The organism is Rhodoblastus acidophilus, from assembly GCF_025961575.1.
Taxonomy (GTDB): Bacteria; Pseudomonadota; Alphaproteobacteria; order Rhizobiales; family Beijerinckiaceae; genus Rhodoblastus; species Rhodoblastus acidophilus_C.
Window position 1 is genome coordinate 1 of sequence record NZ_JAOQNX010000020.1, and the last position, 57,671, is coordinate 57,671.

The following is a 57,671-nucleotide window of genomic DNA, read 5'->3' on the forward strand; positions in this document are numbered from 1 at the left end:
CATCCACAGGCCGGAGACATGACCGCACCCGAAATGTTCATACCACGCCAAGAAAACCCTTGATCTAGGGGCGCCGTCCAGACAGGACAGGAACGAATTGCGCCCCCAGATGCGTTCCGCTCCTTTGTCGCCTCGCGCGCAATTCGATCCAGTCCCCGAAACCCGAAACCGTCCCTTCATCATGCTGGGCTTAGATGACTTGTCTCAACGTCATGAAGCCAGATGACTCGCGGAAAAGTATTTGTACTGCTGAGCCTCGCCGTGCTCGCCCTGACCCTGGCGACGCCGATCCCGGCGCTGTCGGATTTTTTGAACCATTTGACGCGCATGCATCTGCTTGTCGCCGAGCGCGCCGGCGATCCCTCGCCTTATTACGCCGCCGCCTGGGGCTTTTATCCCAATCTCGCCATGGACCTGATCGTGCCGGAGCTGGCGCGCTTTTTCGATGTCGACACGGCGGCGCGGTTGTTTGTGGCGGTGTCCCAGGGGCTGCTGCTTTCCGGCGCGGTCGCCATCGAGCTCGCGGTGAAGCGGCGGTTTGACTATTCCGGTTTCGTCGCTTTGCTGTTCGCCTATTCCTTTCCCTTCGCCTGGGGGTTTGTGAATTTTTCTTTCGGCCTCGGGATCGCCCTTTGGGGGATCGCGGGCTGGATTTTTTGGCGCGACAAGCTGGCGGCGCGCTTTGTCGTGCATTGCCTGTTCGTCGGCGCTTTGTTCGTCGCCCATCTGTTCGCGCTCGGGCTCTATGGGTTTACGCTCGGTGTCTATGAGCTGTGGCGCTTTTCCGTGCGGCGCTCTGTGGGGGATTTTGTGGGGGCGCTGGCTGTGCTCGCCGCGCCCGCGCTGGTCGCCGGCGCCGCCCTGATTTTTTTCGGGGGCTCGGTCGGGCAGGCCGGGAATTCCTGGGATTTCGGCTTCAAGCCGCTGTGGCTGCTGGTCGCCGCCAATGGCTATAGCACCGCGTTTTCGACGCTGATTTTCGCCTTTCTGGGCCTGGTCGCCTTGCGGCTGCGGCGCACGCAGGGGCTTGTCGTGGAACAGGCGGGGGCTTGGCTCGCGGCCGGTTTCGCCTTGCTCTATCTCGCCACGCCGCAAATGCTGTTCGACACCGCTTATGTCGATGTGCGCGTGATTGTCGCCGCCGCCTTGATCCTGCCGGGTTTTTTCAGCCTGCGCTTTCCCGATCCTGTTTGGGAGCGGCGGGCTGGGCTCGCCGGTTTGGCGCTCATCTGCGCCAATCTGGGTTGGGTTGGCTGGCTGTGGACCTCTTATCGCGCCGATTACGCGGCGATGATCCAATCCTTCGGTCAGATCGACCGGGGCTCAAAAATTCTGGTGGCGCGGTCGCAGGAGGAATCGCCGTTCAGCGGCCAGACGCTGGAGCCCATGGTTCATGCGCCGACGCTCGCCGCCTTTTATGACAAGGCGCTGGTGTCCTCGGTGATGGCGCTGAAGGGCAAGCAACCCCTGATGTCGCGGCCCGGCTTCGAAGAGCTCAACATTCAGGACGCCGGCAGCGTGACCGTCGACGATCTCGCGCGGATCGCCGGTGAAAAATCCGGGCTGTTCGCCGGCTGGCCGCAAAAATTCGCGTTTTTGTACGTGATCGGGCCGCCGGGCGAAAACCCGCTGCCGGGGCTGGTGGCGCCGCTGCGGGTCGAGCGGCGCTTCGCGCTTTATCGCATAAAGCCTATTTGATCAGGGCGCTCACCGCGCGGAAATCAGGGTTTTCGGCGGTCTGCGCCCATTCGAAGGCGACCATTTCGGTGGTGACGATTTCGGCGCCGTGGTGGGCCATGCGCGCCAGCGCCGCCGCCTTGTTCTCGGGCGCGCGCGAGCCGATAGCGTCCTGGACAACAAAAGTTTTGCGACCGGCGGCGATCAGGCCGAGCACGGTTTGCAGCACGCAGACATGCGCCTCGCAGCCGGCGACGACGACTTGGGCGTCTGTGGGGATGTTTTGCAGCACGCCTTCGGCGCGGCAGGCGTCGAAGGCGAGTTTGGTCATGACTCGCTCGCCCTCGACCGGCAGGTCGGGAACGGTGGCGCCCAGGCCTTTTGGGTACTGCTCGGTGAACAGGCGGGGGACATTGAGGAGTTTGGCGATCTCCAACAATTTGCCGGCGTTGCGGATCGCGGCCTCGGCCTCGTGTATCGCCGGCATCAGCCGCGCCTGGAAATCAATGACGAGGAGCAGGGATTTGTGCGGGTCGATGGTGAGCATTTTTCCTCGAGGAGGGACGGGGTTTTGGATTTTGGCCCAGTCGTAGCATGGGAATGCGGCGGGGTCGCCTGGGGAGGGGAGGAAACGGCGGAGAGCCGGACATTGCAACGCCGGACCAGAGGCGTATTATCTTGTTTAATGTTGTGTCCAACGGCCAAATAGGATGAGTACAAACTTCTTTGATAAACTGTGGCCATACCTGTTTATCGGAACCGTTGCGTTTAGCGCGTTGATTGCATTTGTAGAAATTTTCCTAAAGGACTCAAGAGAGTTCGTGAATGTCAAACGATCCTTGGCGAGGCCAATCATTATCTTTTCCGCGATTCTGGTCCTATATGCGATATTTTCGCCTACGTTTTGCGAAAATGTGAAGTGTAGGGGCCATGGAAGTCTCGATCATATAGTCGTCGCGCCATCAAAATGATGAGAGCAAAGGACCCTTCGAAGCGTGCAATCAGCAATGCTGATATAAATATTGTAGATCATTCCGAAACCAGCGAAGTATGACGCATGACGCTACCTCTTGTTTCGCCGTTGTTAACCGGGTTGATCAACATCGCTCGAGAAAAATATAAGGCGGAAAACGAAGCTTGGGTACAGCTATCTCTCCTTCTCTCCGGCCGGTTCAATTTGGACGCGGCACTTATTAGCCTCCAGTGGCAAGGGGAGGTCGATATATTATTGAGATGCCTTGAAGACGAAATTAATATAAAGAGTAATGCGTCAGAACCTGATTTTTCCAGCCACTATCTATTAATGCTTTCGGAAACGTGGGTCGTAGGCTGTTACGAAATACTTCGAGCGTTTTATCAACGGGATCGAGACGCTGCTAAAGCCGGGATGCCGAAATCCGGAGTATCCGATATAGATGAATTCAGGCTGATTTTTAATGAATTCGAAATCTTACGAATGCCCATGGCAAAATACGAGATAGCAAAAGACTACGAGTTAAAACACCCTCTGCCTATGTGGGGGGTGGATGACGACGAATCTAAACCGCCAGAATTCTATGATCCTAAAGATCCCAGTCGATTCCATATTATGCCAAGAGGATTGTCGCCGCGTGGTTCGGCTCGGTGGCTCGCGTTTGATGTCCGAAATTCGCGGCAGCATGGGGTCGAGCGTCGTGATCTCGCGGATCGCCTGTTATCGTTGCTTAAGTCAGTGAAAGGTGCTGGTGAACTCGAGGCCGAGCAAAACGCTGCTTCGCAGGATTTGGCGCGGTTGGGGCGATAGGGCGCATTTGCTTCAACCGTCGCCTTGAGCCGACCTCTTCCTTTCGGCTGCCGGCAACGGTCATGTTTCTGACCGCGTTCGCGCGTCGGTGTTGCTAGCGGCGCCACCGGGCGGTTGTAGCACTGTGTTCAAAAGCTCGCAAAACCGGTGAATTCTTGCGAATTTCGCGCGAAAAAGCTGCAAAGAGCGCGCGATTCTTGCGTGTTCAACTTGACGGTTGTGTACAATATCTGCTCCTGGCTGCGCAGGAGCGCCAGCGCAACGGTTTTATTCTAGCGGACGATTTCTGTTGCGGAACAGTCCGTTAGGCGACGGTTTGGCTCCAAAAATGTTTCACGTGGAACCATATGGTGGACAAAATCTTGCGGTTGCTGCGTTTTCACCTTTGATCGCGACATTAAAAGCTTATTTTCGCGCCTCTGTTCCGGGCGGCGTCAGGCGCAGGAGCGTGATGCGGTTCTTCTGTTTGCGCAAAACCTCGAAGCGGAAGCGGTGAAACACGAATTGCTGGCCCTGGTCGGGGATGGTTCGCGCTTCGTGGATCACCAGGCCGGCGATGGTGGTCGCCTCCTCGTCCGGCAATTCCCAGGTCATGAAACGGTTGAGGTCGCGGATCGGGACGGAGCCTTCGACCAGGACGGAGCCGTCGGGCTGGCGGCGCACGCCGATCATGGCGACGTCGTGCTCGTCGCGGATGTCGCCGACGATCTCTTCCAAAATGTCTTCGAGGGTGACGAGGCCCTGCACGTCGCCATATTCGTCCACCACCAGGGCGAAATGGGTTTTGCGCTTGCGAAACGCTTGCAGTTGCTCCTCGAGCTGCGTGGTTTCGGGGACGAACCAGGGCGTGGCGATAATGGAGTCGAGTTTGACCTTGTCGATCTCGCAGCCGGATTCCGCCAGGATGCGGAGAAAATCGCGGGCGTGGAGCACGCCGACGATATTGTCGGGCTTTTCGCGCCACAGGGGCAGGCGGGTGTAGGGGGAGTTGACGACATCGTTCAAAATGTCGGCCGGCGGGGCGTCGGCGTCGATGGTCAGCATTTTGGTGCGATGGACCATCACGTCGGAGACGGTCAGCTCCTTCAGGTCGAGCAGGCCGCCGAACATGTCGCGGTCGTCCTTGTCGACGCCGCCTTCCCGGTGCATCAGGTCGACGGCGCTTTTCAGCTCCTCCTGCGGGGTGAGCAGGTTTTTGACGTGGCCGGGGCGCAGGCCGGCGAGATGCAGCACGCCGCGCACGATGAGTTCGACGATGAACAGGATGGGGCCGAAGGCCGCGACGAAAAAGGCGGTGATCCGCGCCACCGCCAGCGAGAACGAGTCGGGATAGGTGATCGCCACCGTCTTGGGCATGACCTCGGCGAAGATCAGCAGCAGCACGGTCATGGAGGCGGTGGCGTAGATCGCGCCCTCGGGGCCGAACACCGCCACCAGCACCGTGGTGAGAAAGGCGGAGGCGCCGATATTGACCATGGTGTTGCCGAGCAGCATGGCGCCTATCAGCCGGTCGCGCCCGGCGAGCAGGCGCAACACGATTTTCGCCCTTGCGTCGCCCTGCTTTTCCAGGGCGTGCATGCGGGCGCGCGACGCCGCCGTCATCGCTGTCTCCGAGGCGGCGAACAACGCCGACAGCAGCAGGCAGGCCAACAGGATCGCCGCGGCGATCCAGATGTTCACCGGCAGGGGGTCGCCCGCGCCATGCATGGAAAATCAGTCTCCGTTGCGCAATTCGTCTTCGAGGAAAACCCGGACTTTTGCGACATCGACATTCTTGGCGATGAAACTTTGTCCGATGTCCCGGGCGAGGATGAAGGTGAGCGCGCCGCGCTTGACCTTCTTGTCCTGGGCCATGGCGGTGAGGATTTCATCGACGTCGCAGGGTTTTGACAGCGCCTGGCGGATGCGCGTCGGCAGGCCGACGGCGCGCAGATGCGCCTCGACCCGCTCGGCGGCTTCCGGCGGGCAAAAGCCTTCGCGGGCGGAAAAGCGGAAGGCGCAGGCCATGCCGACCGCGACGCCTTCGCCATGGACGAGGCGGGCGGAATCGTAGCCGACGATTTTTTCCAGCGCGTGGCCAAAGGTGTGGCCGAGGTTGAGCAGGGCGCGGTCGCCTTGCTCGGTCTCGTCGCGGGCGACCACGGCGGCCTTGGCCTCGCAGGAGACGGCGATGGCGTGCTCCAGCTCAGGTCCGCGGGCGAACACCGCGGGCCAGTGGCGCTCCAGCCAGGCGAAGAAATCGGGGCGGTCGATCAGGCCATATTTGACCACTTCGGCATAGCCGGCGGCGAATTCGCGCGGCGGCAGGGTGGCGAGGCTGCCGGTGTCGGCCAGCACCAGCGAGGGCTGGTGGAAGGCGCCAATCAGATTTTTGCCATGGGCGGAATTGATGCCGGTCTTGCCGCCGACGGACGAATCGACCTGCGACAGAACGGTGGTCGGGATCTGGACGAAATTCATGCCGCGCCGCAGGCTGGCGGCGGCGAAGCCGGTGAGGTCGCCCATGACGCCGCCGCCGAGCGCGATCAGCAGGTCGCCGCGCTCCACGCGCGCCTCCAGGGCGGCTTCGCAGAGTTGCTGGAAATGGGCGAAATCTTTCGTCGATTCGCCGGGCGGCAGGATCAGACGGTTGTGGCGGATTCCGGCGGCGTCGAGACTGGCCTCGAGCGGCGCGAGCCAGAGCGCGCCGACATGGGCGTCGGTGACGATGAACACGTTTGCGCCCGGCGCGAGCTGCGCGATGCGGGCTCCGGCCGTGGCGATCAGGTTGGGGCCGATCAGAATGTCGTAGGATCGGTCGCCGAGCGCGACCGCGACGTGGGCCGCCGCGGGGGGAAGGACGAGCGTGTTCATGTCGGCTGCGAATTCTCCTTGCTTGGCCAGATGCGCGTCGAGCGCCTGCATGATCTCTTCGACGATGACTTCGTGCGGCGCGTCGCGCGATTGCGCGGCGATGTCGGCTTCCGCGTAGATGGGATAGCGCTGGTCGATCAGACGGCGCATGACGCCCTCGGGGTCGTCGTTTTGCAGCAGCGGCCGGGTCGGGCGTTTTCGCACGCGACGCATCAGCACGCCGAATTCGGCCTGCAGCCAGATGGACACGGCGCGTTCGCGGATGAGGTCGCGGGTGCGCGGGTCGATGAACGCGCCGCCGCCCGTGGCGATGACGCGCTCACCCTCGCCGATCAGGCGGGCCAGGACGCGCCGCTCGCCGTCGCGAAAATAGGGCTCGCCATGGGAGGCGAAAATCTCTGAAATGGTGAGGCGGTGGGCCGCTTCGATCTCGTGGTCGGAATCGACGAAGGCGAGGTTGAGGCGCTGCGCCAGCCGCTTGCCTATAGAAGTCTTGCCCGACCCCATCATGCCGACGAGCACGAGGGGGCGGCCGGCGAGCGCGGCGACGATTTTTTCCGCAAGCAAATCCCTCGCCGGCGGCGCTTCCGGCGTCGGGGCGATGACTTGATCCGACATAGTCGCTATGTACTATCACGCCCCGTCCCTGAAAATAAGCGGCGGCGGCGTGAAATCTTAAAGGGATTGTCCGCGACATGCCCAGCCTCATGCGCCTCCTGTTCTTCGTCGGCCTGTTCTGCGGCGTGATTTTCGTCGCCGCGGCCGCGCTCGTCGCCTTCGTCGAACCGGCGCCGCGCGAAATCAGCCAGACGGTCAAGCCGGATCTGTTGAACAAGTGACGGCGGGGCCCGGCCCGCTCGCGGATTTTCTGGCGTCGCTCGCCGCCGAGCGCGGGGCGGCGAAGAACACGCTCGACGCCTACCGCCGCGACCTCGCGGATTATCTGGCGCATCTTTCCGCGCGAGACCGCGACGTCCTGACGGCGACGCCCCAGGACATTCGCGACCATCTGGCCGCGCTGGCGCAGGCCGAGCTGAAACCGTCCTCGACCGCGCGAAAACTATCGGCGATCCGCCAGTTCCACCGGTTCCTCGCCGCCGAGGAGCTGCGCGCCGACGATCCCGCCGCTTTGCTCGAGGGGCCGCGCCAGGGTCGGCGGTTGCCGAAGATTTTGAGCGTCGAGCAGGTCGACCGGCTGCTGGCCGTGGCGCGCGAAGGGTTGGATGATGCCGGGCGGCCCAAGGACGAGCTTTTGCGCGCCCGGCGCGCCGCCTGTCTGCTCGAGGTGCTGTACGCCTCGGGCTTGCGCGTTTCGGAGCTGGTGTCGCTGCCGCTGTCGGCGGCGCGGCTCGCCGCAAAAAGCCTGGACCAGGGCGGCGGCTTTCTGACCATCAAGGGCAAGGGTGGGCGCGAAAGGCTGGCGCCGCTGACGCCCGCCGCCTGCGCGGCGCTGATCGCGTACCGAAAACTGCTGCTGGAGCTGCATCCGGGCGCCGCCGCGCAAAAATGGCTGTTCCCGTCCGAAGGCGAGAGCGGCCATCTGACCCGCCAGGTTTTTGCGCGCGAGCTGAAATTTTTGGCGGCGGCGGCGGGGTTGCCGCCCGCGAAAGTCAGCCCGCACGTGCTGCGGCACGCCTTCGCCAGCCATCTGCTGCAAAACGGCGCCGACCTGCGCATCGTGCAGGAGCTGCTGGGACATGCGGATATCGCCACGACGCAGATCTACACGCATTTGCTCGACGACCGCCTGAAGGCCATGGTGCGCGACCTGCATCCGCTGAACGACGCGTGACGCTCGCGCCCTGCCGGAGCGTTTAGGCCTTGTTCATCGTTCCCGCATAGGTTGCATTCTTGCAATGCCCCTTCAGTTTCGTCCGACCGCCGCCGTGGCGCTTCGATAGCGCTTGGGTTCGCGACGGATGAGCCATGGCGAATCCCTCCCGTTGACCCGGAGACAAGACGTGACGTTCTGGCGCAATCTCGGCATAGGCAGGAAAATCATCGCCGCGCTCACCGCGCTCGTGGTGATCTCGGCCGCCATCGGCGGCCTCGCCCTGACGCAGATGTCGGCGATCAACGACAAGGCCGCGGATATCCGCGAGAACTGGCTCCCCTCCCTGAATGCGGCCTCCAAGCTCCAATTCACGCTTGCGCGCATGGGACGCGCCGAAACGGGCTTGATGCTCGCCTTGCACGCGCATCGCGACCCCACCCAGATCGCCGCGGAATACAGAACGAGCCTCGACAATGTCGAAAAGGCTTACAACGCCTACAAGCCGCTGATCACGGCGAACACGGAGGAGGCCGCGCAGATGGCGGCCTTCGCCGAAGCCTGGCCCGCATACCGGAAGCTCACGGAAGACATCGCGGATCGCGCGCTCAAGGGCGACCTCGAAGGCGCCGTGGTCGATTCCTTGACGGTGAGCACGCCCAAACGCATGGCCATGCAGGCGTTCCTGACCAAGAGCGCCGATTTCAACGAGGCGGAAGGCCAGAAGGCCGCGGCCGCCGGCGCCTCCATCTATGAAAGGGCGCGCGTCGTGATGCTGGCGGCGCTGGCGCTCGCCGCGGTGATCGGTGTTTTGGCCGCTGTCGCCCTGGTCGCCGGCGTGGTGCGGCCGCTGGACGCCACCACCCAGGCGGTGGAAGAGCTCGCCGCCGGCAAACTCGATGTCGCAATCGTCGATGACGGCCGCAAGGACGAGGTCGGCGCCCTCGTCCGCGCGCTCGCCGTGTTCAAGGCCAATATGGCGCAAGCCCGCACGCTCGAACGGGAAGCTTCGGAAAGCCGCGCTCGCGCCCGCGAGGAGCGCCGCGCCGATGCGCTGAAGATGGCCGAGGAGTTCGATCGGAGCGTCAACGGCATTGTCGCCGAAGTGGCCAGGGCCGCCGCCGAGTTCCAGGCGACGGCGCGCATCCTCAGCGATTCCGCGGTGGCGACCGCGAGCCAGGCCGAAGCCGTCTTGGCGGCGTCGGAAAGCTCGTCCGCCAATATCGGCTCGGTGGCCTCGGCGACCGAGGAGCTCACCTATTCGGTGCAGGAGATCAATGGGCAGGTCGACCAGTCCCGGCAGATCGCCGGCGAATCCGCGCAACAGGCCGAAAGGACCGATGCGCAGATGCGCGAACTCGCCCAGGCCGCTGAAAAGATCGGCGGCATTGTCAGCCTGATTTCCGAAATCGCGGGACAGACCAACATGCTCGCGCTCAACGCCACGATCGAGGCGGCGCGCGCGGGCGAAGCCGGGCGCGGATTCGCCGTGGTGGCGCAAGAGGTGAAATCGCTCGCCGAGCAGACCGCCAAGGCCACCGCCGAAATCGCCGGCCAGATCGGCGACATCCAGGCCACGGCCCAGCGCGCGGCAGGCAACATTTCCGGAATCGTGCGCACCACCGAGGAAACCAACCGGGTCGCGCAGAGCATCGCCGCGGCCGTGTCCCAGCAGGGGGAAGCGACCACAGAGATCGCCCGCAACGTCCAGGAGGCCTCGAAGGGCGCGAAGGCGGTCACCGAAAACATTGGCGGCGTTCTGAGCGCCGCACAGCAAGGCTCCGCCGCCTCGACTCAGATGCTGGCCTCGGCGCAGACGCTGTCGCAACAGTCCGAGCGGCTACGGCGCGAGGTCGACGGCTTCCTCGCCAACGTGCGCGCCGCCTGAGTGTTTGTGCGCGCCATTCCATCGGCGCGCGACGCCACAAGCTCCCGACAACCTTGACGGGATAAAGGAGTGCAGACGCCCGAACGATGAGGCGAACAATGCATTTCTGGCGCGATCTCAGCATTGGCAAGAAGATGATTGCGGCCCTTGCGGCCCTGACAATGGTCGTCGCCGGACTCGGCGGCGTGGCCCTGATGCAAATGGCCGAGATTAACGCAAACGCCACCGAAATCCGCGACAACTGGTTGCCGTCGGTCGGACAGGCCAGCGTTCTCCGCCATTCCCTCTCGCGGCTCGCCCGCTCCCAGACCGAAGCCCTGCTGACCCTTGCGTTCCAGGGCGACGCCGCGACCGCGCAAGCGAAATTCGGGGAGATGGTCGAGAATGTCGACAAGGCCTATGAGGCCTACAAGCCGCTGATCATTCCCAAGGGCGGCGATGAGGCGTTGATGGCCGAATTCGCCCGTGTGTGGCCGGACTTCAAGGCCCAGTCTCGCGCCATCATGCAGCGCGCGGCCTCCGGTGATGTTGAAGGCGCGTTCCATGACTATATCGGTCCCGCGACCGCACAACGGCTGCGCCTACAGGACACGCTGGAAAAGGTCGTCGCCTTCAACAAGACAGGCGGCAAGCAAGCCGCCGACGCGGGCGCCGCCACCTATTCCGCGGCGTTCTGGCACATGACCGGCGCGCTGCTCGTCGCCATGGCGATTGCGGGCGCCTCCGCGCTCGGCCTGATTGCGACCGTGGTGCGCCCGCTCGGCCGGGCTACCGAAGCTGTCGGAAATCTCGCGCGTGGAAAACTCGACATCGACCTCGCTGACGACGGTCGCGCCGATGAGGTTGGCGCGCTCACGCGCGCGCTCGCGGTGTTCAAGGGCAACATGCTGCAGACCCGGGAGCTCGAAGCGGCCGCCGCCCGCACCCAGGCGCGCGTCGAGCAGGAGCGGCGCGCCCATGCGCGCGAGCTGGCGGAAGCTTTCGATCGCAGCGTCAACGCCATTGTCGCCGAGGTCGCCCGCACCGCCGCCGAATTCCAGGGAACAGCGCGCGTCCTCAGCGATTCCGCCGTGGAGACCGCGAGCCAGGCCAAGACGGTCGCGGAGACATCGGAACATTCGGCCGCCAATATCGGCTCGGTGGCCTCAGCCACGGAGCAACTCACCTATTCCGTGCACGAGATCAACGGCCAGATCGACCAGTCGCGGCAGATCGCCAGCCAATCCGCTGATCAGGCGGAAAAGACCGACGCGCAAATGCGCGAACTCGCCCAGGCGGCCGAAAAGATCGGCGGCATCGTCAGCCTGATTTCCGACATTGCGGGGCAGACCAACATGCTCGCGCTCAACGCCACGATCGAAGCGGCGCGGGCGGGCGAGGCCGGTCGCGGCTTCGCCGTGGTGGCGCAGGAAGTCAAATCACTGGCCGAGCAGACCACCAAGGCCACCGCCGAAATCGCCGGGCAGATCGGCGACATCCAGGCCACCGCTCATCGCGCGGCGGAGAACATTTCCGGAATCGTCCGCACGACCGAGGAGACCAACCGCGTCGCCTCCACCATCGCCGCCGCCGTCACCCAGCAGGGCGAGGCCACCTCGGAAATCGCGCGCAATGTGCAGCAGGCGTCAAAGGGCGCGCAGGCCGTCGCCGACAATATCAGCGGCGTGCTCTCGGCGGCGCAGAACGCTTCGGCGGCCTCGACGCAAATGCTCGCTTCGGCGCAGACCTTGGCGCAGCAGTCGGACCGCCTGCGCCGCGAAGTCGATGGTTTTCTCGCCTCGGTGCGGGCGGCTTAAGGCCGCTTGCGCTCCAGCAGGAAAAGGGCCTGCTCGCCCAGCAGGTTCCACGCCCACCAGGGCGCGTCGAACCGCATCTGCGCCCCCTCCTTGTCGAGCGCCATGGCCTTGACGATGCGCGCCTCCACCAGTTCGGCCAGCGAGACGAAGTCCCGAATCGAGCAGAAGTGGATGTTCGGCGTCTCGTACCAGGCGTGGTCGAGATTGGAGGTCATGGGCATGCGCCCGCGCGCGGCGATCTGCCAGCGGATGCGCCAATGGCCGAAATTGGGGAAGGAGACAATGGCGCGCTTGCCGATGCGCAACATCTGCTCCAGCACGAGTTTCGGATTGCGCGTCGCCTGCAGCGTTTGTGACAGGATGACGTAATCAAAACCATTGGTCGGATAATCCGCCAGATCAATGTCGGCGTCGCCCTGCACCACCGACAGGCCCTTGGCGACGCAATCGTTCACCCCTTTTTGCGAAATCTCCATCCCGCGGGCGTCCACGCCCCTTGTGTCGGCCAGAAGCCGCAAGAGCTCGCCGTCGCCGCAGCCGACGTCGAGCACGCGCGCGCCGGTCTCCACCATATCGGCGACGAGCAGCAGGTCGATACGGGTCGCGGGCTTCGCATTCATATGTCCAGCCCTCGGGCCCGCGCCGCCCCGGCTAGAAAGCCGCGCGTCGTCGCGATGAAATCGGGCTCTTCGAGCAGAAAGGCGTCATGGCCCTTGTCTGTCTCGATCTCGACGAAGGAGACGGAGGCTGCGGCGGCGTTGAGCGCATGGACGATCACCCGCGACTCCGACGTGGTGTAGAGCCAGTCCGAGGTGAAGGAGACCACGCAAAACCGCGTTGGCGAATTCTTGAACGCCGTCGCAAGCGACCCGCCGTAATCCTGGGCGAGATCGAAATAGTCGCAGGCGCGCGTGACATAGAGATAGGAATTGGCGTCGAAGCGGTCGACGAAGGTCGAGCCCTGGTGGCGCAGATAGTTCTCCACCTGGAAATCGGCGTCGAAGGAAAAGGTTTTTTCGGTGCGGTTCTGCAATTTCCGGCCGAACTTGCGCTGGAGCGCCTCTTCCGAGAGATAGGTGATGTGGGCGGCCATGCGCGCCACCGCCAAACCCTTGGCCGGACGCACGCCCTCCTCGAGATAGCGGCCGCCGCGCCAGTCGGGGTCGGCCATCACCGCTTGGCGGCCGACTTCATGAAAGGCGATGTTTTGCGCCGAATGGCGCGCCGCCGCCGCGATGATCATCACCGAAAACACTTTGTCCGGAAAGGACGCGGCCCATTGCAGCGCCTGCATCCCGCCCATCGAGCCGCCGGCGACGCAAAACAGGGTCTCGATTCCCAGGCGCTCCACCAGCATGGCCTGCGCGCGAACCATGTCGGCGATGGTCACGACGGGGAGGTCGAGCCCATAAGGCTTGCCCGTCGCCGGATTCAACGAGGCCGGCCCAGTTGTGCCCATGCAGCCGCCGAGCACGTTCGAGCAGATGATGAAATATTTTTCGGTGTCGATCGGCTTGCCGGGACCGACCAGCGCCGACCACCAGCCCGGCTTCCCCGTGACCGGATGGACGCTGGCGACATGCTGGTCTCCGGTCAGCGCGTGGCAGAGCAGGATGGCGTTCGATTTGTCGGCGTTGAGCCGTCCATAGGTTTGGTAGGCGATGCTGAACGGCGCCAGCATCACCCCGGCCGACATGGCGAGCGGCTGCGAAGCGTCGAAATGCGCGATCAGGCTTTGCGGGCGGTGGGCCTCGGCATTGCTGGTCAAGAAATCAGTCAAATCGTTCTGCCCTGTTCGCTTTTCCGAACGAACCGTTTTTTATATAGGATAGCGGCATGACAACGGTCAAGCGAAGCGTCGCGGGCATTTGCCAGAATGGTTTCGGCGCCTATACAGGGATTCACAGAAAGAGGATCGGGGCGTCCCTGAAATGAGCGAGACCAAAGCCGAAGGCCTATCCGACCTGCGGGCGGAGATCGATCGGATCGACCGCGACATGCATGCGCTGCTGATGCAGCGCGGCGAGATCATCGACCGGCTGATCGCGGTCAAGGCCCGGCAGGGCGGCGGCTCCGCCTTTCGGCCCGGCCGCGAGGCCGACATGATGCGCGAGATCGCCTCGCGCCATCACGGCCGCCTGCCGCTCGACACGGTCGAGAGCATTTGGCGCGTGATCATTTCGACCTTCACTTACGTCCAGTCGAATTATTCGGTTCACGCCGACCTGTCCGGCGGCGATGCGGCCATGCGCGATTCCGCGCGCTTTCACTTCGGCTTTACGGTCCCGCTGGTCGGCCATGCGACGCCAGAGGGGGTGATCGCGGCGGTGGCGGGCTCGCAGCGGCCGGACGGCGGCGGCGATCTCGGCATGATCCGCGCCGGTTTCCACGCCGAGGACGACCGGTGGTGGGAGCGGCTCGCCGCCGCCGACGCGCCGAAAATCATCGCGCGCCTTCCCTTTGTCGAGCGTCCCGGCCATCCCGCGGGAACGCCGGTCTTCATCATTTCCAATCCGCTCGCAGAAGCCGCCGCAACCGACGTCGCGCTGTTTTCCGCTCGGGGAACGACCGCGCCGGACGCCAGCGGCTGGCGGGCCTTGGGCTGCGAGATTCTTGGGCAGAGCGAGGGTGACGGTTTTTCTCTGCTGCTGTCGGTCCCTGGCGACAGGACTGTTGAACGCTTGAAAAATCTTCCAGGCGGCGGGGCGCTCGAAACCATCTCGTGGATTGGCAGCCACGCGGAGCGTTTCGCGCTTTCTCCTGATCAGTAAAGCGGAGCCAAGGCCCCAACCCGTAAGGGTCCGACAAAAACGCCGCCCTGCGCGAGACGCAAAGTCAGCGCGATGCTGTCGTCCCCCGCCTTGGCGGATTGCGTCGGCCCGCTTCCTAAAAGCGCGCCCAGGAGCGCGCCGGCCGCGTCCGGCGCGAGCGGCAGGCCGAGGCGCGCCGCGAGCGCGCCCGCGCCACGCGCCTTGATGTTGAGCGTACCCGTCAGCCGGCGCGCGTCGTCGAGACCCAGCGCGCCATCGAATTGGGCGCTCAGAGCGCCCCAACGCCATTCCCCCTTGTCAATGCGCGCCGTCCCTTGCGCCTGGCGCCAATCCTCAAGGGCCTGCCGCCAGTCGTCATTGGGCGGCAGCAGCGGATAAAGGTCGCCCGAGACGGCGATGGCGCTGGGCGCCGAATTCCCGAGCAGGTTTTGCAGGATCGGCGCGGTCACGCCATCCGCGCCAGCTTCGACCCGCAGCGAATCGACGCCGTCCCGCGAAGAAGGGTGGGCGGAAAAGCGCAGCGTCTGCACGTTGAACGCCGGTCCGGCTTGGAAAACCTCGGGACGCCAGTCGAGCGCGCGGCCGTTCACATTCGCCTCGGTGAGGCCCCGCGCGTCATCCCAGACAAAATCAAGGGTCGCGCCGTCGTGGCGCAGCTTGGCGAAGCCGCCATTGGCGTTTTGCAAGGCGGCGGGGCTGGAGAAGCTCAGGGTGACGTGTTCGGGCGACCACAGGTTGGCGACGCCCTTGACCTCTTCATCGACAAAGACCAGGGCGTCGGCGCCGCCCGACAAAGGCGCCTTGAGATTCTTGCAGGTCAGTTTCAAGCGGAAGGGAAAGCCGCCGATCTCGCTGGCGCCGCACAAATCCGCGAGGGACGCGCCGTTGAAAGCGGGCTGGTGCAGATAGTCGCCGAGCTTTTGCGCGCCGTACAACCAGCCGAAGCAAAAGCCGAGCGTCAGGACGGCGGCGGCGGCGAGCAGAATGCGCGACGCAAGACGTGACAGAACGGCGGCCATGAATCCCTCGCGACGCGATCGAACAGCGGCTCTTTTGCCAAGTTCTGCGACAAATGTCTGCCTGTTTGTCAGATCGCGAAAATGGGAGCCGGCCGCAGGTCGGCCGCCGCGGCGTCTCGCGCGTCCTGCGTTTCAGCAAGAAGGTGGACGTGAAAGGCGGTCGCGCCGCACCTGCGCGCGCGCCGCGCCCAAAGGGCGAAATCGTCGCCGCTGGCGTCCGGCTGGAACACGAAAGCGATCGCCGGGCCCGACAAACTCGGGCGCACGGCGGCGACCACCGCGCGTCTGCAATCGAACGCCGGTTCGTCCGTGATCGGATGGATCGAACAGATGTAACGCCGCCCGGACCGGCCATGCCACGAGCAGAACAAGTCCTCCAGCACGGTCGCGCGCAGGGAGGCGAGGGGGCGGCTGGATTGGTGAGCGGCAAGGGTCATTTTGTTCTCATGGGCGATGCGTCACGAGAATAAAAAAAGAACAGAACGGGAATAAAGTCAAGCGACGTTTGCTGCTTCTCTTGGCGCGAGGTTTTTGGCGAGGTCGGGGATCTCGGCAATGGCCTCGGCGATCAGGCGGTCGCTCGCCTCTTCAATCGCGTTTTGGAGTTTGGGCAGAAACTCTGAAACCGGCAGTCCGGGCGGGATCGCCGGCAGGAATTCAATGACGATCGTGCCGGGATAGCGCATGAACTTGCGACGCGGCCAGAACAGGCCGGAATTGAGCGCCACCGGCACGCAGGGCGCGTCCTCCGCGCCGTAGAGATGCGCGACGCCCGCCTTGTACTGCGGGGGCGCGCCGGCCGGACGTCGCGTGCCCTCCGGAAAGATGAAGATCGCGCGCCCCTCGGCGAGGGCGACGCGCGCATCGGCGACCAGCTGTTTCAGCGCGGCGGAGCGGCTCTTGCGATCGATGGCGATCTGGTCGGCGCGCAGCAGATATTGGCCAAACAGCGGCAGCCAGGTGAGCTCGCGCTTGAGAATGTAAGTGAAATCCCGCAGCTGCGTGCACAGCGCAAAGGTCTCCCAGGCCGACTGGTGCTTGGCGGCGATGATGCAGCCTTCGCGAAGCAGGTTTTCCTTGCCGCGAAACTCGACTTTTGTGCCGCAGATCTTGTCCATCAGCCAGAGCGACGACCATCCCCAGTAATGCGCCAACCGGATGATCGTCAGCCGGCCGAAAAACATGGTGGGAAGCCCGAGGATCAGCAGGACCGCCAGGTTGACGTAAAAGGCGATGTTGAAGAGGAGCGAGCGCAGGAAAAGCATGGCGCCTGTTGTGCCGCACCGCATGCGGATTGCAAGCGTTTTTCCTCGGATGCGTCAATCGAGCCGCCGCAGGCTGCGCAGCACGATGATCCGCGACATCAGCGCCGTCAGCGCCGCCACGCCGAGCGACAGCGCGGCGATCGCGGCAATGCCGTTCCAGCCGAGGGCGAAGGCGCCGAACATGGCCTCGGCCTGTTCACCGCCAGCGCTGGTGATCCAATGCCGCGACATCGCGCCCAGCGCGAGAAACAGGCTCGTCGCGGCGCAGCCGCCGACAAGTCCGCCGCGCAGGCCGAGGCGCAGGAAATGACGCTGGAATTCGGCGGCGATGAACGAATCGGCCGCGCCGACATAATGCAGCGCCTGGATGATCTCTTTCGCCCCGGCCATGGCGCCGCGCGTGGCGAAGCCGACCGCCAGCCCCATGGCGGTGAGCACCAATGCGAATACGCCGAGCGCGCTGGCGACGACCACATCCGCCATGCTGGTCAGCCGCTGCATCCAGACGGCGTGATTGTCCAGATTGGCGTTGGGCAGGGCCGCGTCCAGCGCCGAGCGCAGGCCGATTTCGTCGAGCGGCTTTGTGTCGTCCCGGCGCAGCGTGATCAGCCGGGGCACGGGCAATTGGCCGAGATCGACGCCGGCGCCGAGCCAGGGCGCGAGCAATTCCTCGGATTGCGCCTTGCTGAGCGGCCGCGCGTCGCTCAGGCCGGCGAAATTGGCGGCGACCTCGACCGCCTTGCGCGAATCCGCGTCGAGGTCCCGACCCGGGCGCGGCATGATCTGGATGGTCATTTCCACGCCCACCTGCCCGCGCCATTCGTGCGAGGCCTGCGTCAGCAGCAGGGCGAAACCGGCTGTGAGCGCCGCCAGAAACGTCATGATGGCGATGACCACGGCCAAAGCCGCGCCGGCCACCGACGAGGCGGGCACCAAGGGGGTCGTCGCCCAGTTTTCTTCGGGAGCGGCGTCGTCGCGGCGCATCGGGAAACTCACCATGGCCGCCTCAATCGTAGATGTGCAGACGGCCGTCGCCGAGAACGAGACGGCGCGCCCCGTCGAACTGGTCCATCAGGTTGAGGTCGTGGGTTGCGATCACGACCGAGGTGCCGGACTTGTGCAATTCCTGGAACAGGCGCAGCAGGCGTCGCGCCATCACCGGATCGACATTGCCGGTCGGTTCGTCGGCGAGCAGCAGTTCGGGTCGCATGATCAGGGCGCGGGCGATCGCCGCGCGCTGCTTCTCGCCGCCGGAAAGCACGGGCGGATAGGCGTGGAGCCGCTCGCCCAGTCCCACCCAGTCCATGAGCTCCAGCACCTCGGCGCGGTAGGAGGTCTCGTCCTTCCCGAGCACCCGCAGGGGCAGCGCGACGTTCTGATAAGTGGTGAGGTGGTCGAGCAGCCGAAAATCCTGGAACACCACGCCGACCTTGCGCCGCAGACGCGTGACCGCGCTCTTGTCGAGGGCGGCGGAATCCTCGCCGAACAAAGTGATGAGGCCGCGCGTTGGACGGAGCGCCAGCAGGATGAGCCGCAACAGCGTGGTCTTGCCCGCGCCGGATGGTCCCGTCAGGAACTGAAAGGATTGTGGCGCAATGTCGAAGCTGAGGTCGCGCAGGATTTCCGCGCCCATTCCATAGCGGAGACCGACATTCTCGAACCGGACCAAATTACGCTCCCCGACGGCGCCGACGCGAATCAGCTCATTAACGTGCCATTAACCATAGCAGCACAGGAATGACAGACGAGGATTCCCACAAGATAATGGAGCGCGTCATGACTTCCGCCCCGCTTGCGCGAGATTTTCGCCCGCCAGCGCGGGCGCCGCGGCCGGCGCGTCCCGCGTCCGCCGATGCGAAAAAGTTTGGATTCGGCGCTCTGGGTTGGGGCGTCGGCTTGCTTGTCGCCTGGGGACTGCTGATTGGCGGGCGCGCTCAGATCGTGCGCGTGGTTCCCGCCGCCGCGCCGGCCTATGCGGCGCTGGGCCTCAAGGTCAATCTGCGTCAGATGGATGTTTTTGGGGTGAGCGCTAAATTGGTCGAGGAGGAGGGCCGCAAAATCCTGCTGGTCGAAGGCCAGATCAAGAACGTGGGCGCGGCCGCGCGCACGCCGCCGCGCATGCGCCTCGCCGTCGAGGATGCAAAGGGCCGCGAAATCTATTTCTGGACGGCGGCGCCGCCGAAATCGCGGCTCAACCCCGGCGAAAACGCCTTTTTCCGCGCCCGCCTCGCCGCGCCGCCCGAAGAAGGCAAGGATGTGCGCGTGCGCTTCGCCCCCGACGCGAGCGCCACATGAGCCTCGACATCCTGTTCAGCGAGGCCGAGATCGGCGCCCGCGTGGAATCCATGGGCTACGAGATCGCCGAGGCGCTGCCCGAACGTCTGCTTGCCGTCCCCATCATGACGGGCGCCTTTGTTTTCGCCGCCGACCTGCTTCGCGCTCTTTATCGCGCCGGGGTGGAGCCGGAGGTCGATTTCCTTCAGGTCTCCTCTTACGGCAAAGGAACGACATCGTCGGGAACGATCGAACTGTTGCGCGACGTCCGTGCGGATGTGACCGGGCGCGACGTGCTGCTGATCGACGACATTTTGGAGTCCGGCCGCACCCTGACCTATGCGAAAAAGGTCTTGATCGAGCGTGGCGCGCGCCGCGTGCTGATCGCCGTGGCCCTGGAAAAACCCCACAAGCTGGCGGTGGACATCGCGGCCGATTTCGTGGGCTTTCAGTGCCCTGACAGGTTTGTCATCGGCTACGGCATGGATTACGCCGGGAAATATCGGGAACTGCCATTTATCGGCGCGCTGGATCAGCTTTAGAGCATTTTCGAGCGAAGTGGATGCCGGTTCGCGTGAAGAAAATGCGTCAAAACAAAGAGCTAGAGCGCGTTCGATGAACGGGAGTTCACCGAACGCGCTCGAGTTCAGCCGAACGGATAGTCCGCCTCAACTCGGTAAGGCCCGCCGCCCACCGAATCCCGTGAGGAAAACAGGACGAACCGCTCGGCCTCAAACTTCAGCGCCAATGGAAAAGCCCGTTCGCTCAGCCATGCGCCAACGTCTCGCGCCGAAACGCCGCGCAGCCGCGCCAGCGTGACGTGCGGCGCGAACTTTCGGGTCTCCGGTTTCAGGCCATTGCGCCGCGCCAGCGATTCATGGGCGCCGGCGAGCCGCGCCAGCAGCGCGTCGCTTTTAACCCGTGCGAACAAGGCGCGCGGAAAATCGTTGCCGAACACGCCGAGTTCGTCCAACTCCAAAGCCAACGGCTGGCCTCCGGAGATACGCTCGGTCTCCGCCAAATCCTCGCCCAAGACCTGCGCGACATGACGGTCGACGTCGCCGAAGAACCGCAGGGTGATGTGGTAATCCGACGGCTCGATCCAGCGCGCCCCGGATAGACCGCCGCGATAAAACGCCAGTTCGCTGGCGATGGCGGGCGGGATTTCCAGCCCGCTGAACAATCGCGGCATGTCAGGGCGCCAATTTCTTCAGCCAGGTTTCCGTCAGCGGCAGGATGCCGGCGACGATGTGTTCGACGCCGGCCTTGCTGGGGTGCAAGCCGTCCGGCAACTGGTTCGACGGGACGCCGGCGACGCCCTCGAGGAAGAAGGGGTAAAGCGGCGCGCCATATTTTGCTGCGAGCTGCTGATAGATGGGCTCGAATTGCGCGGCATAGGTCCCGCCCAGATTGGGCGCGGACCGCATGCCGGCGATCAGGAACGGAATCTTGCGCTCACGCAGTTGCGCCAGGATGTCGTCGATGTTCTTCTTCGTCCCCGCGGGATCGAAACCGCGCAGCATGTCATTGGCGCCGATTTCGACAATGGCTGCGTCGGCGCCGTTGCCAAGCGTCCAGTCGAGCCGCGCCAGAAGACCGGCGGATGTGTCGCCAGAAACCCCGCCATTGACGATCTCCACATCAAAACCGTTTTGGCGCAGGGCTTTTTGCAGCACGACCGGAAAGGCCTGGTCGGCGGGCAGGCCAAGGCCTGCGGTCAGACTGTCGCCAAGCGCGATGATTCTTGTCGTCTTCGCCAGGACGGGTGTGGACAGCGTCGCCCAAGCGCCGATCATCAGCGTCGCCGCCACCAGAACTGGACGAAGCGGGTTGGAGCGCCCATATGCGCCACGACCCCAGAATTCCCTTTCCTGCAACACGCGCAATTCCTTCCGGACCCCTCGATGCCACAACGCGCCATAAGCCTTGTCGATGTCAATTTAACGCTCGGAGACGGTGAAGCCAGGGCGCACATTCTTAAAAACGTCTCTCTTGAGGTGGCGCGCGGCGAAACGCTCGCCCTGCTCGGCCCCTCCGGCTCGGGCAAATCCTCGCTGCTGATGGTGATGGCGGGACTGGAGGGGGTGGAGTCCGGCGCCGTCGAAATCGCCGGGCGCCGGCTCGACCGCATGGGCGAGGATGAGCTTGCCCGGTTTCGCGGCGCGCATATTGGCGTCGTGTTCCAGGGGTTTCATCTGGTGCAGACGTTGACAGCGCTGGAAAATGTCGCGCTGCCGCTCGAACTCGCGGGCGTCGCCGACGCTTTTTCGCGCGCCAAACAGGCGCTCGCGCAGGTCTCGCTGAGCCATCGCGAAAAACATTATCCGGCGCAAATGTCGGGCGGCGAGCAGCAGCGTGTGGCGCTGGCCCGCGCGCTGGTCGTCAATCCCGAAATCCTCTTCGCCGACGAGCCGACGGGCAATCTCGATTCCGCCGTCGGCGCCGAAATCGTCGAACTGATGTTCGCGCTCAACCGCGCGCATGGGTCGACGCTGGTGCTGGTGACCCACGACGAAGATCTGGCGGCGCGCTGCACCCGCATCGTCCGCCTGCGCAACGGCGCCGTCGAATCCGACACCCAGCCGGAATTGCAGGATGCCTAAGCTTCTTCGCTTCGCCCTTCGTGATCTGCGCGGCGGCTTGCGTTCGTTCGGCGTCTTCATCGCCTGCATCGCGCTCGGCGTGATGGCGCTGGCCGCGGTCGCCGGCGTGTCGCGCGCCATGCGCGACGGGCTGGCGAACCAGGGCGCCGCCATCATTGGCGGCGATCTCAGCCTTGCGCGCGCGCAAGGGGCGCCGGCAGACGAACATCGCGCTTTTCTCGCGGAAAAAGGGCGACTGAGCGAAATCGTCACGCTGCGCTCGATGGCGCGGCGCGAGGATTCCAGCCAGGCGACCTTGGTCGAGTTGAAAAGCGTCGACGCCGCCTATCCGCTTGTCGGGACGTTGCAAACCGAGCCGCAAGCGCCGCTCGCCACCCTTCTGGCGCGCCGGGAGCAAGGGTTTGGCGTCGCCGTCGATCCGCAACTCGGGTCGCGGCTGAAACTCGCGCTCGGCGACACGTTTTTCATTGGCGACGCGCGCTTCGTCGTCGCCGCTTGGCTGCGCCGCGAGCCGGATGCGCTGGGCGCGTTTGGCTTCGCGCCGCATGTGCTGCTGTCGCCCGAGGCCTTGAACGCCAGCGGCTTGATCAAGCCGGGATCGCTGACCCGCGCCTCGCTGCGCCTGCTGCTGCCGAACGCCGGCGACGCGCAGGTTGAGGCGGTCAAAAAGGAGTTTTCGGCGCGTTTCCCGGATTCCGGCTACGAAATTCGCAGCCGCGCCGATCCATCGCCGCAGCTGACGCGCAACATCGAACGCTTTGCCCAATTCATTACCCTGATCGGCTTGACGGCGCTGGTCTGCGGCGGCGTCGGCGTCGCCAATGCGGTGCGCGCGCTGATCGATCGCAAGCGAAAAACCCTGGCGATCTTGAAAGCGCTGGGCGCCAGCGGCGGCGAGGCCTCAGGCTTTGTGCTGATCCAGGTTCTGATCGTGGCCTTTGGCGCGGCGCTCCTCGGCGCGGCGGCCGGACTGGCGCTGCCGGCGCTCCTGCTCACCTATTTCGCGCAATCCCTGCCGTTCCCGATCGCGCCGGCCCTCCATCCCTTTGACGGGCTCTATGCGCTGGGCTTTGGCCTTCTGATCGCTCTGACCTTTGCCGCCGCCCCGCTGCAAGAGGCGCGCGCCCTGCCGGTGACCCAGCTGTTGCGCGACACGGCGATGCGAACGGGTGGTTCAAGCCGACGCGGGCTGGCGCTGGCGGCGCTGGGTGGGGCGGCCTTGATCGCCTTTGCCGTGCTGACCTCCGGCGACGCCAAGCTGACGCTGCAATTCGGCGCGGGCGTGCTGGCGAGTTTCGGCTTGCTTTACGGCGTCGCCCGTCTGGTGATGGCGCTGGCGCGTCGCGCGCCGCATGTCGGACGGATCACCTTGCGGCTCGCCGTGGCCAATCTCCACCGCCCCGGCGCGCTGACGCCATCTTTCCTTTTGTCGTTGGGGCTTGGTGTGACCCTCCTCACGGCTCTGATGGGCATCGAGCACAATTTGCGCGCCGAGATCGGCGAGTCCTTGCCAAAGGATTCGCCAAATTATTTCTTCATCGACGTGCAGAAGGCTGAAGCCGAGGATTTCAAAAAATTCCTGCACGCCGAGGCGCCGGACGGCCAGATCGCCAGCGCGCCCATGCTGCGCGGCCGCATCACGCGCATCAAAGGCGTGCCGGCCGAGCAGGTCACGCCGAACGAAAAGGCGCGCTGGGCGCTTGAGGGTGACCGCGGGATCACTTTCGCCAGCACGCTGCCGCAGAACTCGCGGGTGGTCGCCGGAGAATTTTGGCCGGCGGACTATCGCGGCCCGCCGCTGGTATCGATGGAGGTGGACGTCGCGCGGGGCCTCGGGCTTGAGGTGGGCGATGAAATCGCCGTGAATGTGCTCGGGCGAAACGTCACCGCAAAGATCGCCAATTTGCGAAAAGTCAACTGGCGCTCGTTCGGCATCAATTTCGTGCTGGTGTTTTCGCCGCATGTGTTCGACGGCGCGCCCTTCACCGCCCTCATGACCCTTTCGTCGCCGGAAAAGCCAACCCCAGCGCGTGAGGCGGCGCTTCTGGGCGCGGCGGCGAAGAGGTTTCCCTCCGTGGTCGGCGTCTCCCTGCGCGAAACCCTTGCGACCCTCGACGACATCCTGGGGAAGCTTGCGATCGCCACCCGCGTCGCGGCCTCGCTCGCCTTCGTCGTGTCCGCCCTGGTGCTCGCCGGCGCGCTGGCGGCCGGGCAGCGCGCGCGGCTCTACGAGGCGGTGGTGCTGAAAACGCTGGGCGCCACCCGCGAAAAACTGCTTTCGGCGCTGACGCTCGAATTTTCCCTTTTGGGCGTCGTGACCGCCGTTTTTGGTCTGATCGCAGGCGGTTTAGCCGCATGGCTGGTGACGACGAAAATGCTCGACGCGCCTTTCGTGCTGTTTCCGATGCAGGCGGCGCTGGTGGCGGGCGGCGCAACGCTGTTCGCCATTGTCGCGGGATTGCTGGGCACGGCCCGCGCGCTTGGGGAAAAGCCGGCGCGCTGGCTGCGGCAGGAGTAGCTGGATGAACAAAATGTAATCCGGCGACAGGACCGCCGGCGCTTGTCTTTTCAGGGGCCTGCGGCCATATTTTTTGTTAAGCCGCGCCGCGTCCGGATTGTCCTGAGGCGGCAGAGCGGCGTGTAACGAGGAATTCATGTCGAACTTTGACCGCAACGCCGCTCCGTGGAGCCGGAGCTATGCTCGGACGGGCGCCGACGTCGATCAAGGTCTGCGCGCCTTCATGCTTGGTGTCTACAACAACATGGCGATCGGCCTTGCGCTGACCGGCCTGGTGGCGCTCGGAACAAACATGCTGACCGTCTCGGCGGTCCCCACGGCTTATCACGTCGGCAAGCTCTATCTGACTGACGCGGGCGCCGCGCTTTATCTTTCGCCGCTGCGCTGGGTCGTGATGTTCGCCCCGCTCGCCTTCGTGCTGTTCTTCTCTTTCAAGATCGGCTCGATGGCCGCCAATTCGGCGCGCACCCTGTTCTTCGCCTTTGCGGCGGTGATGGGCCTGTCGCTGTCGTCGATCCTGTTGGTCTACACGGGCGCCTCTGTGGCGCGCGCGTTCTTCATCACCGCGGCCACCTTCGGCGCGTTGAGCCTCTATGGCTACACGACCAAGAAAGACCTCGGCCCGATGGCTTCGTTCATGATCATGGGCCTGATCGGCGTGCTGATCGCCGGCCTCGTGAACATCTTCGTGCAGAGCGCGGCCTTCCAGTTCGGCCTGTCGATCCTGTCGGTTCTGATCTTCGCTGGCCTGACCGCCTATGACACCCAGGCGATCAAGTCGATGTATTACGAAAGTGACGGCTACGAAGTCGCCACCAAGAAGTCGATCAATGGCGCGCTCATGCTCTATCTCGACTTCATCAACATCTTCACCTCCCTGATCCAGCTCACTGGCCAGCGGAACGACTGAAGCAGCCAAGACACCCAACGACACGACAACGAAGCCCCGCCCCGGCGGGGCTTCATTTTTTTTTGGTCTATATATAAAAAAAGGCCGGGGCGGCGAACCACCCCGGCCTTTTGTTCATCCTGGCGATTGCGCCTCAGTCCTTGGCGCGCTCGACATAGGTGTTATCCTCCGTGAGGACGACGATGCGGGCGCCGACGCCGATGTGCGGCGGGACCATCACGCGCAGGCCGTTGTTCATCTTGGCCGGTTTGTAGGAGGACGACGCCGTCTGACCCTTGACCACCGGCTCGGTCTCGACCACTTCCAGCGTGACGCGGGCCGGGAGCTGGATCGCGACCGCCGTGCCGTTGAAGATCGACAGGATGCACTTCATGCCTTCCTGCAGATAGGCCGACTGCTCGCCGATCACGTCCTGCGGCACGATGACCTGCTCGTAATTGTCATCGTTCATGAAGGTGTAGCCGTCGCCGTCGGCGTACAGATAGGAATAGTTCATGTCCTCGACGTGGGCGCGCTCGACCTGTTCGGTGGTCTTGTAGCGCACGGAGGTCTTGTTGCCGTCGGAGAGGCGGCGCATGTCGATCTGGGTCGTCGGCGTGCCCTTGCCCGGAAAGAAGCTTTCGGCGCTGAGCACGACATAGAGATTGCCGTCCTCGTGCTCGATGATATTGCCCTTGCGGACGTTGCTGGCGATGATCCTCACGTTTCGGCTTCCTTGGCGAGCGACGGCGGGCCTGCGGTTGATGGAACGGGCCGTCGGGTCTATGGACCTTTTGAATAGAGCGGCGCCACCTATACTCATCCCGCGTCGCAAAGCAAATCCTTGTCGCAAACCCGAGGAAAACATGCGTCGGCAAAATCCCTTCTGGGGAGAAGATTTTCACGCCAGCCGTCGTCCGCGTCTGCTCACGAGGGCGCGCATCGTCACGGCGCTGCGCGCCTTTTTCGCCGAACGCGATTTTCTCGAAATCGAACCCTCGGCTCTGCAGGTTTCCCCTGGCAACGAAACGCATATCTCTGGTTTCGCGACGCAATTTTCCGCGCCCGGCGGCGTCTCACAAAAACTCTACCTGCATTCGTCGCCGGAATTCGACTGCAAGAAATTGCTCGCGGCCGGAGAAACCCGGATTTTTGCGCTCGCCCATGTGTTTCGCAATGGCGAGCGGACACGACTGCACCATCCGGAATTCACCATGCTCGAATGGTATCGCGCCGGGGCGAGCTATCGGGAGCTGATCGCGGATTGCGCCAGTGTTCTGTCCGTCGCTGCGAAGGCGGCGGGCGTGGAGACTTTTCGTTTCGGCGACAAGACGCTCGATCCTTTCGCGCCGCCGGAGGCGTTGTCGGTGACCGAAGCGTTTCAACGCCATGCCGGGATCGATCTGACAAAATTGTTCGGGGATCGCGACGCTTTTGCCGAGGAAGCCCTGCGGTTGGGGTTGCGGGTAGCGCCGGACGATCATTGGTCCGATCTGTTCAGCAAGGTGATGTCGGAAAAAATCGAGCCGCACCTTGGACAGGGTCGCGCCACGGTCCTGATCGACTATCCTGCGAGCGAGGCGGCGCTGGCGCGGCGAAAGCCCTGCGATCCCCGCTTCGCCGAGCGTTTCGAGCTTTATGGCTGCGGCGTGGAGCTGGCCAACGCCTTCGGCGAGTTGACCGATGCCGCGGAACAGCGCCGCCGCTTCGCCGCCGACATGGACGAGCGCCGGCGCATCTACGGCGACCCCTATCCGCTCGACGAGGATTTTTTGCAGGCCCTGGCCTATATGCCGCCCGCGAGCGGCATCGCCATGGGCCTCGACCGGCTGGTGATGCTGGCCACCCATGCCGAAACCATCGATCAGGTCATTTGGGCGCCGGTGGCCAAGGCATGACCGACAAGGTTTTTGTGAGGATCGAAGAATTGGTCTCGGCCGGTCTGGTCGATCCCGGGCAGGCGGAGGTTTTGGCGGAGGTCGCGGCGCGCTACAGTGTCGCGCTGCCGGAAACGGTCGCCCGGTTAATCTCGCACCCTGCCGATCCCATCGGCCGGCAGTTCCTGCCGCGCGCTGAAGAATTGCGCGGGCTCCCCGAGGAAAACGCCGATCCGATCGGCGATGGCGCCCATCAGGCGGTCAAGGGTTTGATCCACCGCTATCCCGACCGCGTGCTGCTGAAACTCACCAGCGTCTGCCCGGTCTATTGCCGCTTCTGTTTTCGTCGGGCCAGCGTCGGCGCGGGGACCGAGGGGGTCCTGGACGATGCGGCGCTCGACGCCGCCTTCGCCTATGTGGCGGAACACACGGAAATTTGGGAGGTGATCGTCACCGGCGGCGATCCGCTCGCGGTTTCGCCCCGCCGGCTGGCGGCGCTGTCGCGGCGAATGGCCGCGCTGCCGCACGTAAAAATTTTGCGGTTTCATTCGCGCGTGCCCGTGCTCGCGCCTTCGCGCATTACGCCGGAGCTGATCGCGGCGCTCAAGGAGAGCGGCAAGACGGTCTATGTCGCCGTCCACGCCAACCACCCGCGCGAACTCACAGCCGAAGCGCGCGAGGCCTGCGCGCGTCTTGCCGATCACGGGGTCGCGCTGGTGAGCCAGACCGTTCTGCTGCGTGGCGTGAACGATGATGTCGAAACCTTGTCGGCGCTGATGCGCGCCTTTGTCGAAATGCGCATCAAACCCTATTACCTGCATCATGGCGATCTCGCGCCGGGCACGTCGCATTTCCGGCTGTCCCTCGACGAGGGGCGGCGACTGGTCCGCGCCCTCCTGGGGCGTCTGTCCGGACTTTGCCAGCCGATTTACGTCGTCGACATTCCTGGCGGCTACGGCAAGGCGCCCGCGGCCTATTTTGAACGCCAAGGTCGCGCCTGGTCGGTCGAAGATTGGCGGGGAATCCGCCATGATTATGCCGATTCGCTCGGGCATGGCGGTGACGCGCCAAAGACTCCGGCGCCGCAAGGATCTTCGCTTTGACCCGATGGTTTCTAGCCCTTTTGCTTGTCTTCACCTTGTCAGCGCCCACGCTGGCGGCCCCAAAGCTGCCGGCGCTCGCGGGCCCTGCGCCGGCTCCTGCTGAAAGCGCCCCGGTCGCGCCGCCGTCCGAACGGCTCGACGCCGCCAAGGCCGCGCTCGACGCGATCACCAAGGCGCTCGCCGCAGATTCGGTTCCCGACGCCGATCTCGTCAGAATGCGCGGCGACATCGATCCGGTGTTGGCGCAGGTGCTCGGCGTCGCCGCCGAGGTCACGCCCAAGCAGGCTGCGGTCAAGCAGAGGCTCGAACAGCTCGGTCCCGCGCCCGACGCCTCCGACGCCAACGCCCCGCCCGAGGACCCCAAGGTCGCGCAGGACCGCAAGGAGCAATTGAAACTTCAGTCCACCTTCGACGATCTCGCCAAGCGCGCCAAGCTGCTTCAGGTCCAGGCCGAACAGCTCGCCGAGCAGATCGGCGAGCGCCGCCGCGCGCTGTTCGCCAGTTCCGTGTTCCAGGGCGGCGCCAGCATCCTGGCGCCAAGCCTATGGGTCGACGTAGCGAAGGAGGCGCCGGCCGACTTCAAATCGGCCGTTGCGGCGTTCTCGGACCTGTTCCACCAGTTGCAAGCCGTGGTGAACGGCGAGAAGGCGGCGCTTGCGCTCGGCCTGCTGACGCTGATCGTTCTCGCCACTGGCTGGGCGGTTTTCGCCATCGCGCAGCGGCTGCCGAGGGAAAAACCGCACCGCGAACTCAACAATCTGAGAATCAGCGTCAACGCGCTGTGGAGCGGCCTCGCCATCATGATCCCGCCGCTCGGCGCGGTGGGCGCGCTGATCGCGCTGGTGAATTGGCTTGGGGTCTCTGACCCGCAGTTGACCCAACTCGGCATCGCTCTGATCGGCGTCGTCGTCAAGCTGACGCTCACGGCGGGCATGATCGCCGCGATTCTGGCGCCCTCTCGCGCAATTTGGCGCCCGATCGACCTGTCCGATCGCGTCGCCCGCCGGTTGTCGCAGCTCATTTTCATCCTGATGGGCGTCGCCTCCTTCGGGAGGCTTATCGAAGTGCTGGCGGAAACCGTCGGCGCCTCGCTCCAGGTTTCTGTTGCGGCGCGCGGCGTGGTTTCGATGCTGGTCGGCCTGATCCTGGCGCGTGGTCTCTATGGAATCATCCTGTCGCCGGACGCCAGGAACGCGGCCGCGGGCAAGCCTGCGAACCTTGCCGACGAATCGCCGTTCTGGGCGCCGATTCGGTTGTTCTCCTGGTTCGCCACCTTCGCCATCATGGGCGCGGCGCTGCTCGGCTATGTCGCGCTCTCGTCGTTCCTGGTCAACCAACTGGCCTGGATGGCTTTTGTGGGCGGCGTGCTGTTCCTGCTGCTCAAGCTCACCGACGGCGCGACGGAACAGGCCTTCCGTCCGGCGTCCCGGATGAGCCGCAATCTCACGGCGACGATCGGCGTGGGGCGGGAGAGCCTCCAGCAGATCGGCGTGCTGCTCTCGGGCCTTTTCACCGTCGCCCTTTCGGCCGCTGCGCTGATTCTGGTCATTTTCCCCTGGGGCGTTCAGTCCCATGACATGATCGGCGCCGTGCAATCGGTGATTTTCGGCGTGAAGATCGGCGATGTCACCATCTCCATGTCGAGCGTCGTGGTTGCGCTGCTGTTCTTCGCCGTCGGCTATGGTTTGACCGGCGCGGTGCGCAATTGGCTGCAAAATCGCTACCTTCCGCTCACCCAACTCGACCAGGGCCTGCGCGACGCCATTTCGGCGAGCGTCGGCTATCTCGGCCTCGGCGTGTCCCTGGTGCTGTCGCTCGGCTATGTCGGCATCAGTTTCGAGCGGTTGGCTCTGGTGGCGGGCGCCCTGTCCGTCGGTATCGGTCTCGGCCTGCAGGGCGTGGTCGCTAATTTCGTCGCGGGCCTGATCATCATGTGGGAGCGGGCCATTCGCGTCGGCGATCTCGTCGTGGTCGGCGGCGAAACCGGCACGGTGCGGCGCATCAACATCCGGGCCACCGAAATCCAAACCCCGGATCGCGCCACGACCATCGTGCCCAATGGCAACATGATCACGGGCGTCGTCAAAAATTTCGTGCGCGAGGATCGGGTCGGCCGGGTGGTGATCCCGGTCCAGGCGGCCTGGGATTCAGACCCGGAACAGGTCCGTGCGCTGCTGGTGGCGACCGCCAAGGAGCATGACGAGGTCGTGCGCTTCCCGGCGCCGCTCGCTTTGTTCGTCAAATTCGGGGCGACGATGCTGGAGTTCGAGCTCTATTGCTTCGTCGAGGATGTCGAACGCGCAGGCCGGGTCAAGAGTGACCTGCACTTCGCCATCTTCAAGGCTTTTGCGGAGGCCGGCATCAAGATGACCCCGCCGACGGCGCCCGTGCCGCTCGATGTCGGGGCGCTCGAGCCGATCTTGCGCACGCTCGCGCCCCCGTCCCGGTCGGAAGCGGAAAATTAACGCTTTGCTCTCACACCCTCGATCATGACCATGACCAAAATTCCCGCGCTCGCCGCGCTGCTGGCCCTCGCCGGCTGCGCCGCCGAGACTTTTGACAAGCCGGCGCCGCCGCCCGCTCCGCCCGCGACGCCAGGATTTTATGCCTCGATGGCCAAGCCGGGCGCGAAGATCGACGCGCAGGGCGCGGCCGAAATGATCTCGCTCTATCGCCGGAATCATGGGCTGGAGTCGCTGACGGTCGATCCCGCGCTGATGGAGGAGGCGCGCCGCCAGGCTGAGGCGATGGCCGGAGCCGACAAGCTCAGCCACGAAGTCCGGGGCTCGCTGACCGACCGGCTCAACCGCGCTGGCTTCGCCAAGTCGAGGGCCGTCGAAAACGTCTCGGCCGGCTACCACACGGTCGCCGAAGCCTTTTCGGGCTGGCGGGATTCAAAGCCGCACAACGCCAACATGCTGGCGCCCGGGATGACGCGCATGGGGATCGCCGCCGTCTACAATCCGAACGCGCGCTATCACGTGTTCTGGGCGCTGGTGCTGACCAATTAACTTGTTTTGCCCGCGAGAAAATCCTCGACCGGCGCCAGCGAGGCCGCGGGGTTTTCCTCGAACGGGACATGGCCGAGGTCCGGCAGGCGCACCAGTTTCGCGTGCGGCAGATCGCGCAGAAAATCGTCCGCATTGCTGATCGGGATCATCGCATCCTTCTCGCCCCAAACCAGCAAGGTGGGGATTTTGATGCGGGCGAGAGTGGGGGCGGGATCACGAAGCCGCACCTGCTCCATGCGCGCCAGAATCGCCTCGCGCACGCCGGGCGCCAGCATGAGGTCGTGATAACGCGTCACGGTCTCGTCGCTCAGCGCCTCCGGGCGGGCGTAGGCGGCGGCGAGCGTCTCGCGCAGCAGGGGACGCGGCGTGACATAGGGCAGCGCCCGCATCACCAGCGGGGTTTCCGGCGTCTTGTCATATTCGAAACCGGCGCTGGCGAAACCGTCCGGAGAGATCAGCACCATGCGGTTGACGCGGTTCGGATGCTGAGCCGCGAAATTCCAGGCGATGCGTCCGCCGAGCGAATTGCCGATCAGACTGGCGCGGGCGATGCCGAGCTTGTTCATGAGATCGGCGAGGATTTTGATCTCGCGGTCGTCGCTGTAGTCGCCGGTCGGGTCGGGGCCGGTCAGGCCGAAACCCGGCAAATCGAAACGGATGACGCGGTAACGCGCCGAAAGTTGTTGCGCCCAGGGCTCCCAGGTGTCGAGGCTGGAGGCAAAACCGTGCAGCATGATCACGACGGGGGCGTTGCGCGGTCCGGTGTCGCGCAGGCGCAAGCGCACGCCGTCGACGGTGCTGTACGCGCCGGGATAGGCGGCCTCAAGCTCGGCGCGCGGCTTGTCGGGAGAATAGACCAGAAGGGACACGGCGACGCCCGCCACGGCGAGAATGGGCGCGATCATTGATCCGTCCTCGTATCGGGCAAGGCGCGCTTCCTTTCCTGGCAAGCCGATTTTTCCGGCTGTCTCCAAAATAGATGTTGAGCCGCGCCCGGTTGGTCAAGCTGCACGTGTGTGATCTCGGCCTGGACGGCGGTTTAATTGACGAAGAAGACGAAATAGCCGATCGAGGCGCCGAAGACCGCGAACAGGCCGACGAGTCCGATCAGCATGACGAGATCGTCCTGAGCGACCGACTCTGCGCCCGCCATGTCCGGCGCGGGAGCGCTTTTCATAACAGGCTTCGGCAAGGGCGCGGCGGCGGCGATCGCCTTCTTGACGGGTTTCTTTTCCGGAAGGGGGGGCGCTTTGCGTGCGCGACGCTCAGGCGGGTTCTTCTCCCGCTCCGCCACGATCCACTTCGCCTGCAAATAGACGAAAATCGCGCCCGCTATGGGGAGCGCATAGGCCAGCGCCGGCGCTTGTCGCGCCACCCAGTCGGCGTAGGCCGCGTCGCTTGCGGCGAGGTCGCCCGCCGTCCAGCCGAGCAGCAGGCCGCCAAAGACGACGAAGGCCGGGTATTTTTCCAGCAGCAGGGCCAGAGCCGCGCTGCCGACGATCAGGATTGGAATGCTCAGCGCAAGGCCGGCCAGCAGCCGCCAGAGATTGCCGGCGGCCACGGCGGCGAGCGCCACCACATTGTCGAGGCTCATGATGGCGTCGGCGGTGACGATGACGATCGCCGCCGCGAGAATGTCGCCGCGCAGACCCGTCGGCTCCTCGGGGCGGTCTTCCAGGGGCTCTCCCGGTTCAGCCGCCGAGAGGTTCACGGCGATCACGATCAGCAGGAAGGCGCTGACGAGTTTCAGGAACGGAACCGAAATGAGCACGCCCGCCAGCGCGGTCAGCAGGACGCGCAAGACGATGGCGCCGGCCGCGCCGAGCACGATGGCTTTTGACGCGTCGCGCTTCGGCAGCGTGCGGCAGGCCATGGCGATCACCGCGGCGTTGTCGCCGCTGAGCACCAGATCCAGGAACAGGATTTGCAGCGGCACAACAATCCAGGAGGCGGTCAGTCCGCTGTCCATCTCATTCCACTCCAAGGCCTCTCAAGCGAGGCAAGACCTCTCACGCGAGGACGCCCACCAGCCCCGCATAGAGCGCCAGCGCCGACACCAGCAGAAACAGCGCGGCGCTCGCCGCGGCGCGCAGCCCCGAGGGCCGCAGATCGCCGTCGAGTTTCCGACGCGCCAGCACGAAAAGACACAGCAGCGCCGCGGGCAACAGCAATGCGTTGACAACCGCGACCGCCATCGACAGGCGCACGGCGTCCACGCCCGCCGCGACGAAAGCGCCGGCGCAGGCGAGCAGGACGACGAAGCTGCCATAGAACCAGGGCGCCTCGCGCGGATGCTGTTCGAGCGAGTGCCGTCGGCCCGCCGCCTCGCCGACGGCCCAGGCGCAGGCGAGGCAGGCGACGACGCTCGCCACCAGCGCGCCGCCCATCAGTCCCGCGCAGAACAACGCGGAGCCGACGCCCTCGCCCAGCGCGCGGTCGAACAGGCGCGCGAACTCGCCGACGGTGTCGTCGGAGACCGCGCCATGTGAGGCCGCCGCGACCTGCACGCCGCAGGTGACGAGCTGGCAAAGCGTCGCGCCGACGAGCGTGTCGAACCGCGCATGGCCGAGATGCCGGCGCGTCAAACCTTTGTCGCAGGCGGCGGATTGCTGGTAGAACAGCGCCCAGGGCATGATCGTCGCGCCGAGATTGGCGGCGACCAAGTATAGCAGGCGCGGCGAATGGGCGAGGCCGCTCGTGTCGGCGGCGATCCTGGAAAAATCCGGATGCGCCTTCCAGCCGGCGTAGAGAAAGACGCATTCCGCCGCGCCGAACATCAGGGCGATCCGCTCCACGGAGCGGTAGGAGCCGGTGAGCGCCATTGCGGACAGGCCGAGCACGACCGTCCCCACGGTGAGGGCCGAAGGAATCCCGTAAAACTCTCCCGCCGCCGCCATGCCGCTGAACTGCGTAACCAGCGCGCCGAAACAGCTCGCCGTCAGCACCCCGGCGACGACAATCCCCGCGCGCCCGCCAAAACATTCGCGGATCAGCTCGATCGCGCCACGCCCTGTTCCCAGCGCCAGCCGCAAGGCCAGCTCCTGGGCGACATAGAGAACGGGAATCACCGCGAGCTGAAACAGGATCAGCGCATAGCCGGTCTCCACGCCGGTCTGCGCCGCCGTCAGAATGCTGCCGACGTCGGTGTCGGCGAGCATGACCACCAGTCCGGGGCCCAGGGCCGCGAAATAGGCGCGAATCCCCGTTTCGCGGCGCCCTGTTCCCGGCGCGGCGGTCGTCAACGCGCGCCCTGCGGCGCCGCGATTTGCGGGCCGTGCTTGAAGGTCTTCAAGAATTCCGCGTCTGGAGACAGGACCAGCGTCGGGGCGGAGTCCGCGAGCGACTGGCGATAGGTCTGCAAGGATCGATAGAAGGTGTAGAAGCCGGGGTCCCGGCCGACCGCCTCGCCCAACACCTTGTTGGCGGCGGCGTCGGCCTCGCCATGGGCGATCCGCGCGGCGCGCTGCGCCTCCGACAGGATGACGGTGCGTTCGCGATCGGCGCGGGCCTGGATCTGCTGCGCCCACTCGAACCCCTGCGCGCGCAGCTCCTTGGCCTCGCGCTGGCGTTCGGATTTCATCCGATCGTAGATCGCCTGACTGGTTTCGAAGGGCAAGTCGGCCCGGTGCAGCCGCACTTCGACGACATCGACGCCATAGGGACGGAATTTCTCCGTGACCTCGCGCTGAACATTCTCGATCACCCGGCTGCGGTCGGCGGAAAGCAGCGCGTGCAGATTGATCTGGCCGAATTCGCGGCGCAGCGCCGAACTCACCACCTGCGCCAGTTGCGCGCGCGCCTGTTCGACGGTGCGCAGCGACTGGTTGAATTGCTGGGGATCCACGATGCGGAAGCGCGTGTAGGTCTGGACCTCGATGCGTTTCTGATCGCCGAGGATCACCTGTTCCGCCGGGGGCTCCAGCAGCAGCAGGCGCGCGTCATAGATGAGGGCCGTATCGAGGAACGGCGCTTTCATCTTCAGGCCCGGCGTGTTTTCGGTCCGAACCGGCGCGCCGAGACGCACGACCAGCGCGCGCTCGCCCTCGCCGACGATGAACAGGCTCGCTTGGGCGAGATAGGCGGCGAGCGCCGTCAGCGCCAGCGCGACTTTGGCGAGGCGGCTCATTTCGGCGCTCCCGCACTCGTTGCGGGCGTTCTGGTCTCGGTGAGCGGCAGGAACGGCTGGACGCTCGCCACGCCCTTGCCCGAGGAATCGATGATCACTTTCGAGGACTTGCGCAGCGCCTCATCGACGCTTTCGAGATAAAGCCGCCAGGCCGTGACCTCCTTGGCCTGCGCATAGCTCTGATAGACCGACAGGAAATTCTTGGCGTCGCCTTCGGCCAGATTGACGGCCTGGGCGCGGTAGGCTTCGGCCTCCTGCCGGATGCGCTCGGCTTCGCCGCGCGCGCGCGGCAAAATATCGTTGGCGTAGGCCTCGGCCTCGTTGCGGGCGCGCTCCTGGTCGGCGCGGGCGCGCTGGACGTCGTTGAAGGCGTCGATCACGGTGGTCGGCGGGTCCACGCGCTGCAATTGCACCTGCATCACCGAAATGCCAGCCTGCTCGGAATCGAGCAGTTTTTGCAGGACATTGCGCGTCTCGTCGGCGATCTGCTGGCGCCGGTCGGACAGCGCCGCCTGAATCGGCGTGCGCGCGATCACCTCGCGCAATGCGCTTTCGGCGGCGATGCGCAAGGCGGTCTCCGGCTCCGCCACCTTGAACAGGTAAAGGCCGGCATCCTTGATCTGCCAGACGATGGCGCAATCGGCCTCGACGATGTTCTCGTCGCCGGTGAGCATCTGCTTTTCGCGCGAGGCGCCGCCGCCGGCGGCCCCGAGTTGCAGCTGGTTGACTTGGGTCACGCGCGGCAGCAGCGCCGTCTCGATCGGCCAGGGCAGATGGAAATGCAGGCCCGGCTGGGTGGTCTCGACCCATCGGCCGAAGCGCAGGATGACGCCCTGCTCGTCGGGCTGCACCTTGTAGAGGCCGGTCGAGGCCCAGGCGAAAACGGCGAGGCTGAGGACAAGCGCGGCGCTGCGCCGGCTGAAGGACGGGATTTTGAAGAACTCGCCGAGTTTCTCCTTGGCGAGCCCGCCGAGGTCCTGCGGGTGATCGCTTACGGCGCTGTCCGTCAGCGCCTCCTGGCTTTGCTCGGTCAAGGTCGGTCTCTATTGCGGCGACGCGTCGGCGCGGAAACTAGCGTTGATTTAGGTCAAAAGCTAGCGTGGCGCACGCGTCATTCCGCGGGCGCCATCCGCTCGACATCCGGGGCGCCCAGCCAGCGTTTCAGAAACTCGATGGTCCAGCGCGCAATCGAGCGATCATGCTGGAACCAGCCGTCAATATGGCGCTGGCGGCTCTGGGCGCCGGGGTGATTCATGCGATCCAGCGACGTGATGGTCCAGCGGCAGATCATTTCGTAGGTCACATCGGGGTGGAACTGGAGCCCGAAGGCCTTTTCTCCCACCTGGATCGCCTGCGCCTCGAAATCCTCGCCTTCGGCGAGCAGAACCGCGCCTTCGGGGCAGTCGAAACCCTCGCGGTGCCATTGATAGACCCGGTTGGGAAAAGGAGACTCGCAGAGTCCATGGCCGTCTTCGGTGGGATGGATTGGATAATAGCCGACTTCCACCTTGCCTTCCGGATGGGCGTCCACCTTCTGGCCGAGTTGGCGCGCCAGCAGTTGCGCGCCCAGACAAATGCCGAGGTACGGTTTGTTTTCCTTGAGCGGCGCGGCGAGCCAGTCGATTTCGCGCTTCAGCCAGTCTTCCTCGTCATTGGCGCTCATCGGGCCGCCAAAGAAGACCGCGCCGGCGTGCTCATGAAGGTTTTCAGGCAGGGGATCGCCGAAGCGCGGGCGGCGGATGTCGAGCGGCGCGCCCAATTCGCGCAACAGGCGGCCGATGCGCCCCGGAGTCGATTGTTCGCCATGCAGGACAACGAGGACCGGCTTGTACTGCGACCAGGACGAGGACGAAGCGCAAAAATTCATTCTCGGCCCACCTCCCTCTTGCGGCGCAATTGCACGGCGGCGACATTGTCGAGCAGCAGCGACTTCGGCGTGACGCCGATGGCGCCGACCATGAGCCGTGTGAACAGGCCGGGGATTTCGACGCGCTTGCCGGCCATCATCGCGTCATAGCCCGCCTCGGCGACGGCTTCCGGCGAGAGCTGGACATATTTGATCCAGTTCATCAGGCCGCCGAACCCGGCGCGCGCGCCAAATCCGGTGGGCACGGGACCGGGGCACAAAGCCGTCACCGTGACCCCGTGCGGTTCCAGCTCCTTGGAAAGGGCTTCGGTAAAGGACAGGACATAGGCCTTGCTCGCGTAATAGACCGCCATTCCGGGACCCGGCATGTAGGCGGCGACCGAGGCGACATTGAGGAGCCGGCCCTTGTTCGCGATCAGATCCTTGGAAAAGCGCAGGCTGAGATCGGTGAGCGCCCTGATGTTCAGGTCGATCATGCCGAGCTGAGTGGCCCGGTCGCTCTCCGCCGCCGCGCCGAGCAGGCCGTAGCCGGCATTGTTGACGAGGATTTCGACGCTGGCGCCGGCGAGGGTGACGAAATCCTCGACGGCGGCGGGCGCCTCGGGAGCGGCGAGATCATAGTCCAGAACCAGCGGGCGCGGCGCGGTTCGGCCGGGATAGCGGGCGATCTCGTCGGCGAGCGCATCCAGGGCCTGCCGGTTGCGCGCGACCAGCGCGAGATCATGCCCTTTCAGTCCGGCGTGGCGCGCCAGATCGGCGCCAATGCCGCCGGAGGCGCCGGTGATCAGCATGAGTTTTCGTGATGCGCTCAAGCCTTGCTCTCCCCGACATGGCTGTCCCACGGCGCCGGCGCCAGCGGATCCAGGCCAAAATCGCCGCGCACCTTTTGGCGCAGCGCAATGCGGTCGCGCGAGGGGACGGCCAAAAGTTCGGAAACGCGCCAGATGACGTTTTCCTCGAATTCCGCGAGTTCGCCGTCGGCATAGGCGACGGTCCACATCATCTCGATCATGCGGCGGCGTTCGGGAAGGCTCGTGGAGTCCTTGAGAACGGAGGTGAAGCGATACAGGTCGACCGCCTCGCGATCGCTCCGGCGCCCGGCCTCCATCAGCTCCTGCGCCTGCGCCTCGCTGACGTCGAACCGCTGTTGCAGCAGCAGCAGCAGGGCGCGGCGTTCGGACTCGCTGAAAAACCCGTCGACCTCGGCGACATGCACCAGGAGCGCCGCCGAGGCGACGCGCAGTTCGGTGTCGCCCAACTCACGCTCGCTCGGAGCGCCGGTGAGCTCTTCGACAAACTGCCTGATGCGATCAAACATCGACCCTCGCTCCATACGCTCGAGGCAATTCTGGACGCTGCAAGTTTAATAAAGCATTAACCGTGCCGCGGGCGACGACGCAATCGGCGAATCCGACGGATTGGCGTCGCAAAAACGCAAATTGAGCTCGAACCCTGTCAGGCTAACGCGCGGCGCGGGTCAAATCCATGCGCTGGATCAGTCAAGAAATCTAAATGAGCCAGGTCGCCTCTTCCAGCGCGCGCCGCATTTCGAAGGCGCGGAACTGCGAGAAGACCGGCGTCATCCAGCTCTTCAGGCCGGCGCGCACCACCAGCGACATGTCCGAGGGCGGCTCGATCAGGAACCAGGACAGCGACAGGTCGGGCGGCTGCAGCGCCCGGCTGACCAGCGCGTCCAGCGCCCCGATCTTCAGCCGCCGGTGTGGCGGATAGAGCGCGAGCCTCTCGTGCGCGTCGGGGCCGAGCGGCGCCGCGCCCTCGTTATAGGTGAGCAGGGTCTCGACCGTCGGCAGCGCATTGGCGAGGCTCCAGGCGGCGGCCGGCGAGGCCTGCGAGGCGTCGGCGTGAAACAGGATGATCGGCTCGACATTCTTGCTGCGCGCCTCCTCGACAAAGCCGATGTCCTGGATCAGCGTAAAAAAGCGGTCGTAGGAGCGGCTCCAGAGATCGATGATCTTGGCCTCGCCGTCGGGGACGAGCAGGCGGTCGATCATGGCGATCTGTCCCTGCGTCGAGGCGAGATCGACATTTTGTACTCGGCCGGAAAAGCGCGGCGCGTAATCGGGCTCGTGCGGATCGGCGTCGAACCCGACAAAACCGCGCCGCGACGCGAGAAAATAATCGGACCACAGCCGCGCCGTGGTGCTGACGCCGACGCGCCCATGCGGCGCGCAGCAGATGAACACATAGCTCTTCGGCGGCCGCTTCTCTTCGGCGTCATCAGGCGAGCCGTCCGGCCCGCGCCAATCCCGCCCAGGCTGCATGTCACATCACCGTTGCGCGAGCAGGTCGAGCAACCGCACGCGGTTCAGTTCGTCGGCAATCTTCGCCTGCCAGGTGCGCACATAGCCGCGCAGCACGAAGGAGGCGTTGGCGGGTTCGCCGCCGGCCGTCTTGTTGGCGACGAAGGTCGAGAACGACGTTCCCGCGATCTCCACCTGCTCGTAAGCCATTTCGTCGAGCTTGGGGATGACGATCTCGCCCGACGGATTCACCTTCTCGAAATACTTCCGGTTGGTCACCGGGTCCCATTCGAAGAAAGTCGTGGCGTTGATGTGGTTCTTCACCAGAAAATAATTGGCGTCGTCGATGAACGGCGCGGTCTCCGCGATTTCGTCCAGCGAGGCGATGGAGGGGCCGAGCACATGCAAAAGCGTGAAGCTGAATTCGCCCGCCCGCACCGCATCCAGAAACCCGACGTCGCGCAGCGCCCGCAGCGTCGCGCCCAGCGCGCCGGCGCGGGTATCGATCACGCTCACCTTGATCTGCGCGGAATTCAGCGTGTCGAGAATCCGCATCTGGTCGGACGTCTCGGTGATATCGACGACTTCCGTCACCGGCCCGTGGAACCGCTTCAGCGTGCCGCGCGGCGACTCGGTGTCGAAGGCGCGGGTGAGGATATTGTTGGCGGCGAGATAATCGAGCAGGGCGCGCGAGACGGTCGTCTTGCCCACGCCGCCCTTGTCGGCGCCCACCAAAATGACGGCTGGCTTCATGTTATGTCCGGCTCCTGGCGTAGAAACACTCGCATCCGGCTCAACCGGACGTTTCTTGGAACTCTTGCTTTGCGCGGCCGAACCCCGGGGGGCAGGGGGCCGCTTGTCAGGGGTGCGCGCCATGCCGCCTTATAACACCGAACAAAGTTAAAATGTAAAAAGGTGAAGACAAAGTTTAAAGATATGGCGTACCTGCAACAGGATTCATCGTGGGGTCGAGGCGCGAACATGACCGGGACCAATGCCTATGAGGCGAACTATAGAAATTTCGCCTGGGCGATTCCGACGCATTACAACATGGGCGTCGATGTCTGCGACCGCTGGGCGGCGGCCGACCCGGACCGCCCCGCCATCATCGAGATCGACTCCGACGACGCGCCGCGCCCCTTCAGCTTCGCCGCCCTGCGCGCCGAATCGAACCGCATCGCCCTGGCCCTGCGCCGGCGCGGAATCGGGCGCGGCGACGTGGTCGCGCTGCTGCTGCCGCAGTCGCGCCATGTCGCGGCGGCGCATATCGCCATCTACAAGCTCGGCGCGATCGCGCTGCCGCTCGCCAGCCTGTTCGGCCCGGACGCGCTGGCCTATCGCCTCGCCGATTCCGGCGCTCGCGCGCTGATCTGCGACGCCCCGAACCTGCCAAAAATCCAGGAAATCCGCGCAAAACTGCCGGACCTGCAAACCGTGCTCTGCCTCGACGGCGCCGCCCCCGGCGCCGAGGATTTTTTTGCCGCGCTCGCCGCCGAATCCGAAGACTTCACCCCGGTCGACACCCTGGCCGACGACCCCGCGCTGATGATCTACACCTCGGGCACCACCGGGCTCGCCAAGGGCGCCCTGCACGCCCATCGCGTCCTGCTCGGCCACCTGCCGGGCGTGCAAATGCCCCACGACGGTTTTCCGCAGCCCGACGACCTCATGTGGACCCCCGCCGACTGGGCCTGGGCCGGCGGCCTGCTCAACGTGCTGCTGCCTTCGCTGCATTTCGGCGTCGCCGTGGTTGCCCGCCATTTCCGCAAATTCGACCCGGAAGCCGCCTTCGCCCTGATGGCCAAACACGGCATCCGCAATTCCTACATCCCGCCGACCGCGCTGCGCATGCTGCGCTCCGTCCCCCACCCGCGCGCCAAATACGGCTTTCCCCTGCGCACCGTGAACACCGGCGGCGAATCGCTCGGCGCCGAAACCTTTCACTGGGGCCGCGAGCAGCTCGGCCTCACCATCAACGAATCCTACGGCCAAACCGAGGTCAACCTCGTCCTGGCCTCCTCGGCTCTGTGGGGCGTCAACCGCGCCGGCGCCATAGGAAAACCGGTCCCCGGCCACGACACCGCGGTGATTCGCCCCGACGGCTCCGTCTGCGACGACGACGAAGTGGGCGAGATCGCCATCCGCAGCCCCAACCCGGTGATGCTGCTGAACTATTGGAAGCGCCCCGAAGCCACCGCCGAAAAATATCTGGGCGACTGGATGCTGACCGGCGACCGCGCCCGCCGCGACCGCGACGGCTACGTCTTCTTCCTCGGCCGCGACGACGACGTCATCTCCTCCGCCGGCTACCGCATCGGCCCCAACGAAATCGAGGACGGCCTGCTGCGCCATCCCGCGGTCGCCAATGCGGCGGCGGTCGGCAAGCCCGACAGCTTGCGCGGCGAAATCGTCAAGGCGTTTGTTGTGCTCAAACCCGGCTTCGCCCCGTCGCCGGAACTGGCCAAGGAAATCCAGGACCACGCCAAATCGCGGCTTTCCGCCCACGAATACCCGCGCGAGATCGAATTCGCGGCGGAACTGCCGCTGACCACCAGCGGAAAAATTATCAGGCGCATCCTGCGCGAGAAGGCGTAAGCCGCGTTTCGACAAAGCCCGCGCAGCCCTCATCCTGAGGAGCCTGCGCAGCAGGCGCGCAGCCCTCATCCTGAGGAAGCCGCGAAGCGGCTGTCTCGAAGGACGAGGGCTGCACAAGCCGCAGCGAAAAGGGGATTGCGTTGTCAACATCCGACAAACATCTGCGACGCCTGCCCGGCCTCATCGCCACCCTCGCCCTCATCGCGGCGGCATGGACGACCCCGGCCCGCGCGGGAAACCCGGACTTTCCCTATCCCCCGCCCGCCGCGCCCTATCAGCCGCAAATCCTGCCGCCGCCGCCGCCGCCGAATCTGTACAAGCCGCTGCCGCCGACCAGCCACGAGCCCGGCCCGCCGCCCGCCCTGCGCGCGCCGCGCGGCGGAGGCGGGGGCGAAGGCGGCGGAACCTATTTTCCCGGCGGCATGACCATGACGGCCACCAAAATCCTGCACGAGGACCGCGACAAGGACGTCGCGCGGTCGAATGCGGTGATCGGCCGGCCGCGTCAGGCGGTGGACCAGCTCGCCGCCTGCTGGTCGCCGCCGCTGCCGCCCAAGGGCGAGACCGTGGAGATCACCATCCGGTTTTCCTTCAACGACCGCGGCGGGGTCGTCGGCGCCCCGCGCACCACCTATGTCAAGGCGGCGGGCGCCACGCGCGACGCCGTGCGCGCGTCCATCCTCGACGCCATCAAAACCTGTTCGCCGCTGAATTTTTCCAAAAGCATGGCGGCAAGCGCGCCGGGCTATCCGATCACGGTGCGTTTCATCGGCCGCCGCGCCGACGACTGAACGGCGAAAGCCGGCGTTCCGCCCCCGAGACGAACCGCTCGATCTCGTCCGCGTGAACGCGCTCACCCGTCCCGACCCTCAGCCTCCGACGATCCTCAGACCGTCGAAGCGCCGCGCGCCCTCGCCATGTCCAAGGCCCAGGCCTCGACCCCTTCGCGGGTCGCGGCGTAAACCGCGCCGCCGATCGCCTCGCCGACCGCCGTATGCAATCCGGCGCAGGCCATCGGCTCGCCCCCGCAAGGCGCCGCGACGACGATGCAGTCGGTTCCGGTTCCGGTGATCGCCGGACCCGCCGGTGGGCGCCAGGTTTCGACAATGGCCGCCGTGCGCGCCTGCGCCGCAATGGAGATCGCCTCGACAAAAGCGCCATCCGTCAGGGGGCGGGACACATGGATCAAGGTGTTAATCGTGCCCACCAAGGCGCGAAAAGGCTTTCGCGCGCCCACGCGCTCGCCGTTCGACAATCCGACGGTGGTCAGGCAGGCCGCTTCGACATCCTCGACGCGGCTTTGGCGAAAATGATGACGGCGGATGTCGCGCGCCGTCATAAAAGCCAAAGCCTGCGGCAAGCCGATCGAGGCGAGTTTTGCGCGCAAAAAGGCGCAGGCGTCAACCTCCGGCGGCAGATCGCGGTCACGCACCTCGACCCAGACGATGTCGCGCACGATGGAAAAACCCGGGTGCAGCATCGACCAGCCGAGCGTGCGCCGGGGCGCGGAAAAGCGCGCCGTCAGAAACGGCGGCGCGCAGGAGAAGGCGAAGGGCGCGGCCTCCATGGTCGCGCCCATGGCGTTGGCGTCACACATCATCACCATTCATATTTGAGGCCGCCATAAACGGCGCGGCCCGGGACGCCATAATTGGCGATTTCCTGATAGCGGGCGTCGCTGAGGTTTTCGAGCCGGCCGATGACCGACACGCCATGATCGAGCTTGTAATTGGCGTAGATGTCGATCTTGGCGTAGGCCGGCAAAACCACCGGCGTCTGCGCATAGGTGTAATTGTTGAAGCTGACGTCGGGATTGGGGCCAACGAACGTCACCCGTCCCTCGACTTCGAGGTTCGGCGCGCCGGTATAGATCAAGGAGGCCGCGCCCATGTTGTGCGGACGGCGCGCGATGACTCCGCCCGTGATCAGATTGCGCGCGTCCATATTGGTGTAGGACAGACGCGCCCGCCACGCGTCCGGCGCCAGCACCGCTTCTGCGGAAAACTCCAACCCCTGGATTCGCGCCCGACCGACATTGTAGTAGCAGCCGCCCAGCAGCGTTTGCGAGGCCGTGCAGCTCGGCGCGTAGCCGTAATTGATCAGATTCTTGTAGTCGCTGTTGAAATAGGTCGCCGAAAACGTCAGCCTGTCGCCGAACAGTTTTTGGTCAAGGCCGAAGTCGTAGCCAAAATTCTGCTCCGGTTGCAGGTTCGGATTCCCGTAGACGCTGTAGAGCTGGTAGAGCGACGCCGCCTTGGCCCCTGTGCCGGCGGTGGCGCGCAGCTTTGTGCCGGTTTCCTCCAGCCGATAGGCCGCGGTCGTGCGCCAGGTTTCAAAAACCTGGAGGCCGCCGACGGCGTCCATGCGTCCTCCCCAGGTGATGTCCAACCGGTCGAGCAGGGTGAACTGGTGCTGGGCGTAGAGCGAATTGGTGACCTGCCGGGCGGATTGGGTGACGAGACTGGGACCGCCCGGCTCCGCCTGGCTGGTGTTGGTCATGGTTTCCGTCTCGCTCTTGGCGCCGAAGGTGAGCAAGCCATAGGCGCCAAGTTTGAGATCGCCCTGGTACTCGGCGCCATAGCGCGCGCCCTGAAAACCGTTCTTGCAATTGCCCGGAAACGCCAGCGTGCAGAGATATTCGGTTTGCCAAACGTCGCGGCGCGTGTCGTTGGCGAACAGGGTCAGGCGGCTGTGCAGCGTCTTGCCGAAGGCGTCGTCGTCCACGCGGACAAAACCCTGGCCGAAGGTGCTGAGCAGCCGGTTGAAGCCGCCAAAGACGTCGGCGGGAACGGTGGCGCCGGGATTGTCGAAGGGCGCCCCGAGGCTGAAGCCGTTGAGGCCGCCGGTGATGGCGAGGTCTTCATCGACGCGATAGCTGATCTGCGCCGAGGCGCCGGCCTTGTTGGTCGGCTCGGACACGTCCGGCGCCGGTCCCGGCAAAATGCCGAAGCCGTAGCTCAGGGGACCGTTGATCCGGTAGCCGTAGCGCGCCGGCGCATTGATGTGGAGCCCGTCGAGCGCGAACGACCACGACCATTGATCGACCGCGCCCGTTTCCTGGACCCGGCTGTGGACCATGCCATAGCTTCCGCCTTCAACCAGAACCGAGCCGTGCGGCGCGCCTTCGCCGCGCTTGGTGATGATGTTGATGACGCCGCCCATGGCGTCGGACCCGTAAAGCGCCGATTGCGGGCCGCGCAGCACTTCGATGCGGTCGATATTGCCGGCCGAAAAAATGCTGAGATCGACTCCGCCGTTTGTTGTGCTCGGATCGTTGATACGAATGCCGTCGATCAAAACAAGCGTTTGGCCAGACGTCGCGCCGCGCAGCGAGACGGACGACAAAGTCCCGACGCCGCCGGATGAATAAATATTGAGTCCGGGCGTACCGCGCAAAACATCGTCCAGGCCGGTCGATCCGCGCCGTTCGACCTCTTGCGAGGGGATGACGGTGATCGCGCTGGCCGATTGCGAAACGGGCTGTTCCGTGCGCGTGGCGGTCACGTCAATATCGCCGAGCGCCTGGAACTGGACCGGCTCTTGGGCCTGTTGCGCCTGAGCATTGGCGAGTTGAAGCAGAATAGAAATCATCGAGCCGCCGGCCAGCAAGGCCGAGCGACGCTTGGAGAGCGTAGCCATGGGTCCTCCTGCCGTCCCACCGACGGCGTTGGGTTGTCATGCGCATCGGCCGGTCTCCTGGCTCGCGACCCGTCTTTTTCCGCCTTCCCAGAAGCCTGGCTTCCAGTGGCCTGATGGAAAAAGGAAAGTCGCTTACAGTTGCGGGGGCAGCTGCGGATTTGGAATTTCTTCCTCACCGCATTCCCGTTTCACCCTGGGTTTCCCCAAGGCACCGATGACGTTTTGTTCATAAGCAGCGTTCGCGAACCATGCAAGGGCCAAGTTCAGGGCGGCAGCGCCGAGGCCTCGGGAGCGCCTCCCTTCTCCCCTTGCGGGAGAAGGTGGCGCGCATAAGCGCGCCGGATGAGGGGTTCGTGCCTGACCAATCGCTGAGTTTGGGGGCGTCGCCTGGCGGACGACATTTTTGTTGTCGCGCGCATGGAGATCAAAGAGCGCGAAACGCGATTTTTGCAAAAAGTGAAAACCGCAAAAACCGGCGAATCCGTCAATTTGTCAAAATAATGTTCATGTTTTGTTTTCACGTGAAACATCGGTGAGGGCGGGCTCCATGCAAAACCCTTTGAAACAAGGGTTTTTTGAGCGCCAAGCCGCCAAGGGAGGCGCCCGGCGAGCGGCCACAGCCAGCGTCGGCGTCCGCACAACCGACAACGTGCAGACCCGAAAATCGCGTGTTTTTCGTCAAAAAACGCGCGATTCTTTCACAAATTCATCAGTTTTGCGCGATTTTTCGCGTTAACGATTCAACTCTGGATTGAGATTTTCGGAAAAATCCCCTCTCAGGTCGTTAAAGCGGCGCCAAAGAAAGACCACAACGCTTCGAGCAGATTTGTCGGCCAGCGTATGGACGCCAAGGCCTCCAAACAGGCGGCTGCAAAAGCCCTCCTTTTGCAAAGTGGACGTCTACGTCTGAACGCCGAAGAGACAATGGCATTTTTTAGATTTCTTACCTGATCCACAAGGGCACGGGTCATTGCGTCCAATTTTTAGATTCTTGGCCCTTTTCCCGTGGATGGGAAAATTGTAGACGGTCTTTATCTGGCTCTTTAAATTTTTGGACTCGAAAAAACGAAAGTGTTTGTTGTTTTCGTTATAATGTTCACGCTGTTCGTCTGACCAGTCGGCGCAATTAAGCAAGATAAAATCTTCTGAATTAAACTTCGCGAACTTTGGGGCGTCGATCGCAATGCCGACCACCTTCGATAGGTGAGAAAATTTGTTTCGTGCGACGCCGCAGGCAATTTCGAGAATTGCCCGTCGCTTTGGTCTATATTGGCTCTCATAATCATCATCGCCTATATATCTTAACTGCAAAAATACATACGGCGTATTTCTAGAGAACGACGGCATAACGCATATGTGGCGGGTCATTATTTCCTGACTGTCAGGAAAATTGTTGATCGCGTTGCGCATCGCTTTGGCAAGTTCTCTCCGCATAAAGCGCGGTTCCTTTGCCATTTCAAAGATCGCGCTTTGAGACTCGAATACGCCTGCATCGCCGAGAAGCGTGCCATCAAGAGCGTTCTGGGCGGTTCTCTGTAACAGTTCGTCCCAAAGGTAAGAGTCCTTGTCAGCTTCTTTCTTCCGTTTATATGCGTCTGATGCGATGAAATCATTCCATTCACCCTCACCAATCATAACAAAATTATATGAATTATCCTTTGTTCCAATAAAATGCTCCTTCTTCTTTTTGTCAAAATTTAAATAATAATGAGCAAGCAGGTCCTCCTCGCCTACATATGAAAGGGACTCTATTCTTTCAATTGCTGCTTCTTTGGCTCTTATATAACTCATAAAATCATAAAAGGTATCAAGCTCACCAAGAATTATATCAACCGTATGACTATCAAGGAGATGGGCCGGTTCCGATTTATCGAGCTCAATGACAAATGGAATTTGTGGCAAATTATTAGATTCGTCTTTGGCGTCTCTGTAAATTATAGCTAAGCTGCCGGAAACATTGTCTTCTGAAAAATTTTTGCAGGCTTCGCTGGCTCCATGAGCAACGATGATCGTATGGACCTCTAAGTCTCCTTCCGGGAGCTTCACCGGAAAAGGGACGGTGCAGCTTGCGTCAAGGTATATCTGGTTTCTATTTTTTAGAATGTGATTACGAGCTTTTTTTGCGCTTCTTATTTGCTTCGTGACAGCTTCTTTCCTCCAACGCTCCCAGGCAAGAAGAAAGTTGTCGACCTCGCCCATCAAAGCTTTGGTCTCTCGATCAAAAAATAAGAACACATGGTTCTCGAATACGGCAATAAGATCGCACAACTCTTTTCCGCGCTCTCGAAAAGGGTTGGGGTAGCTCCATAATTTTAGAAACGTACGGTCGCAAAGCTTCGAAAGGTATTGCTCAGTCGACGTCACGCCGACAGATTTTGAAATTTTTTCCGGCAAGATGAAGGCCTCGAAAAACGTCCGTAAGCTGACGTTATAGTTTTGGTCAATCTCTGCAAGAGCCTGGTTGCCGTGTTGCGGAGTTTTATCGTCTCCAGGCGTTGCGACCCTACTCTGCGATCTCGGTCTCCTCTATTGACGATCCAAGGCCGTAGGGAACTCGGGAGGCGGAGTTGAACCTTTCAAAGCTCCCCGCGCGTGACCTTTTGGGCGGCGTGGATTACATCGCTTCCGGTTCAGCAGGCGAGGACGAATTCGCTATCGACTTTGGATACAAAGCCTAGCGGCAGGTCCTGGCTGATGACAAGGCGGTCAGCTGCCCGATCAGGAAAGGCCGCATCGGGCCAATTCCGCCTGCGTCTAATGTCCGCCGCCCCCTCACTCCCCGCCCGGATTCTCCAAACTAAACGTCTGCGACCCCTCGTCGAAGGCAAAAAGCTCGCCGTAGCGCCCCCAGGTAATCACACCCTTCAATGTGACCTCAGCGCGCTCCTCGGACATATAATCCTCCAGCTCGCTCTGGAACCGCGTCGCCGGCGCGGTATGCGAACGGCGCTCGTCCAGCACCTGCCGGATGCGCGCGGCCAGCGGCACATAAGCCAGCACATGGTCGCCGAACTGCTTCTTGCGCGCGTCGACTTCAGCGTCGGAAAATTTCATCCCGGCATAGGTCAGCCGAATATCGCCCTCCGCCACTTCGGCGAAGCGCAGCAATTGCAGGGTTTCCGCGACCGGAAAAAGATCGTCGATCTCCATGTTCAAACTGTCGGCGAGCGCGGGCAGGTCGGCCTTGCCATTATAGGGCGGCGCCGCGATCTCCTCCATCATGCCGGCGAGCGTGTTGGTGGAGACATGCGGCAGCGCCATGCCCAGCCCCAGGCCGGGAAACACCCCCTCGCGCTCCGGCGCGGCGCGCTTGGTCATCAGCGCGTAAATCCGGTCGACCATCTGCCGGAATTCCGGGTCGAGCCGGTTGCGCGGATGCGGAAAATCGACCTTGATCTCGGCGGCGATCCGCCCCGGATTCGACGACAGCACGACAATGCGGTCGCACATCAAGACCGCTTCCTCGATATTGTGGGTGACCATCAAAATGCTGTTGGTCGGCATCCGCCCTTCGACCCAGAGGTCGAGCAGATCGGTGCGCAGCGTCTCGGCGGTCAGCACGTCGAGCGCCGAAAACGGCTCGTCCATCAGCAGAATATTCGGCTCGACCACCAGACCGCGCGCAAACCCGACGCGCTGCCGCATCCCGCCGGAAAGCTCCTTCGGAAAGGCGGATTCAAACCCGTCGAGGCCGATCGTGTCGATGGCGGCCAGCGCCCGGCGCCGCGCCTGCTCGGCGGGCACCCCCTTGGTGCGCAGCCCGATCTCCACATTGTCGAGCACCGACAGCCAGGGGAACAAAGCAAAGGACTGGAACACCATGGCCACGCCCTGCACCGGACCATGCACGGGCGCGCCGAGATAGGAGACGTCCCCCTTCGACGGCGTCACCAGCCCGGCGACAATGCGCAGCAGCGTGGACTTGCCGCAGCCGGAGCGGCCGAGCAGGCCGACGATCTCGCCGGATTGCAGCGTCAGCGAGACATTGTCGAGCACCAGCGAATCGCGCTCGCCCGACCCCTTGGTGAACGTCTGGCTGACATTTTTGAGAACGAGCAGGGCGCCTTCGGGACGGTCGAGCATGCGAACCTCATCAATTCAGGCGAAGCCTGCGTTCGCCCCAGGCGAACAGCGGCCGCCACAGCAGGCGGTTGAACAGGATGACGAAAATCGACATGACGGCGACGCCGAGCACGATTTTGGGATAATCGCCGGCTTCGGTGGCCTGGGCGATATAGGCGCCGATTCCATGCGCCGCGACCTTGTCGTCGCCCCATTTCACATATTCGGCGACAATGGCCGCGTTCCACGACCCACCCGAAGCCGTCAGCGCCCCCGTGACATAATAGGGGAACACGCCGGGCAGAATGACATCCTTCCACCAGATTCGCCCCTTGATGCCGTAATTCACCACGGCCTCGCGCAAATCATTGGGAAAGGCCATCGCCCCGCCGATGACGTTGAACACGATGTACCATTGCGTCCCGAAAATGATCAGGCCGGAGAGCCAGATGTCCGGGTTGAGCGAGAACTGCACCACCAGCACGACGGCGATGGGAAACACCACGTTCGCCGGAAACGCCGCCAGAAACTGCGCCAGCGGCTGAATCTTTTCCGCAAGCCGCGGCCTCAGGCCGATGTAAATGGCGACAGGAACCCAGAACAGGCTGGCGAGCACGATCAGCAGGAAAACCCGGATCATCGTGTAAGTGGTGAAGACCACGGTCTCCCTAAGGTCGGCGGCCGTCAGCTTTTGCGAAACGAAGGCATAGACCTGGTCGAGGCAATAGGCGACCATTGCGCCGATCAGCACGAACCAGACGAGGTCGAAGGCGCGCGAAAGCGCCAGCCGCGACCGCAACACCCGCTTGGTCACGCGATGCGGCTCGCCGCCGAATCCGGGAAAGGCGAAGTCCAGCCGCAGCAAGGCGATGCTCGACAGAATGCGCGCCGGAATGGCGATCAGGCCGCGCAAAAACCGGGTGCGCAGAAAAATCTGCCGAACCCAGCTCTCCTCCTGCACCTGCCCCGCCGACAATTCGACCCGGAATTTCGCGGCAAAGGCGACGATCGGCCGGAACAGCAGCTGGTCGTAAGCGAGAATCACCACGATCACGGCGACCACGGCGGCGAACACCGCGTCGATGCGCTTGGCGTCAATGGCGAGCGCCAGATAGGAGCCGATGCCCGGCAGCTTGATCGTGGTGTCGCCCACCGAAATGGCTTCGGAGGCGACGACGAAGAACCAGCCGCCCGACATGGACATCATCATGTTCCAGATCAGCGCCGGCATGGCGAAGGGGGCCTCGAGCTGCCAGAATTTCTGCCAGGGCGAGAAATGATAGCCAACCGCCACTTCCTCGAGATCGCGCGGCACGGTGCGCAGCGACTGGTAGAAGGAAAACGCCATATTCCAGGCCTGGCTGGTGAAAATGGCGAAAATCGCGGCCAGCTCCGCCCCGAGCGTCGAGCCGGGGAACAGGCCGAGGAAGAAGGTGACGGTGAACGACAGGAAGCCGAGGATCGGCACGGACTGCAGCACGTCGAGCAGCGGAATCAGCACCATTTCGGCGCGGCGGCTTTTCGCCGCGATGGTCGCGTAAACAAAAGTGAACAGCAGCGAGGCGGCCATGGCCGCCGACATGCGCAAAGTGGTGCGCAGCGCATAATAGGGCAGGTTGCTGTAATCGAGCGACAGGTCGGCGGTGACGGGCGCGGTGAGCGGCGCGGTCATGCCCAGCGAGCCCTTCGCCACCGCGACGAACACGGCGATCACCAAAGCCAGCGAGACGAGGTCCCATTGATTGGGCAGGGCGCGGCGCCCCAGCGAGGCGAACGCGACGAAGCGTGACATCGAGATCGCTCCACCGGGCTGAAAATGAACGAAGGCGTGACGGCGACAGCCGCACACCTTCGTTGCAGGACGATGACTACAGAATTAAGACGGCGCCCCTCAACCGAAGATGAACGCCTTGCGCCAGAACGCTTATTTCTGGCCCTTGGCTTCCAGCTCCGCCTTGAGCGCCGCCAGTTTGGCGAAGGGCGAATCCGGATCGGCCTTCTTTTCGCGCGGCGGGCGTTTTTCGGCTTGCTGCGGACGGTCGCCGGGTTTTGAATCCTCGCGACGCTTGCCGTCGAACTTGCCCTCGAACCGGCGCTTGCCCTCGAAGCGCGGCTTGCCGCCTTCGGGACGATCTCGGCGCGGCGCGCCTTCGCCCTGCGCCGGAGCTTCGGTCCCTTCCGCGCGCCTGCCCTGACCACCATGACGCGGACCGCCGCCATGGCGACGCTGCTGCTCGCCGCCGGGACGGCGGCCATGGTGGTGCTGGCGATGCGGCTTCCAAACCTCGATCAGAACGGGCTCGGCGGGTTCTTCGACGACGGCTTCGGCCTCGTGCGGAGCCTCGGCGGCGGCTTCCACAGCCGGCTCCTCGGCCGCAGCCTCCTCGACCGGAGCCGGTTCGGCGGGCGCCTCGACCGGCGCTTCCGCCTCAACCGTCGCCTCGGCCGCAGGCGCCTCGGCTTCCGTGGTCTCAGCCGGCGCTTCTTCCGTGACGGCTTCCGTCGTTTCGGTCGTTTCGGTCGCTTCCGCCGCGGCGGCCTTCACCGGCTCGGTGCTGGCTTTGGGCAGCAGCGCGACGGTGATCGCCGGACCCGGACGCTGTTCGCTGGCATAGCCGAGCGACTTCAAAATCCCCGCAAAAGCCTCGCCGGAGCAGCCGGCGAGCGAGGTCATGGCGACGGTGACGACAAATCCGTCGCCATCGGCGGCGCCGGCCGGCGGCTCGCCGGGGGTGACGCCGGGGCGATAGGCGATGGCCGGACGGATCAGATCGGCGAGCCGCTCCAAAATATCGACGCGCACGGCGCGCTCGCCGCACACACGAAAACCGGCGGCGCGATAGAGGCCGCGATTGATCTGCTGATCGGCGGCGAAGGAGGTGCGGCCGGAGGAGGCGAGATGCGCGACCTCGTCAATGCCCTTCACGGTCTCCAGCCCGCCATGCTGCAAAGCCCAGAGCTGCGCCGCCAGCGCGCGCGGCGCCGGCTTCAGCAGCGCCGGCAGATACAGATGATAGGCGCCAAAGCGGACGCCGAATTTGCGCAAGGAGGCGCGCGCCTCCTGCGAAATGCTCTTCATTTCCTCGGCGACGCGCGAACGCTCGAGCACGCCGAGCGCCTCGCCGATCTGGAAGGCGATGCCGCGCGCCACGCCCTCGAGCCCGTCGCCGATTTCGAGATCTTCCAGCGGACCCAGCAGTTTCTTCACATGCTGCGCCAGCCAGAGGTCGAGCCGCGCCTGCACCTGCTCCAGCTGCGCCCCGCTCAAAAGCTCGTCGGCGATCAGTTTCACGCGGGGTTTCAGCAGATGGTCGCCGGTGGTGATGCGGCCCACGGGTTCGCCGAGCCAGCGGATCAGCCCGTCATTGGCGAGCACGAAGGCGTCGTCGACGGCCTCATGCACGCGGCGCGCGCGCGCCTCGATCTCGGTGGACAGGGCTTTTTGCGCGGCGGCGTTCAAGGTTTTCGCCTGGTCGCCTCCGGCCGAAGGGTCTGGCGTGAAACAGAATCCCAATAGGGAGCCGACATGGTGCCCCTCGACCATGACCTGACCCGTCGCGGTGATTTCGGCTTCCAACATGGCGTTCTCTCTCAGGCGGCGCATCAGGACGCTGGCGCGCCGATCGACAAATCTTTGGGTCAGGCGCGCATGAAGGGCGTCGGACAGATTGTCCTCTACCTGACGAGCGACGCCCTGCCAATGCTCTGGATCGTTCAGCCAATCATTTCGATTGGCGATGAAGGCGCAGGTGCGGACAATGCTGATCCGCGCGGACAGCGCGTCAATGTCGCCGTCGACCCGGTCGGCGGAGGCGATTTGCCTGGAAATCCAGTCGTCTGGAATGCGCCCGGCGCGCACGACATAGCCGAAAACACTGAGACACAGGTCGGCGTGGGCCGCCGGAGAGGTTTTTCGATAATCGGGAATCTGGCAGACGTCCCAAAGCCGTTCGATGTCGGCGCGCGTCTTGGCGTGGCGACGAACTGTCGCATCCCGCATCGCCGCTTCCAGCGCCAATTGATCGTCCGCCATGGGCGCGCGGGTCAGCCCAGGCTGGTCCGGCAGCAGGTCGAGCGAGGCCGACAGGCTTTCCAGCGACGAGAAGTCCAGATTGGCATTGCGCCATTGCAAGAGTGTGACGGGATCGAAGGCATGGGCCTCGATCATCCCCGCCAACTCCTCGTCGAGCGGCGGGCAGCGCCCGGTCGAGCCAAAAGTGCCGTCGCGTGTGTGGCGCCCGGCGCGCCCGGCGATCTGGCCGAATTCGGCGGGATTGAGCCGGCGGAACTGATAGCCGTCGAATTTGCGGTCGGAAGCGAAGGCGACGTGATCGACGTCGAGATTCAACCCCATGCCGATCGCGTCGGTGGCGACGATATAGTCGACCTCGCCATTCTGATAGAGGTCGATCTGGGCGTTGCGGGTGCGCGGGCTCAGCGCGCCCAACACCACGGCGGCGCCGCCCTTGGTGCGCCGCAGCCATTCGGCGATGGCGTAAACATCTTCAGCTCGAAAAGTGACGATGGCGCTACGCCGCGGCAGCCGCGCGATTTTCCGATCGCCGGCGAACAGGAGCTGGGAAAAGCGCGGACGCGACTGGACGCCGATCCCCGGCAAAAGCTGCTCCAGCACCGGCTGCATGGTCCCGGCGCCGATGAGAAGGGTCTCCTCCGTCCCGCGCCGGTTCAGGATGCGATCCGTAAACACATGGCCGCGATCGAAGGAGGCGGCGAGCTGGATTTCGTCGATGGCGACGAACGGGAGTTTGAGGTCGCGCGGCATGGCCTCGACGGTCGAGACCCAGTAGCGGGGATGGCGCGGCTTGATCTTTTCCTCGCCGGTGACCAGCGCCACGGCCTCGACCCCCGCCTTGGCGACCACGCGGTTGTAAACCTCGCGGGCGAGCAGGCGCAGCGGCAGGCCGATCATGCCGGCCTTGTGGCTCAGCATGCGCTCGATGGCGAAATGGGTCTTGCCGGTATTGGTCGGGCCAAGAATCGCCGAAACCACGGCGGGAGCGTTTTTCAACGGCAAACCTCCGCCCGCCGGGCGTCCAACGCGGAACGAGGAAGACGGCGCGAACGCAACGCGCGGCGCCCTGAAGCAAGCCACAAAGCCATTGCCCTCTGGATGGACCGAAGCCGCGCCGAATGCAAGCGCGAGAACAGCGCGCCGCCGGGCGCGCGCAATCGCCTGAAAAGCCGGGATTTCCGCGGACTGCGACAATTTGCGCCAGTTTGGAAACGGCGCGGCTTGCGATGGATCAATCCCCCGCCGGCGCCCCGCCCCTATAAACGTTTTCGTGACTTCACGTCGCAGATGCCCACTTTCATGGGCGTTTCCTCCCTGACTTGGACCGCTCCGCCCGGGCGGTCCCTTTTCTTTTCAGGGCCTTTTTTCGCCACCACCCTCTGGTTGAACTTTTAGCGAACGAATCGCGGTCGAATCGATGACCCTGCGGGAGTCGTGGTTTGTTCACCCAATATGTTGTGAGTTTCGGCGGCCTCAACCCCAGATCATGAATCAACCCGCCCAAGGCGCCCAAGCCGGCGCACCCACCGAACGGACTCCGAAAGCGTCTTTTGTCAACGGCTTAGGCAAGGTGTTGCGCGCGACTTCCTTCTCCCCTTGCGGGAGAAGGTGGATCGGCGCGAAGCGCCGAGACGGATGAGGGGTTCGTCCCGACCAAGCGCTCGATTCGCAACGCCGCCAAGAGGCGCAGCACTCACGGCGTCGCGCGCAATTCCGCGGCCTCGACCACGATCCGGCCGACCTGGGTCATCAGCGACACGCGATAGGGAATCACCACATGGGTGCGGCCGACCGGGGCCAGCCAGACTTCCATGTCGCGGTTCTGCGCCATGAACTGCGTTCCCCGGGCGGTGGTCTTGTGTCCGGCGATCGGCGTGTAGCGCGCGGCGCAGACGGTGACCGGCCCGCTATAGCCTTTTTCGTGGACCTCGCGCGTCTCGACATAGGAGAGCGACACGTCGAAGCGCGTATAGCCGTCAAAGACGGGCACATGCGCCCGGCAGGCGCTGGGGCCGACCGGATTGGCGTTGGGCGGAACCGGCAGCAGGAAAGCGGAGAGCGGATCGAGGATGTCGCGCCGGTGCGCATCGGTCAGCGGCACGTGGTCGGGGCTCTTGTCCTCTTCCCAGAACGGCGAATATTGCACCTGCCGCACCGTCCCGGAGGCGAGCGCCATGCGCAAAGTGCGGGTCTCGCTGGAATTGGAGGCGGTGGTCGCATAGGTCAGCGGCGCCGGCGCGCCGCCCTGCACCGCGCCGGTCGAGGCCAGCGCCATGCGCAGATTGGAGATCAGGCTGGCGACGCCGGTGAGCTTCACATTGAGGTCGACGCGATAATGCTTGTCGTCGATGGTGCTCGAGGCGTCCGCGGCGCCGATGGGCAGGCCGATCAGCGAGACGCGATAATGGGCATGCACATTTTCCGCCTGGGCGACGCTGGCGATCAGGCCCAGCGAGAGCCCGAACAGGAGCGGCTTGGGGGAGGCGATGGGCATGCGAGGCGGGTCCTGGGCGGCGGAACTGAGCTGATTCGTGCGGAATGTTAGTTAACATAATGGCGCAGCCGTGACGTTTGAAAAAACTTGAGCCTTTGCGTGAGGAAAGCTGTTTCCCCTCTTGCCCGCTTCGCGACTCATGGCTATAAGGCGGGCCTCCAGGGCGTGACGGCCAAGGCCGTTGCAAATGTCGGAGTGTAGCGCAGCCTGGTAGCGCACCTCGTTCGGGACGAGGGGGTCGGAGGTTCGAATCCTCTCACTCCGACCATTTTTTCTTGAAAATCCAAAGGTTTGAAAAAGTCGCCTGCGGGCGGCTTTTTGCTTTCGGAATGAAACTCCGCTCAATCATTCCGCCGCGACCTTGAGCTTCGGCTGCTTGGCTCGAGCCTTGCGAATACCGGACATGTCATCCGGGGGATGATGCGCATGGACCCTCTCGAAAGTCTCCATGGTCAAGCCCGCGAACTTGCAGCGATGGCGAAAATTGCAGTCGTGAAAACTTGAAACGAGCCGACAGGATCGCGGTTTGCCGGCTCGTTCACGTCGTCCAGCCTGGATCCTTTAGCGGGCGGGGCAGAGATGCGCCGTGAACCAGGCAAGCGCCTCGGACGAGGCGGCTTCGAACTGGTCCACATATGGAGCGAAATGTCCGCCCGAGATCATCCGCAAGCGTTTCGGTTCAGTCGCTCGGTTGTACGCGGCCAGGGCCAAGTCCGTAGGGGTAACGTCATCCTTGTCGGCCACGATCATCAGCAGGGGTGTCGGTCCGATTCTATCGATAACCATTCCGGGTTCGTACTCGCTGGCAAGCTCCAATGAGCGGACGGTCACAGCATTGCGCCAAGTCGGGGCGACCACGGCGGCAGAGGTCCAGAACGAGACTGCGTCGGGGCCGTTGTAGATGCCCGGGGCCGCCTCCGTTGGTATGACGTGACGCATTTCAGGTTTTTCTCCCGCCAAGCGCGCGGCGCGATCCCGGGCGAAATCCGCGCGGACAGAGGCGACGGCGCCGGGCGGGACGCGGCGCAGGAAAGTCTGCAATCCGCTGATGGTCGGCACTTGAGCAACGACGCATTTTACACGCCGGTCTTGTCCGCCCAGCAAGATGACGTGGCCCCCGCTGTAGCTCGTTCCCCACAGGCCGATGCCTTCCGAATTTATTTCTGGCTGCATACGAAGCCAGGTCACGGCTTCGCGCATGTCGGCGACCTGCTGCAAGGGATCGATCTCGCCTCGGATATCGCCGCCGCTGTGTCCGAAATTCCGATGGTCATAGAGCAGCACGGCAAAGCCGGCTTGCGCGAACCTCTCGGCAAAACGGTCAATATAAAGGTCTTTGACGCATGAAAACCCATGCGTCATCACGATTGCCGGGCTGCGCTTGGGTTCAGCGGCGGATAAGCTTGGTTTATACAGCCAGCCGGCCAAGGTCACGCCGTTGACGGTAAAGGTGATATCATCACGGGTATATTTCTCTGCCATGACCGCGCTCCATT

At 64.1% G+C, this 57,671-nt stretch carries 49 protein-coding genes, 1 tRNA gene and 1 riboswitch; of the genes, 19 read left to right on the forward strand and 31 right to left on the reverse strand.

Annotation, left to right across the window (positions count from 1 at the left end):
• Positions 1–222: 222 nt before the first annotated feature.
• Positions 223–1,698: a hypothetical protein gene (locus M2320_RS14515; protein ID WP_264597896.1), complete on the forward strand. Its 1,476-nt coding sequence runs from the start codon at positions 223–225 to the stop codon at positions 1,696–1,698.
• On the opposite strand, the gene M2320_RS14520 is transcribed toward M2320_RS14515, so the two are convergent.
• Positions 1,691–2,224 carry an isochorismatase family protein gene (locus M2320_RS14520; protein WP_264597897.1) on the reverse strand — a complete coding sequence of 178 codons (534 nt, stop codon included), beginning with the start codon at positions 2,222–2,224 and terminating at the stop codon, positions 1,691–1,693. The two genes, M2320_RS14515 and M2320_RS14520, sit on opposite strands and share 8 nt — an antisense overlap.
• Before the next feature lie 510 nt (positions 2,225–2,734).
• On the opposite strand from M2320_RS14520, the gene M2320_RS14525 reads away from it, so the two are divergent.
• Positions 2,735–3,460, forward strand: a complete 726-nt coding sequence (locus M2320_RS14525) for a hypothetical protein (RefSeq protein WP_264597898.1) — start codon at positions 2,735–2,737, stop codon at positions 3,458–3,460.
• Positions 3,461–3,865: 405 nt separating this feature from the next.
• On the opposite strand, the gene M2320_RS14530 is transcribed toward M2320_RS14525, so the two are convergent.
• Positions 3,866–5,167, reverse strand: coding sequence for an HlyC/CorC family transporter (locus tag M2320_RS14530; protein WP_184426826.1), 1,302 nt, complete (start codon positions 5,165–5,167; stop codon positions 3,866–3,868).
• 6 nt (positions 5,168–5,173) lie between these two features.
• Entirely contained in the window at positions 5,174–6,931 is a 1,758-nt protein-coding gene (aroB, locus tag M2320_RS14535) for a 3-dehydroquinate synthase (RefSeq protein ID WP_264597899.1), read from the reverse strand.
• A gap of 77 nt (positions 6,932–7,008) precedes the next feature.
• On the opposite strand from aroB, the gene M2320_RS14540 reads away from it, so the two are divergent.
• From M2320_RS14540 to M2320_RS14555, 4 genes are all read left to right on the forward strand, one after another.
• On the forward strand, positions 7,009–7,152 hold the full coding sequence (locus M2320_RS14540) for a histidine kinase (protein WP_184426822.1): 144 nt from the start codon (positions 7,009–7,011) through the stop codon (positions 7,150–7,152).
• Positions 7,149–8,105 (forward strand): tyrosine recombinase, encoded by a 957-nt coding sequence (locus M2320_RS14545; protein ID WP_264597900.1) that lies wholly within the window; start codon positions 7,149–7,151, stop codon positions 8,103–8,105. Before M2320_RS14540 ends, M2320_RS14545 begins: the two co-directional genes overlap by 4 nt.
• A gap of 169 nt (positions 8,106–8,274) precedes the next feature.
• A complete protein-coding gene (locus M2320_RS14550; protein ID WP_264597901.1) occupies positions 8,275–9,972 on the forward strand; it encodes a methyl-accepting chemotaxis protein in 1,698 nt (565 codons plus the stop codon).
• 98 nt (positions 9,973–10,070) lie between these two features.
• The gene (locus M2320_RS14555) at positions 10,071–11,768 is read left to right on the forward strand and encodes a methyl-accepting chemotaxis protein (protein WP_264597902.1); all 1,698 of its coding nucleotides are present in this window, start codon (positions 10,071–10,073) and stop codon (positions 11,766–11,768) included.
• On the opposite strand, the gene metW is transcribed toward M2320_RS14555, so the two are convergent.
• Together metW and metX are read right to left on the reverse strand one after the other, a co-directional pair.
• A complete protein-coding gene (gene metW, locus M2320_RS14560; protein ID WP_264597903.1) occupies positions 11,765–12,388 on the reverse strand; it encodes a methionine biosynthesis protein MetW in 624 nt (207 codons plus the stop codon). The genes M2320_RS14555 and metW overlap by 4 nt on opposite strands.
• Entirely contained in the window at positions 12,385–13,464 is a 1,080-nt protein-coding gene (metX, locus tag M2320_RS14565; RefSeq protein WP_425540688.1) for a homoserine O-acetyltransferase MetX, read from the reverse strand. The genes metW and metX overlap by 4 nt, the downstream gene beginning before the upstream one ends.
• Positions 13,465–13,699: 235 nt before the next feature.
• Between metX and M2320_RS14570 the strand changes: the two genes are divergently transcribed.
• Positions 13,700–14,539 carry a chorismate mutase gene (locus M2320_RS14570; RefSeq protein WP_264597904.1) on the forward strand — a complete coding sequence of 280 codons (840 nt, stop codon included), beginning with the start codon at positions 13,700–13,702 and terminating at the stop codon, positions 14,537–14,539.
• Here M2320_RS14570 and M2320_RS14575 read toward each other — a convergent pair.
• The 5 genes from M2320_RS14575 to ftsE all read right to left on the reverse strand — a co-directional run bounded on the left by M2320_RS14575 (position 14,533) and on the right by ftsE (position 18,492).
• Positions 14,533–15,558, reverse strand: a complete 1,026-nt coding sequence (locus M2320_RS14575) for a DUF2125 domain-containing protein (RefSeq protein WP_264597905.1) — start codon at positions 15,556–15,558, stop codon at positions 14,533–14,535. The two genes, M2320_RS14570 and M2320_RS14575, sit on opposite strands and share 7 nt — an antisense overlap.
• Before the next feature lie 68 nt (positions 15,559–15,626).
• The gene (locus M2320_RS14580) at positions 15,627–15,995 is read right to left on the reverse strand and encodes a hypothetical protein (protein ID WP_264597906.1); all 369 of its coding nucleotides are present in this window, start codon (positions 15,993–15,995) and stop codon (positions 15,627–15,629) included.
• A 57-nt stretch (positions 15,996–16,052) separates the two neighbouring features.
• Positions 16,053–16,823: a lysophospholipid acyltransferase family protein gene (locus M2320_RS14585; RefSeq protein ID WP_264597907.1), complete on the reverse strand. Its 771-nt coding sequence runs from the start codon at positions 16,821–16,823 to the stop codon at positions 16,053–16,055.
• A gap of 54 nt (positions 16,824–16,877) precedes the next feature.
• Complete coding sequence (locus M2320_RS14590; protein ID WP_264597908.1) at positions 16,878–17,822, reverse strand: cell division protein FtsX; 945 nt, start codon at positions 17,820–17,822, stop codon at positions 16,878–16,880.
• Between the two features lie 7 nt (positions 17,823–17,829).
• Complete coding sequence (ftsE, locus tag M2320_RS14595) at positions 17,830–18,492, reverse strand: cell division ATP-binding protein FtsE (protein WP_184426801.1); 663 nt, start codon at positions 18,490–18,492, stop codon at positions 17,830–17,832.
• A 107-nt stretch (positions 18,493–18,599) separates the two neighbouring features.
• Here ftsE and M2320_RS14600 point away from each other — a divergent pair, with 107 nt between their 5' ends.
• Both M2320_RS14600 and hpt read left to right on the forward strand, forming a co-directional pair.
• Positions 18,600–19,118 carry a hypothetical protein gene (locus M2320_RS14600; protein ID WP_264597909.1) on the forward strand — a complete coding sequence of 173 codons (519 nt, stop codon included), beginning with the start codon at positions 18,600–18,602 and terminating at the stop codon, positions 19,116–19,118.
• Positions 19,115–19,639, forward strand: a complete 525-nt coding sequence (hpt, locus tag M2320_RS14605; RefSeq protein ID WP_184426797.1) for a hypoxanthine phosphoribosyltransferase — start codon at positions 19,115–19,117, stop codon at positions 19,637–19,639. Before M2320_RS14600 ends, hpt begins: the two co-directional genes overlap by 4 nt.
• A gap of 104 nt (positions 19,640–19,743) precedes the next feature.
• On the opposite strand, the gene thpR is transcribed toward hpt, so the two are convergent.
• A complete protein-coding gene (thpR, locus tag M2320_RS14610; protein WP_264597910.1) occupies positions 19,744–20,289 on the reverse strand; it encodes an RNA 2',3'-cyclic phosphodiesterase in 546 nt (181 codons plus the stop codon).
• A gap of 1 nt (position 20,290) precedes the next feature.
• Positions 20,291–20,977, reverse strand: a complete 687-nt coding sequence (locus M2320_RS14615; RefSeq protein ID WP_264597911.1) for an arylesterase — start codon at positions 20,975–20,977, stop codon at positions 20,291–20,293.
• 24 nt (positions 20,978–21,001) lie between these two features.
• Here M2320_RS14615 and M2320_RS14620 point away from each other — a divergent pair, with 24 nt between their 5' ends.
• The 3 genes from M2320_RS14620 to M2320_RS14630 all read left to right on the forward strand — a co-directional run bounded on the left by M2320_RS14620 (position 21,002) and on the right by M2320_RS14630 (position 25,128).
• The gene (locus M2320_RS14620; protein WP_264597912.1) at positions 21,002–21,700 is read left to right on the forward strand and encodes an ABC transporter ATP-binding protein; all 699 of its coding nucleotides are present in this window, start codon (positions 21,002–21,004) and stop codon (positions 21,698–21,700) included.
• The gene (locus M2320_RS14625) at positions 21,693–24,218 is read left to right on the forward strand and encodes an ABC transporter permease (RefSeq protein WP_264597913.1); all 2,526 of its coding nucleotides are present in this window, start codon (positions 21,693–21,695) and stop codon (positions 24,216–24,218) included. Before M2320_RS14620 ends, M2320_RS14625 begins: the two co-directional genes overlap by 8 nt.
• A gap of 136 nt (positions 24,219–24,354) precedes the next feature.
• A complete protein-coding gene (locus M2320_RS14630) occupies positions 24,355–25,128 on the forward strand; it encodes a Bax inhibitor-1/YccA family protein (RefSeq protein ID WP_184426789.1) in 774 nt (257 codons plus the stop codon).
• A gap of 133 nt (positions 25,129–25,261) precedes the next feature.
• Here the strand turns inward: M2320_RS14630 and efp are convergent, their stop codons facing one another.
• On the reverse strand, positions 25,262–25,831 hold the full coding sequence (gene efp, locus M2320_RS14635) for an elongation factor P (protein ID WP_184426787.1): 570 nt from the start codon (positions 25,829–25,831) through the stop codon (positions 25,262–25,264).
• A gap of 142 nt (positions 25,832–25,973) precedes the next feature.
• Between efp and epmA the strand changes: the two genes are divergently transcribed.
• The 4 genes from epmA to M2320_RS14655 are packed head-to-tail and all read left to right on the forward strand — an operon-like array spanning position 25,974 to position 31,098.
• Positions 25,974–27,005, forward strand: a complete 1,032-nt coding sequence (epmA, locus tag M2320_RS14640; RefSeq protein ID WP_264597914.1) for an EF-P lysine aminoacylase EpmA — start codon at positions 25,974–25,976, stop codon at positions 27,003–27,005.
• A complete protein-coding gene (locus M2320_RS14645) occupies positions 27,002–28,087 on the forward strand; it encodes a lysine-2,3-aminomutase-like protein (RefSeq protein ID WP_264597915.1) in 1,086 nt (361 codons plus the stop codon). The genes epmA and M2320_RS14645 overlap by 4 nt, the downstream gene beginning before the upstream one ends.
• Positions 28,084–30,552 (forward strand): DUF3772 domain-containing protein, encoded by a 2,469-nt coding sequence (locus M2320_RS14650; RefSeq protein ID WP_264597916.1) that lies wholly within the window; start codon positions 28,084–28,086, stop codon positions 30,550–30,552. The genes M2320_RS14645 and M2320_RS14650 overlap by 4 nt, the downstream gene beginning before the upstream one ends.
• A 30-nt stretch (positions 30,553–30,582) precedes the next feature.
• A complete protein-coding gene (locus M2320_RS14655; RefSeq protein WP_264597917.1) occupies positions 30,583–31,098 on the forward strand; it encodes a CAP domain-containing protein in 516 nt (171 codons plus the stop codon).
• Here the strand turns inward: M2320_RS14655 and M2320_RS14660 are convergent.
• The 10 genes from M2320_RS14660 to M2320_RS14705 form a co-directional block, all read right to left on the reverse strand.
• A complete protein-coding gene (locus M2320_RS14660) occupies positions 31,095–32,003 on the reverse strand; it encodes an alpha/beta fold hydrolase (RefSeq protein WP_264597918.1) in 909 nt (302 codons plus the stop codon). The genes M2320_RS14655 and M2320_RS14660 overlap by 4 nt on opposite strands.
• A 134-nt stretch (positions 32,004–32,137) precedes the next feature.
• Positions 32,138–33,067 (reverse strand): YjbE family putative metal transport protein, encoded by a 930-nt coding sequence (locus M2320_RS14665; RefSeq protein WP_264597919.1) that lies wholly within the window; start codon positions 33,065–33,067, stop codon positions 32,138–32,140.
• A gap of 40 nt (positions 33,068–33,107) precedes the next feature.
• On the reverse strand, positions 33,108–34,340 hold the full coding sequence (locus M2320_RS14670; protein WP_264597920.1) for an NRAMP family divalent metal transporter: 1,233 nt from the start codon (positions 34,338–34,340) through the stop codon (positions 33,108–33,110).
• The gene (gene hflC, locus M2320_RS14675) at positions 34,337–35,224 is read right to left on the reverse strand and encodes a protease modulator HflC (RefSeq protein ID WP_264597921.1); all 888 of its coding nucleotides are present in this window, start codon (positions 35,222–35,224) and stop codon (positions 34,337–34,339) included. Before hflC ends, M2320_RS14670 begins: the two co-directional genes overlap by 4 nt.
• Entirely contained in the window at positions 35,221–36,258 is a 1,038-nt protein-coding gene (hflK, locus tag M2320_RS14680) for an FtsH protease activity modulator HflK (RefSeq protein WP_264597922.1), read from the reverse strand. Before hflK ends, hflC begins: the two co-directional genes overlap by 4 nt.
• Positions 36,259–36,335: 77 nt before the next feature.
• Positions 36,336–37,091, reverse strand: a complete 756-nt coding sequence (locus tag M2320_RS14685; protein WP_184426769.1) for a glutamine amidotransferase — start codon at positions 37,089–37,091, stop codon at positions 36,336–36,338.
• Positions 37,088–37,882: an SDR family NAD(P)-dependent oxidoreductase gene (locus M2320_RS14690; protein ID WP_264597963.1), complete on the reverse strand. Its 795-nt coding sequence runs from the start codon at positions 37,880–37,882 to the stop codon at positions 37,088–37,090. Before M2320_RS14690 ends, M2320_RS14685 begins: the two co-directional genes overlap by 4 nt.
• 17 nt (positions 37,883–37,899) lie before the next feature.
• Complete coding sequence (locus M2320_RS14695; RefSeq protein ID WP_264597923.1) at positions 37,900–38,409, reverse strand: TerB family tellurite resistance protein; 510 nt, start codon at positions 38,407–38,409, stop codon at positions 37,900–37,902.
• A 190-nt stretch (positions 38,410–38,599) separates the two neighbouring features.
• Entirely contained in the window at positions 38,600–39,373 is a 774-nt protein-coding gene (locus tag M2320_RS14700; protein ID WP_264597924.1) for a hypothetical protein, read from the reverse strand.
• Between the two features lie 6 nt (positions 39,374–39,379).
• A complete protein-coding gene (locus M2320_RS14705) occupies positions 39,380–40,105 on the reverse strand; it encodes a hypothetical protein (protein ID WP_264597925.1) in 726 nt (241 codons plus the stop codon).
• A gap of 228 nt (positions 40,106–40,333) precedes the next feature.
• Here M2320_RS14705 and M2320_RS14710 point away from each other — a divergent pair, with 228 nt between their 5' ends.
• Both M2320_RS14710 and M2320_RS14715 read left to right on the forward strand, forming a co-directional pair.
• Positions 40,334–41,947, forward strand: a complete 1,614-nt coding sequence (locus M2320_RS14710) for an AMP-binding protein (RefSeq protein ID WP_264597926.1) — start codon at positions 40,334–40,336, stop codon at positions 41,945–41,947.
• A gap of 140 nt (positions 41,948–42,087) precedes the next feature.
• Positions 42,088–42,738, forward strand: a complete 651-nt coding sequence (locus tag M2320_RS14715) for a hypothetical protein (protein ID WP_264597927.1) — start codon at positions 42,088–42,090, stop codon at positions 42,736–42,738.
• Between the two features lie 95 nt (positions 42,739–42,833).
• On the opposite strand, the gene M2320_RS14720 is transcribed toward M2320_RS14715, so the two are convergent.
• The 7 genes from M2320_RS14720 to M2320_RS14750 form a co-directional block, all read right to left on the reverse strand.
• The gene (locus M2320_RS14720; protein ID WP_264597928.1) at positions 42,834–43,544 is read right to left on the reverse strand and encodes an adenosylcobinamide amidohydrolase; all 711 of its coding nucleotides are present in this window, start codon (positions 43,542–43,544) and stop codon (positions 42,834–42,836) included.
• Between the two features lie 2 nt (positions 43,545–43,546).
• On the reverse strand, positions 43,547–45,586 hold the full coding sequence (locus tag M2320_RS14725; protein WP_264597929.1) for a TonB-dependent receptor plug domain-containing protein: 2,040 nt from the start codon (positions 45,584–45,586) through the stop codon (positions 43,547–43,549).
• Between the two features lie 30 nt (positions 45,587–45,616).
• Positions 45,617–45,817: riboswitch (cobalamin riboswitch) on the reverse strand.
• 669 nt (positions 45,818–46,486) lie between these two features.
• Positions 46,487–47,980 (reverse strand): SEC-C metal-binding domain-containing protein, encoded by a 1,494-nt coding sequence (locus M2320_RS14730; protein WP_264597930.1) that lies wholly within the window; start codon positions 47,978–47,980, stop codon positions 46,487–46,489.
• Between the two features lie 378 nt (positions 47,981–48,358).
• Positions 48,359–49,669 (reverse strand): AAA-associated domain-containing protein, encoded by a 1,311-nt coding sequence (locus tag M2320_RS14735; protein WP_184426758.1) that lies wholly within the window; start codon positions 49,667–49,669, stop codon positions 48,359–48,361.
• A 10-nt stretch (positions 49,670–49,679) separates the two neighbouring features.
• On the reverse strand, positions 49,680–51,440 hold the full coding sequence (locus M2320_RS14740) for an ABC transporter permease (protein ID WP_184426755.1): 1,761 nt from the start codon (positions 51,438–51,440) through the stop codon (positions 49,680–49,682).
• A 132-nt stretch (positions 51,441–51,572) separates the two neighbouring features.
• Positions 51,573–54,677, reverse strand: a complete 3,105-nt coding sequence (locus M2320_RS14745; RefSeq protein WP_264597931.1) for a helicase-related protein — start codon at positions 54,675–54,677, stop codon at positions 51,573–51,575.
• A 697-nt stretch (positions 54,678–55,374) separates the two neighbouring features.
• A complete protein-coding gene (locus tag M2320_RS14750) occupies positions 55,375–56,175 on the reverse strand; it encodes a DUF3108 domain-containing protein (RefSeq protein WP_184426753.1) in 801 nt (266 codons plus the stop codon).
• 191 nt (positions 56,176–56,366) lie between these two features.
• Between M2320_RS14750 and M2320_RS14755 the strand changes: the two genes are divergently transcribed.
• Positions 56,367–56,443, forward strand: a tRNA-Pro gene (locus tag M2320_RS14755).
• Between the two features lie 293 nt (positions 56,444–56,736).
• Here the strand turns inward: M2320_RS14755 and M2320_RS14760 are convergent.
• Entirely contained in the window at positions 56,737–57,657 is a 921-nt protein-coding gene (locus M2320_RS14760; RefSeq protein WP_264597932.1) for an alpha/beta hydrolase, read from the reverse strand.
• Positions 57,658–57,671 lie beyond the last annotated feature (14 nt).

Bases quoted from the DNA above. Each gene is read 5' to 3' on its own strand.
- M2320_RS14515 (WP_264597896.1), top strand. From the start codon at position 223: ATGACTCGCGGAAAAGTATTTGTACTGCTGAGCCTCGCCGTGCTCGCC.
- M2320_RS14520 (WP_264597897.1), bottom strand. From the start codon at position 2,224: ATGCTCACCATCGACCCGCACAAATCCCTGCTCCTCGTCATTGATTTC.
- M2320_RS14525 (WP_264597898.1), top strand. From the start codon at position 2,735: ATGACGCTACCTCTTGTTTCGCCGTTGTTAACCGGGTTGATCAACATC.
- M2320_RS14530 (WP_184426826.1), bottom strand. From the start codon at position 5,167: ATGCATGGCGCGGGCGACCCCCTGCCGGTGAACATCTGGATCGCCGCG.
- aroB (WP_264597899.1), bottom strand. From the start codon at position 6,931: ATGTCGGATCAAGTCATCGCCCCGACGCCGGAAGCGCCGCCGGCGAGG.
- M2320_RS14540 (WP_184426822.1), top strand. From the start codon at position 7,009: ATGCCCAGCCTCATGCGCCTCCTGTTCTTCGTCGGCCTGTTCTGCGGC.
- M2320_RS14555 (WP_264597902.1), top strand. From the start codon at position 10,071: ATGCATTTCTGGCGCGATCTCAGCATTGGCAAGAAGATGATTGCGGCC.
- metW (WP_264597903.1), bottom strand. From the start codon at position 12,388: ATGAATGCGAAGCCCGCGACCCGTATCGACCTGCTGCTCGTCGCCGAT.
- metX (WP_425540688.1), bottom strand. From the start codon at position 13,464: ATGTCGGCCGGGGTGATGCTGGCGCCGTTCAGCATCGCCTACCAAACC.
- M2320_RS14570 (WP_264597904.1), top strand. From the start codon at position 13,700: ATGAGCGAGACCAAAGCCGAAGGCCTATCCGACCTGCGGGCGGAGATC.
- M2320_RS14575 (WP_264597905.1), bottom strand. From the start codon at position 15,558: ATGGCCGCCGTTCTGTCACGTCTTGCGTCGCGCATTCTGCTCGCCGCC.
- M2320_RS14580 (WP_264597906.1), bottom strand. From the start codon at position 15,995: ATGACCCTTGCCGCTCACCAATCCAGCCGCCCCCTCGCCTCCCTGCGC.
- M2320_RS14585 (WP_264597907.1), bottom strand. From the start codon at position 16,823: ATGCTTTTCCTGCGCTCGCTCCTCTTCAACATCGCCTTTTACGTCAAC.
- M2320_RS14590 (WP_264597908.1), bottom strand. From the start codon at position 17,822: ATGGTGAGTTTCCCGATGCGCCGCGACGACGCCGCTCCCGAAGAAAAC.
- M2320_RS14600 (WP_264597909.1), top strand. From the start codon at position 18,600: ATGACTTCCGCCCCGCTTGCGCGAGATTTTCGCCCGCCAGCGCGGGCG.
- hpt (WP_184426797.1), top strand. From the start codon at position 19,115: ATGAGCCTCGACATCCTGTTCAGCGAGGCCGAGATCGGCGCCCGCGTG.
- thpR (WP_264597910.1), bottom strand. From the start codon at position 20,289: ATGCCGCGATTGTTCAGCGGGCTGGAAATCCCGCCCGCCATCGCCAGC.
- M2320_RS14620 (WP_264597912.1), top strand. From the start codon at position 21,002: ATGCCACAACGCGCCATAAGCCTTGTCGATGTCAATTTAACGCTCGGA.
- M2320_RS14625 (WP_264597913.1), top strand. From the start codon at position 21,693: ATGCCTAAGCTTCTTCGCTTCGCCCTTCGTGATCTGCGCGGCGGCTTG.
- M2320_RS14630 (WP_184426789.1), top strand. From the start codon at position 24,355: ATGTCGAACTTTGACCGCAACGCCGCTCCGTGGAGCCGGAGCTATGCT.
- epmA (WP_264597914.1), top strand. From the start codon at position 25,974: ATGCGTCGGCAAAATCCCTTCTGGGGAGAAGATTTTCACGCCAGCCGT.
- M2320_RS14645 (WP_264597915.1), top strand. From the start codon at position 27,002: ATGACCGACAAGGTTTTTGTGAGGATCGAAGAATTGGTCTCGGCCGGT.
- M2320_RS14655 (WP_264597917.1), top strand. From the start codon at position 30,583: ATGACCAAAATTCCCGCGCTCGCCGCGCTGCTGGCCCTCGCCGGCTGC.
- M2320_RS14660 (WP_264597918.1), bottom strand. From the start codon at position 32,003: ATGATCGCGCCCATTCTCGCCGTGGCGGGCGTCGCCGTGTCCCTTCTG.
- M2320_RS14665 (WP_264597919.1), bottom strand. From the start codon at position 33,067: ATGGACAGCGGACTGACCGCCTCCTGGATTGTTGTGCCGCTGCAAATC.
- hflC (WP_264597921.1), bottom strand. From the start codon at position 35,224: ATGAGCCGCCTCGCCAAAGTCGCGCTGGCGCTGACGGCGCTCGCCGCC.
- M2320_RS14685 (WP_184426769.1), bottom strand. From the start codon at position 37,091: ATGAATTTTTGCGCTTCGTCCTCGTCCTGGTCGCAGTACAAGCCGGTC.
- M2320_RS14690 (WP_264597963.1), bottom strand. From the start codon at position 37,882: ATGCTGATCACCGGCGCCTCCGGCGGCATTGGCGCCGATCTGGCGCGC.
- M2320_RS14695 (WP_264597923.1), bottom strand. From the start codon at position 38,409: ATGTTTGATCGCATCAGGCAGTTTGTCGAAGAGCTCACCGGCGCTCCG.
- M2320_RS14700 (WP_264597924.1), bottom strand. From the start codon at position 39,373: ATGCAGCCTGGGCGGGATTGGCGCGGGCCGGACGGCTCGCCTGATGAC.
- M2320_RS14705 (WP_264597925.1), bottom strand. From the start codon at position 40,105: ATGAAGCCAGCCGTCATTTTGGTGGGCGCCGACAAGGGCGGCGTGGGC.
- M2320_RS14710 (WP_264597926.1), top strand. From the start codon at position 40,334: ATGACCGGGACCAATGCCTATGAGGCGAACTATAGAAATTTCGCCTGG.
- M2320_RS14720 (WP_264597928.1), bottom strand. From the start codon at position 43,544: ATGTGTGACGCCAACGCCATGGGCGCGACCATGGAGGCCGCGCCCTTC.
- M2320_RS14725 (WP_264597929.1), bottom strand. From the start codon at position 45,586: ATGGCTACGCTCTCCAAGCGTCGCTCGGCCTTGCTGGCCGGCGGCTCG.
- M2320_RS14735 (WP_184426758.1), bottom strand. From the start codon at position 49,669: ATGCTCGACCGTCCCGAAGGCGCCCTGCTCGTTCTCAAAAATGTCAGC.
- M2320_RS14740 (WP_184426755.1), bottom strand. From the start codon at position 51,440: ATGTCACGCTTCGTCGCGTTCGCCTCGCTGGGGCGCCGCGCCCTGCCC.
- M2320_RS14750 (WP_184426753.1), bottom strand. From the start codon at position 56,175: ATGCCCATCGCCTCCCCCAAGCCGCTCCTGTTCGGGCTCTCGCTGGGC.
- M2320_RS14760 (WP_264597932.1), bottom strand. From the start codon at position 57,657: ATGGCAGAGAAATATACCCGTGATGATATCACCTTTACCGTCAACGGC.